The sequence below is a fragment of the Jeotgalibacillus sp. JSM ZJ347 genome (assembly GCF_044383825.1).
Classification (GTDB): domain Bacteria; phylum Bacillota; class Bacilli; order Bacillales; family Jeotgalibacillaceae; genus Jeotgalibacillus.
On sequence record NZ_JBISEN010000001.1, the window covers coordinates 1,036,412 to 1,094,082 of the forward strand.

At 42.8% G+C, this 57,671-nt stretch carries 51 protein-coding genes (2 of these 51 running past the window's edge); 17 read left to right on the forward strand and 34 right to left on the reverse strand.

Features of this window, described 5'->3' with window-relative positions:
- From ACH6CZ_RS05295 to ACH6CZ_RS05315, 5 genes are all read right to left on the reverse strand, one after another.
- Window positions 1-714: the 5' portion of an ABC transporter ATP-binding protein gene (locus ACH6CZ_RS05295; RefSeq protein ID WP_374096518.1), read on the reverse strand. It extends 294 nt beyond the left edge of the window; the window shows 714 of its 1,008 coding nt (coding positions 1-714); its start codon is at window positions 712-714; its stop codon lies off the left edge, out of view.
- 2 nt (window positions 715-716) lie between these two features.
- Entirely contained in the window at window positions 717-1,745 is a 1,029-nt protein-coding gene (locus ACH6CZ_RS05300; protein ID WP_374096363.1) for an ABC transporter ATP-binding protein, read from the reverse strand.
- Between the two features lie 340 nt (window positions 1,746-2,085).
- Window positions 2,086-3,321, reverse strand: a complete 1,236-nt coding sequence (fabF, locus tag ACH6CZ_RS05305) for a beta-ketoacyl-ACP synthase II (RefSeq protein WP_374096364.1) — start codon at window positions 3,319-3,321, stop codon at window positions 2,086-2,088.
- A gap of 39 nt (window positions 3,322-3,360) precedes the next feature.
- Complete coding sequence (locus ACH6CZ_RS05310) at window positions 3,361-4,296, reverse strand: beta-ketoacyl-ACP synthase III (RefSeq protein ID WP_374096365.1); 936 nt, start codon at window positions 4,294-4,296, stop codon at window positions 3,361-3,363.
- 516 nt (window positions 4,297-4,812) lie between these two features.
- Complete coding sequence (locus tag ACH6CZ_RS05315; protein WP_374096366.1) at window positions 4,813-4,995, reverse strand: ComZ family protein; 183 nt, start codon at window positions 4,993-4,995, stop codon at window positions 4,813-4,815.
- A 130-nt stretch (window positions 4,996-5,125) separates the two neighbouring features.
- Here ACH6CZ_RS05315 and ACH6CZ_RS05320 point away from each other — a divergent pair, with 130 nt between their 5' ends.
- Window positions 5,126-5,320 (forward strand): YjzD family protein, encoded by a 195-nt coding sequence (locus ACH6CZ_RS05320; RefSeq protein ID WP_374096367.1) that lies wholly within the window; start codon window positions 5,126-5,128, stop codon window positions 5,318-5,320.
- A 36-nt stretch (window positions 5,321-5,356) separates the two neighbouring features.
- Here the strand turns inward: ACH6CZ_RS05320 and clpB are convergent, their stop codons facing one another.
- Window positions 5,357-7,933 (reverse strand): ATP-dependent chaperone ClpB, encoded by a 2,577-nt coding sequence (gene clpB / locus ACH6CZ_RS05325; protein ID WP_374096368.1) that lies wholly within the window; start codon window positions 7,931-7,933, stop codon window positions 5,357-5,359.
- Between the two features lie 141 nt (window positions 7,934-8,074).
- Between clpB and ACH6CZ_RS05330 the strand changes: the two genes are divergently transcribed.
- Entirely contained in the window at window positions 8,075-8,905 is an 831-nt protein-coding gene (locus ACH6CZ_RS05330; protein ID WP_374096369.1) for an undecaprenyl-diphosphate phosphatase, read from the forward strand.
- 88 nt (window positions 8,906-8,993) lie between these two features.
- Here ACH6CZ_RS05330 and ACH6CZ_RS05335 read toward each other — a convergent pair whose 3' ends face one another.
- Both ACH6CZ_RS05335 and ACH6CZ_RS05340 read right to left on the reverse strand, forming a co-directional pair.
- Entirely contained in the window at window positions 8,994-9,302 is a 309-nt protein-coding gene (locus ACH6CZ_RS05335; protein ID WP_039808436.1) for a metal-sulfur cluster assembly factor, read from the reverse strand.
- Window positions 9,303-9,362: 60 nt separating this feature from the next.
- On the reverse strand, window positions 9,363-10,124 hold the full coding sequence (locus ACH6CZ_RS05340; RefSeq protein ID WP_374096370.1) for a prolyl oligopeptidase family serine peptidase: 762 nt from the start codon (window positions 10,122-10,124) through the stop codon (window positions 9,363-9,365).
- Window positions 10,125-10,253: 129 nt separating this feature from the next.
- Between ACH6CZ_RS05340 and ACH6CZ_RS05345 the strand changes: the two genes are divergently transcribed.
- On the forward strand, window positions 10,254-11,066 hold the full coding sequence (locus tag ACH6CZ_RS05345) for a Cof-type HAD-IIB family hydrolase (RefSeq protein ID WP_374096371.1): 813 nt from the start codon (window positions 10,254-10,256) through the stop codon (window positions 11,064-11,066).
- Between the two features lie 218 nt (window positions 11,067-11,284).
- Here ACH6CZ_RS05345 and ACH6CZ_RS05350 read toward each other — a convergent pair whose 3' ends face one another.
- Window positions 11,285-12,127 carry a YitT family protein gene (locus ACH6CZ_RS05350; RefSeq protein ID WP_374096520.1) on the reverse strand — a complete coding sequence of 281 codons (843 nt, stop codon included), beginning with the start codon at window positions 12,125-12,127 and terminating at the stop codon, window positions 11,285-11,287.
- Window positions 12,128-12,331: 204 nt separating this feature from the next.
- On the opposite strand from ACH6CZ_RS05350, the gene ACH6CZ_RS05355 reads away from it, so the two are divergent.
- Window positions 12,332-13,195 (forward strand): DegV family protein, encoded by an 864-nt coding sequence (locus ACH6CZ_RS05355; protein WP_374096372.1) that lies wholly within the window; start codon window positions 12,332-12,334, stop codon window positions 13,193-13,195.
- Between the two features lie 13 nt (window positions 13,196-13,208).
- Entirely contained in the window at window positions 13,209-14,561 is a 1,353-nt protein-coding gene (locus tag ACH6CZ_RS05360) for a CoA-disulfide reductase (RefSeq protein ID WP_374096373.1), read from the forward strand.
- A 14-nt stretch (window positions 14,562-14,575) separates the two neighbouring features.
- On the opposite strand, the gene ACH6CZ_RS05365 is transcribed toward ACH6CZ_RS05360, so the two are convergent.
- The 5 genes from ACH6CZ_RS05365 to ACH6CZ_RS05385 all read right to left on the reverse strand — a co-directional run bounded on the left by ACH6CZ_RS05365 (window position 14,576) and on the right by ACH6CZ_RS05385 (window position 20,807).
- Entirely contained in the window at window positions 14,576-15,607 is a 1,032-nt protein-coding gene (locus ACH6CZ_RS05365) for a LacI family DNA-binding transcriptional regulator (RefSeq protein WP_374096374.1), read from the reverse strand.
- Between the two features lie 51 nt (window positions 15,608-15,658).
- Window positions 15,659-17,203, reverse strand: a complete 1,545-nt coding sequence (locus tag ACH6CZ_RS05370; RefSeq protein ID WP_374096375.1) for an alpha-amylase family glycosyl hydrolase — start codon at window positions 17,201-17,203, stop codon at window positions 15,659-15,661.
- 80 nt (window positions 17,204-17,283) lie between these two features.
- Entirely contained in the window at window positions 17,284-18,126 is an 843-nt protein-coding gene (locus tag ACH6CZ_RS05375) for a sugar ABC transporter permease (protein WP_374096376.1), read from the reverse strand.
- Window positions 18,126-19,436, reverse strand: a complete 1,311-nt coding sequence (locus tag ACH6CZ_RS05380; protein WP_374096377.1) for a carbohydrate ABC transporter permease — start codon at window positions 19,434-19,436, stop codon at window positions 18,126-18,128. Before ACH6CZ_RS05380 ends, ACH6CZ_RS05375 begins: the two co-directional genes overlap by 1 nt.
- A 93-nt stretch (window positions 19,437-19,529) precedes the next feature.
- Window positions 19,530-20,807 (reverse strand): sugar ABC transporter substrate-binding protein, encoded by a 1,278-nt coding sequence (locus tag ACH6CZ_RS05385; RefSeq protein WP_374096378.1) that lies wholly within the window; start codon window positions 20,805-20,807, stop codon window positions 19,530-19,532.
- 265 nt (window positions 20,808-21,072) lie between these two features.
- Between ACH6CZ_RS05385 and ACH6CZ_RS05390 the strand changes: the two genes are divergently transcribed.
- The 4 genes from ACH6CZ_RS05390 to ACH6CZ_RS05405 all read left to right on the forward strand — a co-directional run bounded on the left by ACH6CZ_RS05390 (window position 21,073) and on the right by ACH6CZ_RS05405 (window position 26,171).
- On the forward strand, window positions 21,073-22,821 hold the full coding sequence (locus ACH6CZ_RS05390; protein WP_374096379.1) for a glycoside hydrolase family 13 protein: 1,749 nt from the start codon (window positions 21,073-21,075) through the stop codon (window positions 22,819-22,821).
- A gap of 62 nt (window positions 22,822-22,883) precedes the next feature.
- Window positions 22,884-24,224: an MATE family efflux transporter gene (locus ACH6CZ_RS05395; RefSeq protein ID WP_374096380.1), complete on the forward strand. Its 1,341-nt coding sequence runs from the start codon at window positions 22,884-22,886 to the stop codon at window positions 24,222-24,224.
- Between the two features lie 200 nt (window positions 24,225-24,424).
- A complete protein-coding gene (locus ACH6CZ_RS05400) occupies window positions 24,425-24,766 on the forward strand; it encodes a P-II family nitrogen regulator (RefSeq protein WP_039808417.1) in 342 nt (113 codons plus the stop codon).
- Between the two features lie 22 nt (window positions 24,767-24,788).
- A complete protein-coding gene (locus ACH6CZ_RS05405; protein WP_374096382.1) occupies window positions 24,789-26,171 on the forward strand; it encodes an ammonium transporter in 1,383 nt (460 codons plus the stop codon).
- A 129-nt stretch (window positions 26,172-26,300) separates the two neighbouring features.
- Here ACH6CZ_RS05405 and ACH6CZ_RS05410 read toward each other — a convergent pair whose 3' ends face one another.
- From ACH6CZ_RS05410 to ACH6CZ_RS05460, 11 genes are all read right to left on the reverse strand, one after another.
- Window positions 26,301-27,131, reverse strand: coding sequence for a phytoene/squalene synthase family protein (locus ACH6CZ_RS05410; RefSeq protein WP_374096383.1), 831 nt, complete (start codon window positions 27,129-27,131; stop codon window positions 26,301-26,303).
- Entirely contained in the window at window positions 27,109-28,587 is a 1,479-nt protein-coding gene (locus tag ACH6CZ_RS05415; RefSeq protein ID WP_374096384.1) for a phytoene desaturase family protein, read from the reverse strand. The genes ACH6CZ_RS05410 and ACH6CZ_RS05415 overlap by 23 nt, the downstream gene beginning before the upstream one ends.
- Complete coding sequence (locus ACH6CZ_RS05420; protein WP_374096385.1) at window positions 28,584-30,098, reverse strand: phytoene desaturase family protein; 1,515 nt, start codon at window positions 30,096-30,098, stop codon at window positions 28,584-28,586. Before ACH6CZ_RS05420 ends, ACH6CZ_RS05415 begins: the two co-directional genes overlap by 4 nt.
- Window positions 30,099-30,256: 158 nt before the next feature.
- On the reverse strand, window positions 30,257-30,628 hold the full coding sequence (locus tag ACH6CZ_RS05425; protein ID WP_374096386.1) for a YisL family protein: 372 nt from the start codon (window positions 30,626-30,628) through the stop codon (window positions 30,257-30,259).
- A gap of 443 nt (window positions 30,629-31,071) precedes the next feature.
- Window positions 31,072-31,980, reverse strand: coding sequence for a fumarylacetoacetate hydrolase family protein (locus ACH6CZ_RS05430; protein ID WP_374096387.1), 909 nt, complete (start codon window positions 31,978-31,980; stop codon window positions 31,072-31,074).
- 67 nt (window positions 31,981-32,047) lie between these two features.
- Window positions 32,048-33,208, reverse strand: a complete 1,161-nt coding sequence (locus ACH6CZ_RS05435; RefSeq protein WP_374096388.1) for a DUF418 domain-containing protein — start codon at window positions 33,206-33,208, stop codon at window positions 32,048-32,050.
- Between the two features lie 32 nt (window positions 33,209-33,240).
- Window positions 33,241-36,909 (reverse strand): helicase-exonuclease AddAB subunit AddA, encoded by a 3,669-nt coding sequence (addA, locus tag ACH6CZ_RS05440; protein WP_374096389.1) that lies wholly within the window; start codon window positions 36,907-36,909, stop codon window positions 33,241-33,243.
- Entirely contained in the window at window positions 36,906-40,349 is a 3,444-nt protein-coding gene (gene addB / locus ACH6CZ_RS05445) for a helicase-exonuclease AddAB subunit AddB (protein ID WP_374096390.1), read from the reverse strand. The genes addA and addB overlap by 4 nt, the downstream gene beginning before the upstream one ends.
- Before the next feature lie 284 nt (window positions 40,350-40,633).
- Window positions 40,634-41,188, reverse strand: coding sequence for a signal peptidase I (gene lepB / locus ACH6CZ_RS05450; protein WP_374096391.1), 555 nt, complete (start codon window positions 41,186-41,188; stop codon window positions 40,634-40,636).
- Complete coding sequence (locus ACH6CZ_RS05455; protein WP_374096392.1) at window positions 41,143-41,847, reverse strand: TVP38/TMEM64 family protein; 705 nt, start codon at window positions 41,845-41,847, stop codon at window positions 41,143-41,145. The genes lepB (ACH6CZ_RS05450) and ACH6CZ_RS05455 overlap by 46 nt, the downstream gene beginning before the upstream one ends.
- A 363-nt stretch (window positions 41,848-42,210) precedes the next feature.
- On the reverse strand, window positions 42,211-44,190 hold the full coding sequence (locus ACH6CZ_RS05460; protein ID WP_374096393.1) for a S9 family peptidase: 1,980 nt from the start codon (window positions 44,188-44,190) through the stop codon (window positions 42,211-42,213).
- Window positions 44,191-44,351: 161 nt separating this feature from the next.
- Here ACH6CZ_RS05460 and ACH6CZ_RS05465 point away from each other — a divergent pair, with 161 nt between their 5' ends.
- Window positions 44,352-44,747, forward strand: coding sequence for a YhjD family protein (locus ACH6CZ_RS05465; protein ID WP_374096394.1), 396 nt, complete (start codon window positions 44,352-44,354; stop codon window positions 44,745-44,747).
- Here ACH6CZ_RS05465 and ACH6CZ_RS05470 read toward each other — a convergent pair.
- Entirely contained in the window at window positions 44,687-45,325 is a 639-nt protein-coding gene (locus ACH6CZ_RS05470; RefSeq protein ID WP_374096395.1) for a competence protein ComK, read from the reverse strand. The two genes, ACH6CZ_RS05465 and ACH6CZ_RS05470, sit on opposite strands and share 61 nt — an antisense overlap.
- Before the next feature lie 212 nt (window positions 45,326-45,537).
- On the opposite strand from ACH6CZ_RS05470, the gene ACH6CZ_RS05475 reads away from it, so the two are divergent.
- Both ACH6CZ_RS05475 and ACH6CZ_RS05480 read left to right on the forward strand, forming a co-directional pair.
- Window positions 45,538-45,777 carry an IDEAL domain-containing protein gene (locus ACH6CZ_RS05475; protein ID WP_374096396.1) on the forward strand — a complete coding sequence of 80 codons (240 nt, stop codon included), beginning with the start codon at window positions 45,538-45,540 and terminating at the stop codon, window positions 45,775-45,777.
- Window positions 45,778-45,922: 145 nt separating this feature from the next.
- Window positions 45,923-46,300: a hypothetical protein gene (locus ACH6CZ_RS05480; protein ID WP_374096397.1), complete on the forward strand. Its 378-nt coding sequence runs from the start codon at window positions 45,923-45,925 to the stop codon at window positions 46,298-46,300.
- On the opposite strand, the gene ACH6CZ_RS05485 is transcribed toward ACH6CZ_RS05480, so the two are convergent.
- From ACH6CZ_RS05485 to ACH6CZ_RS05500, 4 genes are all read right to left on the reverse strand, one after another.
- Window positions 46,297-46,689 (reverse strand): thiol-disulfide oxidoreductase DCC family protein, encoded by a 393-nt coding sequence (locus ACH6CZ_RS05485; protein WP_374096398.1) that lies wholly within the window; start codon window positions 46,687-46,689, stop codon window positions 46,297-46,299. The two genes, ACH6CZ_RS05480 and ACH6CZ_RS05485, sit on opposite strands and share 4 nt — an antisense overlap.
- The gene (locus ACH6CZ_RS05490; RefSeq protein ID WP_374096399.1) at window positions 46,689-47,507 is read right to left on the reverse strand and encodes a YihY/virulence factor BrkB family protein; all 819 of its coding nucleotides are present in this window, start codon (window positions 47,505-47,507) and stop codon (window positions 46,689-46,691) included. Before ACH6CZ_RS05490 ends, ACH6CZ_RS05485 begins: the two co-directional genes overlap by 1 nt.
- 67 nt (window positions 47,508-47,574) lie before the next feature.
- Window positions 47,575-47,877 carry an AzlD domain-containing protein gene (locus ACH6CZ_RS05495; protein ID WP_374096400.1) on the reverse strand — a complete coding sequence of 101 codons (303 nt, stop codon included), beginning with the start codon at window positions 47,875-47,877 and terminating at the stop codon, window positions 47,575-47,577.
- Window positions 47,874-48,593 (reverse strand): AzlC family ABC transporter permease, encoded by a 720-nt coding sequence (locus ACH6CZ_RS05500; protein WP_374096401.1) that lies wholly within the window; start codon window positions 48,591-48,593, stop codon window positions 47,874-47,876. The genes ACH6CZ_RS05495 and ACH6CZ_RS05500 overlap by 4 nt, the downstream gene beginning before the upstream one ends.
- Before the next feature lie 104 nt (window positions 48,594-48,697).
- Here ACH6CZ_RS05500 and ACH6CZ_RS05505 point away from each other — a divergent pair, with 104 nt between their 5' ends.
- Complete coding sequence (locus tag ACH6CZ_RS05505) at window positions 48,698-49,264, forward strand: helix-turn-helix domain-containing protein (RefSeq protein ID WP_374096402.1); 567 nt, start codon at window positions 48,698-48,700, stop codon at window positions 49,262-49,264.
- 59 nt (window positions 49,265-49,323) lie between these two features.
- Here ACH6CZ_RS05505 and ACH6CZ_RS05510 read toward each other — a convergent pair whose 3' ends face one another.
- On the reverse strand, window positions 49,324-50,100 hold the full coding sequence (locus ACH6CZ_RS05510; RefSeq protein WP_374096403.1) for an enoyl-CoA hydratase-related protein: 777 nt from the start codon (window positions 50,098-50,100) through the stop codon (window positions 49,324-49,326).
- Between the two features lie 145 nt (window positions 50,101-50,245).
- On the opposite strand from ACH6CZ_RS05510, the gene ACH6CZ_RS05515 reads away from it, so the two are divergent.
- Window positions 50,246-51,874 carry an ABC1 kinase family protein gene (locus ACH6CZ_RS05515; RefSeq protein WP_374096404.1) on the forward strand — a complete coding sequence of 543 codons (1,629 nt, stop codon included), beginning with the start codon at window positions 50,246-50,248 and terminating at the stop codon, window positions 51,872-51,874.
- Window positions 51,875-51,879: 5 nt separating this feature from the next.
- A complete protein-coding gene (locus tag ACH6CZ_RS05520; protein ID WP_374096405.1) occupies window positions 51,880-52,131 on the forward strand; it encodes a hypothetical protein in 252 nt (83 codons plus the stop codon).
- A 158-nt stretch (window positions 52,132-52,289) separates the two neighbouring features.
- On the opposite strand, the gene ACH6CZ_RS05525 is transcribed toward ACH6CZ_RS05520, so the two are convergent.
- Window positions 52,290-53,843 (reverse strand): fatty acid--CoA ligase family protein, encoded by a 1,554-nt coding sequence (locus tag ACH6CZ_RS05525; protein ID WP_374096406.1) that lies wholly within the window; start codon window positions 53,841-53,843, stop codon window positions 52,290-52,292.
- Between the two features lie 401 nt (window positions 53,844-54,244).
- On the opposite strand from ACH6CZ_RS05525, the gene ACH6CZ_RS05530 reads away from it, so the two are divergent.
- Together ACH6CZ_RS05530 and lepB (ACH6CZ_RS05535) are read left to right on the forward strand one after the other, a co-directional pair.
- Complete coding sequence (locus ACH6CZ_RS05530; RefSeq protein WP_374096407.1) at window positions 54,245-55,294, forward strand: IS1595 family transposase; 1,050 nt, start codon at window positions 54,245-54,247, stop codon at window positions 55,292-55,294.
- A gap of 98 nt (window positions 55,295-55,392) precedes the next feature.
- Window positions 55,393-56,043 (forward strand): signal peptidase I, encoded by a 651-nt coding sequence (lepB, locus tag ACH6CZ_RS05535; RefSeq protein ID WP_374096408.1) that lies wholly within the window; start codon window positions 55,393-55,395, stop codon window positions 56,041-56,043.
- Between the two features lie 341 nt (window positions 56,044-56,384).
- On the opposite strand, the gene lplA is transcribed toward lepB (ACH6CZ_RS05535), so the two are convergent.
- On the reverse strand, window positions 56,385-57,377 hold the full coding sequence (gene lplA / locus ACH6CZ_RS05540) for a lipoate--protein ligase (protein ID WP_374096409.1): 993 nt from the start codon (window positions 57,375-57,377) through the stop codon (window positions 56,385-56,387).
- A protein-coding gene (locus tag ACH6CZ_RS05545) for an MBL fold metallo-hydrolase (RefSeq protein ID WP_374096410.1) crosses the window boundary here: on the reverse strand, window positions 57,361-57,671 show its 3' end. 454 nt of this gene lie beyond the right edge of the window; only the last 311 of its 765 coding nucleotides appear in the window; the start codon falls outside the window, past its right edge; its stop codon occupies window positions 57,361-57,363. The genes lplA and ACH6CZ_RS05545 overlap by 17 nt, the downstream gene beginning before the upstream one ends.

Genomic DNA, 57,671 nt, shown 5'->3' on the forward strand with positions numbered 1-57,671 from the left:
GTCACTCATATGTTTAACAACACTAAGGTCATGGGCAATAAATAAGTAAGTAAGGTCGAATTCATCCTGAAGTTCTTTCAGCAGATTCAATACCTGAGATTGAACAGATACGTCAAGTGCTGATACAGGCTCATCGGCTACAATCAGCTTTGGCTTCAGCGCCAGTGCTCTTGCAATCCCAATACGCTGTCTCTGACCACCTGAGAATTCGTGTGCATATTTGTCATATGCTTCAGGTGGAAGACCAACACGTCTAAGCAGTTCAATTACTTCTGACTTCAATTCTTTCTTGCTGACTTTGCGATAGTTCCGAATCGGCTCAGAAACAATGTCTCCAACACTTTGTGTGGGATTCAGCGATGCATAAGGATCCTGGAACACCATCTGAAAATCCTGTCTTGCTTTTCTCAGAACATTTCCTTTGATTTTTGTAATGTCTTTTCCATCAAAAATAATTTTGCCGGATGTTGGTGTCAACAGTCTCAAAATTGTACGGCCAGTTGTAGATTTACCGCAGCCGGATTCTCCAACGAGACCCATTGTTTCACCTTTTTTGATTTGGATATTAATATCATCAACAGCTTTAACATTTCCGATTGTTCTTTTCAGAAACCCGCCTTTGATTGGATAGTAAGTTTTCAGGTTTTGAATATCGAGCAATACTTCTTTTTCAGTTTTAGGCGGCTGAGCGGCTGTCTCACGCGTTTCTGTCATATTCATCTTTCACCCACCCCTTCAGGCTGTTTGCTGTTCTCATATAAAATGCAGGCTACTTCATGATCCGGCTCATCTTCAGCCAGCAGAGGTGTAATCTTTGTACACTCCGGCATTGCTTTTGGACATCTGTTAGCAAATCTGCATCCTGACTGAGGCATCTTTTGAATAGATGGTACTAGGCCATCGATCGTCGCCAGCGTTTCTACATCTTCATCCATTTTCGGAATTGCATTCATCAGTAACTGTGTATATGGATGTTTAGGATTTTCAAACAATTCAATTACATCTGTCCGTTCTACAATTTTTCCAGCGTACATAACAATGACCTCGTCACAGATTTCCGAGACGACGCCCAGGTCATGCGTAATCATAATAATGGCCATGTCGTTTACTTCCTGAATATCCTTAAGCAGCTCAAGAATCTGAGCCTGTACTGTTACATCTAGTGCTGTTGTCGGCTCATCTGCAATTAGCAGTTTCGGCTGACAGGCAATCGCCATTGCAATCATGACACGCTGTCTCATACCACCCGAGAGCTGGTGAGGATATTCTTCAACAATACTTTCAGGTCTTGGGATTCCTACGCTTTTAAGTAGGGCAACACTTTTCTTTCTCGCTTCTTTTTTATCAATCTTTTCATGATTGAGAAGCACTTCTTCTATTTGATATCCGATTGTAAATACCGGATTAAGTGCAGTCATTGGTTCCTGGAAAATCATCGAGATATCTTTACCGCGAATTTTGTTCATTTCACGCTCTGATAGATTTTCAATGTTTCTGCCTTCGAATTTAATTTCTCCCCCTCTAATCTTACCGATTCCCTGAGGAAGAAGCTGCATAACGGACAGTGACATTACACTTTTACCACAGCCGGATTCTCCGACTATTCCGACAATTCTTCTTCTGTCGACTTTCAAAGAAACTTTTTCCACAGCGTTGTAATAGTCTTTGCCTATTTTAAACCCTGTTTGGAGTTCTTTGATTTCCAAAAGTGGTGTCTCATTCTGTCCTGCCGTTTTTCTAACCATTTGAACACCTCTAATATTTCTTATTTTCAATCAATTTATATTATTTGTATAAAATACTATTACAGATAGATTACAATTTCAACTTGTTTTTTCTAAATCTATGCAATTACCCCCCTATAGCATCCTATGATCGTTGATTTTAAAGGGTTTTGTCGAAATAAAAAAATTTTAAAAATATTTTCAGACTCGAATAATGGGCGTAATATTTACAATACTTTATTATTAATAATAGTTTAATAGGTATAATGAATTATATTACAATAGGATGCATGAATATTCATTCATATACATAATAAAAAGCAGGGCTGCGTTTCGCAAACCCTGCCTTGGTATATTAATTTTATTGATAAGATTTGAATACGATTGTTGCGTTATGACCACCAAATCCCAGGGAATTACTGACTGCAGCCTGTATTTCCTGCTTACGAGCCTCGTTAGGTACATAGTCCAGATCACACTCAGGATCTGCTTCTTCAAGATTAATCGTCGGAGGAAGAATACTGTTTTTAAGTGCAAGAACAGTGAATATTGCTTCCACTCCACCAGCTGCGCCAAGAAGATGACCCGTCATGGATTTAGTTGAACTGACTGCGAGTTTATAAGCATGTTCCCCGAATACTTCCTTAATTGCCATTGTTTCATATTTGTCGTTGTACGGTGTACTTGTACCGTGTGCATTGATATATCCGATTTCTTCAGGTTTCACTCCTGCATCTTCAAGTGACTGCCTCATAGCGCGTACGCCGCCCTCACCGCCTGGGGCTGGTGCTGTAATGTGATAAGCGTCACCTGTAGAACCATAGCCGGTAATTTCAGCATAAATCTTCGCTCCTCTTGCAAGTGCATGTTCAAGTTCTTCAAGTACCAGAACCCCTGCACCCTCTCCCATGACAAAGCCATCACGGTTTTTATCAAAGGGGCGGCTGGCTTTTGTTACATCATCATTAAGTGTTAAGGCCGTGTTAGCGACAAACCCTGCCATCGCCATTTGAGAGATTGGTGCTTCTGAACCGCCTGTGATCATTGCATCAGCATCTCCCCGTTGAATGACTTTGAAAGCATCACCAATCGAGTTTGTACCGCTCGCACAAGCTGTGACTGTACATGAATTCATACCTTTTGCACCAAGATCGATGGATACCTGACCGGCTGCCATATCAGGTATCATCATTGGCACGAAGAACGGGCTAACACGTTTGTATCCACGCTTTTGAAACGTTTCAAACTGTTTCTCGAACGTTTCCATTCCGCCAATCCCACTTCCGATCCACACGCCGACCCTTTCAGCATTTGAAGCAATATCGAGTGAAGAATCTTTTACTGCTTCACGAGATGCAACGATTGCATATTGAGTAAAACGGTCCATCTTACGTGCTTCTTTTCTTTCTATATAATCTTCAATATTAAAATCCTTTAATTCAGCTACTGCTTTTGCAGGAAAATCTTCCTGGTTCAGTCGTGTTAATTCTCCAACCCCTGATTTCCCATCCACGATATTCTTCCATGTCGTTTCTACATCATTTCCTAATGGCGAAACCATTCCGAGACCGGTAACTACTACGCGTCTTTTAGTCATTATTGTCATCTCCTGTTTAATTTAGATCTGTTTGTCCGATTATTTACCCCAGCGCATTGCAATTGCGCCCCATGTCAGGCCGCCACCGAATCCGACCATTACAAGGAGGTCGCCGTCTTTGATTCTGCCGGTTTCGAGATCTTCTATTAAAGAGATCGGAATAGAAGCTGCTGAGGTATTGCCATATTTATTTACAGTCATAGACATCTTTTCAATTGGTAATTCAAGTCTTTGTCTTGATGCTTCCATAATTCTGATGTTTGCCTGATGCGGGATCAGATAATCAACATCTTCTTTTGTCAGTCCTGCCTTCTCAAGCACATTGATACTGGACTCACCCATTTGACGTACCGCAAATTTAAACACTTCACGGCCGTTCATATAGATTCCTTCTTCAGCCTGATATAGGTGCTTACCACCTGAACCATCCGAACCCAGTTCAAATGACAAGATTCCTTTTGATTCTTCAACCGGACCTAATACCATTGCCCCTGCGCCGTCTCCGAATAGCACAGCTGTATTACGGTCATCCCAGTTCGTAATCTTACTTAATTTTTCTACACCAACTACAAGGACCTGCTGATAACCGGCATTTTCAATAAACTGTTTTGCCGTTACCATTCCATACATAAATCCTGCACATGCTGCTGATAAATCCATGGCTGAAGCTTTGGTTGCACCGAGTCTTTCCTGCAAAATCGTTGCAACTGAAGGAAATGGTCTGTCAGGTGTTACTGTAGCGACAAGAATCATATCCAGATCTTCTGCCTTTGTACCGGCGTTTTCAATTGCCTTTAATGCTGCCTCGTAAGCCATATCTGATGTATCTACATCATCTCCGGCGATCCGGCGCTCTTCGATTCCTGTCCGGGTGCGAATCCATTCGTCTGATGTGTCCATCTGTTTTTCCAAGTCAAGATTTGTTACGACCTTTTCCGGTAAGTAACGCCCTACCCCTAAAGCACCTGCACGCATATATCTTCCTTCTTTCTGATTTTTTATCAATCGATATGATCATATATTATGAGTTGGTACTAATAATATATGATAATTAATTTGTTTTCAACTGAAGGATATATTATGGGTTATATATATTGGCTGATGATTTCCGCTTCAGGGGGACTTCGCGGCCGGGCGGTGAGCCATGAGGTTTCGCCGTGATCGTCTCACCTGTCCCTTCCTGCCACAGGAGTCGCCCCCTTACGCTTCAATCACCATCTGTGCAATTACATTAATTTCAATATATAAAAGAAGATGCAAACAAAAAAACTGTGATGCATTCAACAAATTAATATTAATCACTAAGTGCAGCGGAGCGGAAGGCGGCGACTCCGGGACGATAAGAGGGAAGCTGAGCCCCCGCAGCCGGAGGAGAGGAGGCTCAGCAACCTCCGTCCGGAAAGCGTCCGCCTGAAGCGCACCGGAACGATTAAAAAGGCTGAGACATTATTATTATTGTCCCAGCCTCACTTTGTTGAGTTTTTTATAAAATTACTTTTCCGCGTCTGCTTTCCCCAGATCGTAAGCGTCGTTCATTGCTTTTGCGAAGATTGCCATGAATGGCTGGAGTGATTCTACTGAGACTTCGATGCCTGCCTCGTCCATTTTCGCTTTTGCTTCCGGTAGGTATTTCATTGCAATCTGCATAAATTCCATTGTTTTGTCGTCTGCCATTTGTATCTCTCCTCTATATTCCATCATTACTTACCTATCATAACTGAATTTCATGATGAATTCATTGATTCGACATTTCTTTTCTAAAAAACTGTGCTAAAATGAAAGCGATGTATTTTTTTGAAATGAGGTGAATCCCTTGGCATATTTCATGACATTATTCTGGACTTTCCTTTTAACACACATGATGGCTTATGTTGTCAGCTCAATGAACGGCGTTCCTTATGAATTTATGATGGCTAACATTATCGCTGTGGCCGTAACGGTACTATTATTTGTAATCGGTGCAGTTATTCCTAAGCCTGAACCTGCTGAACATCATTAAAAAAACATGATCCCCATATACAGGGATCATGTTTTTTTATTTAGTGCGTATTTTATATTGCTCCTGTTCCCGCTCAATAACAATGTGGCTGTGTGACTGCACATTGCCTTTTAGCAGCTCTTTAGCAAGAACCGTTTCGACTTCTTTTTGGATATACCGCTTCAGTGGTCTCGCTCCAAAAGAAGGGTTGTATGCTTTTTTAGCGATATAGCTGACCGTTTCATCAGACAACTCAAGTGTTATGTGCTGCTCAGCTAACCGCTCCTGAAGTTCTTCAATCATCTTATAGACGATTCCCTTCATATGATCTTCTGTGAGCGGATTGAACAGGACAATATCATCCATTCTATTCAACAGTTCAGGTCTGAAGTGACGGTGAAGATCTCCCATTACAAGATCTCTTGACTGCTCCGGGTCTCCTGACTGTTCGAGCAAATGACTGGATCCAATATTTGACGTCATAATAATGATAGTATTTTTAAAATCCACTGTTCTGCCTTTCGAATCAGTAATTCTCCCCTCATCAAGCAATTGGAGGAGAATATTGAACACTTCAGGATGAGCTTTTTCAATTTCATCAAGTAGAATAACTGAATAAGGTTTCCTTCTGACGGCTTCAGTCAGCTGCCCGCCTTCTTCGTATCCAATATAGCCAGGAGGCGCACCGATCAGTCTTGAAACTGCATGTTTCTCCATGTATTCTGACATATCAATTCTAATCATCTGGTCTTCACTGTCGAAAAGTGTAAATGCAAGCGATTTTGCCAGCTCCGTTTTACCGACTCCAGTCGGACCGAGAAAGATGAATGATCCGATCGGACGGTCAGGATCTTTTATGCCTGCGCGGGCTCTCAGCACCGCTTCACTGACTGCAATAACCGCCTCCTTCTGTCCAATCACTCTTTCCTGAAGTGTATCCTCAAGTCTTAACAGCTTTTGACGTTCTTCTTCTATTAATCTGTTAACAGGAATTCCTGTCCATCTTGCTACAATAGATGCGATTTCTTCTTCCGATACTTCTTCTCTTAACAGACGGTTCTCATCACGAGATTGCTCATTTTCAACTTCAAGCGCCGTGATTTCTTTTTCAAGCTTCGGAATATGTCCATGCTTCAGTTCAGCCGCTTTTGACAAGTCATAATTATTTTCGGCATCCTCCAGCTCTCTTCGCAGCTTATCGAGCTCTTCTTTCTTTTCCTGAATCACAACGAGAGACTGTTTTTCACTTTCCCATTTTGCCTTCATCACTTCTGCCTGTTCTTTCAGTTCTGCCAGCTCAAGACGTAACCTTTTTAGCCTTTCTATACTTGCTGGATCCTTTTCTTTCGCAAGCGCTTCTTCTTCGATCTCAAGCTGCATCACTCTGCGGAAAGCTTCATCCAGTTCCTGAGGCATGGAGTCAATTTCAGTACGGATCATTGCACATGCCTCATCAATTAAGTCGATCGCTTTATCCGGCAGGAAGCGGTCAGTAATATAGCGCTCAGATAATTTTGCTGCTGCAATAATCGCGCTGTCATGGATTCTTACACCATGATGGAGTTCAAAGCGTTCTTTCAGCCCGCGTAAAATTGACACTGTATCATCTTCATCCGGCTCCTGCACCATCACCTGCTGGAATCTGCGTTCAAGGGCAGGATCTTTTTCAATATACTGTCTGTGTTCATTTAACGTAGTGGCACCGATACAGTGGATTTCCCCTCTTGCAAGCATCGGCTTCAGCATATTTCCTGCATCCATGGCACCTTCAGTTTTCCCTGCCCCGACGATCGTGTGCAGTTCATCAATGAACAAAATAATCTGACCATCACTATTTTTCACTTCTGCAAGAACGGCTTTTAATCTTTCCTCAAATTCCCCGCGGAACTTTGCACCGGCAACAAGTGCACTCATATCAAGCTCAAAGACAATTTTATCCTTCAGCCCTTCAGGTACATCTTTTCTGACAATCCGCTGGGCCAGTCCTTCTACAATGGCTGTTTTCCCAACACCTGGCTCTCCGATCAGTACAGGATTGTTCTTTGTTTTTCTGGATAAGATTCTGATGACGTGCCTGATTTCAGCGTCACGGCCAATCACAGGATCCATCTTCCCCTTTTTGACTTCCTCCACCAGATCACGGCCGTATTTTGATAATGCTTCATACGCCACTTCAGGATTTTGAGATGTCACTCTTCTTCCCCCTCTTATTTCTTCAATCACTTTTTTTAAAGCTTCAGACCCCTCACTATGATTAATTAAATACTTTACTGTCTGTAAATGGGTCATGCTCATTAATCCAAGCATCAAGTGTTCTATAGATAGAAATTCATCTGTATATTCTTTCATGATTCCTTCTGATTTTTTTAACCAGACACCAACATCCCCTGCAAAAACAGGATCGTACCCTTCTGAGTGTATCACCGGAAATGAATCAAGCTTTTCTGATACAAATTGCTTCATATCAGCGATGTTCATACTGATGCCGGTCAACAGACGTTCTGTAAAGTCATTTTGTAACATAGCTATGAGAACATGTTCTACATCAATAGATGAATGCTTACGATTAACAGCAAGTTCTTTCCCTTCTGCAAATGCATCCTGAACACTGTAAGTCATTTGATCCAGTTTCATCTGACCACTCCTTTGACCTTCTTTGACCTTTTGTCATATTTTATCATTCTCTTCATCAAATTGTAAAGAACCAGCACTTTACATCCCATCTTTTCGGTGGTTAAATTAAGAGCGTGTGATGCTAAAACAATGGAGGATTTTATGGATATTGAACAATTATGGTTATTACTAAAATTTACGTTTCTCGGACTGTTTCAGGGTTTTACTGAACCGATTCCGATCTCATCCAGCGGACACCTTCAGCTGGCACAATATTTCCTTGGAATAGAGATTGAAGGAAATAACTTTACTTTTGAATTAATGGTGAATTCAGCTTCACTAATTGCTGTATTACTCGTCTTCAGAGAAGATATTATGCGACTGATCACCAGAGGGCTCGGTTACATAAAAACAAGAAAGCCTGAAGATAAAACTGAATTTAATTTCATCTTATATTTGATTATCGGTACAATCCCTGCAGGTGTTATTGGCGTACTGTTCGATGATGATATTTCCCGCCTGTCCGGCCCACAGACTGTTGCGATTACGCTTATGATTACCGGTGTTGCATTATTTCTGATCAGAAACCTGCGCGGTAAACGAGGCGAGAGCGGAATGTCTGTGAAGGATGCACTGATCATTGGTGGCGCTCAGGCAATTGCTTTAATTCCGGGTATCAGTCGCAGTGGCGCTACCATTGTGGCTGCAATGGCAAGAGGGATCCACCAGGAAACAGCGCTTCGTTATTCATTCCTGTTGTTTGTGCCTGTCAGCCTTGGCGGCATGGTACTTAGTTTTTCAGACTTCCTTCAGGATGAAAACCTGGCTGATCTCTGGATGCCATATCTGCTTGCGTTTATCGCATCACTGATCGCTTCATATTTCTCACTGAAGTGGTTTATGAATATTATGGCGAAGGGTAACCTGATTTATTTTGCCATTTACTGTTTTACTGTAGGACCAATTGTTTTACTTGTACTTTGGATTTCTTAATTTGTTCGTTTCCTTATGTACGTTGTAATCAGAAGAATGTTTCAATGTAAAAAAACAGGTTTGGCACTTGGCCAAACCTGTTTTTTGATCACGTAATCCCTAATGCAATTTTAGCGTAGCGTGACATATTGTCTTTGCTCCATGGCGGGCTCCATACAATATTAACATCTACTTCTTTTACTTCAGGTACATCTGCAAGTGCTGCTTTTACCTGGTCTACAATAACCGGCGCAAGCGGGCATCCCATTGATGTCAGCGTCATTTTAACTTCTGTATTTCCTGCATCGTCCATAAATACATCATAGACAAGGCCGAGGTTTACAATATCAATTCCAAGCTCAGGGTCAATAACCTGTTCAAGGGCACCCATGATGCTGTCTTTAGTATCCTGGTCCATCCAATCACTCCTTTAACTCTTTGTGTTTATCATAACAAAAAAAACGCTTTACTGAAACTGTCATGATTGCATATGCAGATCAAACCACTTCACTGTTTCGAGCAAACCTTTTCTTGTCACTTTATGTCCTTCTGTTTCTTCAGTAATAAATTTCAGCCGTTCTTTTTTGTCATAGGATTGGTGAATGGATTTAAAAAATGCGTAAGTTGGTTCATATGGGACCACTGTATCTGCTTTTCCGTGCCAGAACATCAGCGGCCTGTTATTCAGCTTTTCAGGATGCAGACTCAAATCATATTCTTCTAGCACCTTCAGCTGTTCATCTACTTCTTCCTCACTCATTGGCAACTTAAAGCCATTTCTTTCAAAATGCTGAATCTGAGCTTTAGCAAACCCTACATATGCAGGAGAGCCCATCAGACTGACGCCTGTATGTATCCACTCAAATCGCTTCAGTGCGCCAAGGGTTGTAATTCCCCCCATTGAAGTTCCCGCCGCTCCTATATGATCTTCTGCAGCATACCCCTGACTGACAACCTCCTGCTTCATCGCGCCAAACTCTTCAATAGACCGGATCACAATCTGCCAAAAGCGGGTACTCATCACCGTTTCATCAGATCCATCTGATCTTTCGCCGTGATAAGCAGCATCAGGCAATATGACGTTAAAGCCTTTCTCAGCTAAAAGGTAAGCGTAATGAAGATTGTGTTCTTTCGCACTCATAAATCCGTGAAAGAAGAAAATCACGGGAGACTGCTTCGATTGACCTTCTACCTGTAAACATGGAATACCTGCGATTTTACGATTATGTATTTCAATCAACTCTAATGCTCCTCTCAATCCTTTTCGCTCATATATTATCATATAACCAAAATGTGGCATACTATTTCACCTTATTCAAAACGAGTGATACAATTGAATCAGGACTCAGAAGCGAAGGAGCGTATTCCAATGGACAAACATTTAATTGCATTAGACCTTGACGGTACACTGCTTACTGATGAAAAGGTGATTTCAGAGAGAACAAAAAAAACGCTCTTGAAAGCAAAAGAAGCCGGTCATGAAGTGATGATTGCAACCGGCAGACCTTTCAGAGCGAGTGAAGCATATTATAAGGAACTTAATCTTCAGACACCGATCGTTAATTTTAATGGTGCCTATGTCCACCATCCTCTTAATCAGAGCTGGGGGCTTCACCATGAACCAATGAACCTGAACGTTGTAAAAGATATCGTTGAAGCTGTTCATGATTATGATTTTCACAATATGGTTGCAGAAATTCTTGATGATGTGTACCTTCATTATCATGATGAAAGACTGCTGGATATTTTCAGTTTCGGTAACCCAACCATTACTGCAGGAGACTTAAGAACCTACCTCCCAGCTAATCCGACAAGTTTGCTGATCCATGCTGATGAATCTCACGTTGAAAGTATCAGAAATCATTTGAGTGAAGTTCATGCAGAAGTAATTGACCACAGGCGCTGGGGAGCCCCGTGGCATGTTATCGAAATCGTCAAATCCGGTTTAAATAAAGCAGTCGGCCTTAAAAAAGTGGCTGATTACTACGGGATCCCAAAAGATCGTATCATCGCCTTTGGAGACGAAGACAACGACCTTGAAATGCTCGACTACGCCGGCCTCGGCGTCGCAATGGGCAACGGCATTGACAGCGTCCGCTCAACCGCCAAACACATCACAGGTACCAACAACGAAGACGGCATTTCACAATTCTTAGAAGACCGGTTGAATATTAAAATCTGATTTTCCTTACTGATTAGTGATTTATATACCTGAATGCTAACAGCGTGCAGCGAAGCGTAGGGCGGCGACTCCAGTGGGAGTAGACGGACAGGTGAGACCCCGCAGGCGCGCAGCGTCGAGGAGGCTCACCGCCGTCCCCACAAAAAGCGTCCGCCCGAAGCGCCGCGAAACAGTTATCATATGCCAAACGGCTGCCTCCAAAAGAAGCAGCCGTTTTTCTAATCATCTTTTCTGAAGAACCCGAAGATTCCCGTCGTCTGAATAATATTTGTAAACGCATGCGGATCCGTCTTATGAATAATCCGCTCAAGCTCAAACAACTCATATCGCGTAATGACCATAATCAGCATTTCCTTCGGATCATCCGCAAAAGCACCCCTTGCAGGAACAATCGTTATCCCCCGGACCATTTTGTCATGAATCGCTTTTTTCAGTACAGATGATTTATCCGTCACAATCATTGCAGTCAGCTTCTCGTGTCTCGTATGCAGTGCATCAATCATACGGGTTGACGCATAAAGCGTCACAAGCGTATATAAACCTTTTTCCCAACCGAAAAGTGAACTCGCAATCAGGATAATCCCTGCATTCATGATAAAGAAATAGATGCCAACCGGCTTATCATTCAGTCTGGATAAAATCATTGCAATGATATCCATACCACCTGTTGAAGCACCCCACTTCAGCGTCATACCTACACCAACACCTGCAATCACACCCCCAAATACTGCATTAAGCAGAATATCAGGTGATACTTCGACTACTGGAATGATCTCAAGTGCAATGGTCGTAAAACCGACTGAAATCAGACTGTAAATCGTGAACATTTTCCCTACTCTGAGCCAGCCGAGAGCAATGGCCGGGATATTTAAGATTAAGAGCAGAATTCCGGTTGAAAGATTAATCGGTGTAAACTCGTAAAAAATATTTGATAAAAGCTGCGCTGCTCCTGTAAATCCGCTCGCAAAAACATTTGCCGGGATCAGAAATAAGTTCAGCGCTACAGCATTTAATATTGCACCAATAATAACAACTGCAATTTTTTTAGATTCCAGCCACATGGTTTCTTTTGATACATGCGACAAACTGAAGGCGTCTTTTGTTTCTGCCACGATTCACCCTTCCCTTCTATATACTTACTTATACTTTACCTATTTTAACTACCACTACACTAATCTGATTGTAAATTCTTCATTTAATCGCTAAACTTATAAGTATGACTAAAGTTTTATAAAACCATAACTAATGATAAAGGAGCTATTTAAATGAACATTCAACTGATTGCTGACAGCGCCAGTGATTTGCCAGGCGAATTTTTCACAGAACATAATATAACACTCCTCCCACTCCATGTACATATAGGAGATGAAGAATACGAAGATATTGTATCAATTAAGTCTAAAGATGTATTTGATTCGATCAGAAACGGGGGGCATCCTAAGACGTCACAGGCAAGCCCGCAGAAAATGAAAGAAGTGTTTATTGACCTTGCCAAGTCTGGTAACAAAGGTTTATACATCGCTTTTTCTTCTGAACTGTCAGGCACCTACCAGACTGCATTGATGATCAGAGACCAGGTGAAAGAAGAATACCCTGACCTGGATCTGACAATACTTGATACAAAGTGTGCCTCACTCGGATATGGTCTTGTTGTAGTAAAAGCTGCTCATATGCTTAAAGAAGGTGCATCATTTGAACAGATTATTGACGAAGTAAAGTTCCAGTATGAGTACATGGAGCACTTATTTACTGTAGAAGATCTTGATTACCTTGCAAAAGGCGGCCGTGTGTCAAAAGCTTCTGCATTTATCGGCGGATTGTTAAATATCAAACCGCTGCTGCATGTTGAAGATGGAAAGCTTGTACCGCTTGAAAAACTCCGCGGCAAAAAAAAGCTGTTAAAGAGAATTATTGAGGTGATGAGAGAACGTGGCGATCAGCTTGATCAGCAGATGATCGGTATCAGTCACGGGGACGATGAGGCGCTTGCTGAAGAGATGAAAACGATGATTGAAAATGAATTTGGCACTTCTTCATTCTTTATGGGTATGATTGGTTCAGCAGTAGGCGCACATGCAGGTCCAGGCACACTCGCAATCTTCTTCCTGAACAAAAAATCTTCAAACTGATTGGATTGATTTGATGACAAATAAAGTACTCGTAGTTGGAGGCGTTGCAGGCGGTGCCACTTTCGCTTCACAACTAAGAATGCTGGATGACCAGGCTGAAATCATCGTGTTTGAAAAGGATGGAACGATGTCTTTTGCAAATTGCGGGATGCCTTATTACCTCGGCGGATTTGTTAAAAAGCGTGAGCACCTGATCGCAGCTACGCCTGAATCTTTTCAGGAAGATAAAAATATCGAGGTTCGAATCCGTCATGAAGTAGTCAGGATTAACCGTGCAGATAAAACAGTCACAATTAAAGACCATATTAAAGACGTAACGTATGATGAGCGCTATGACAAGCTCGTCTACTCTCCCGGTGCAGTGCCAATCGTTCCGGATATTAAACATCTGGATCGAGGAAACTGTTACAGTCTGAGATCTTTTAAGGATATGCTGAAGCTTGATGAGCATATCTCAAAAAAGAATTATCAGTCTGTCTGCCTTGTAGGCGGTGGATTCATCGGGCTTGAAATGGCTGAAAATATGAAAGCAAGAGGAATGAAGGTCCATCTCGTTCAGCGTTCAGCGCACGTACTCAACCTGCTTGAGCCTAATTTCTCTCAGATTCTTGAAAAAGAATTGATCGAAAATGACGTTGACCTTCATCTTTCAGCAACTGTCGAACAGATTAACGTAGACCGCTCCCTCCTGCTGTCAGATGGCGCTGAAATCAAAGCAGATTTTTTATTACTGGCAGTGGGGATTAAGCCGAATAAGCATCTTGCAGAAGCAGCGGGGCTGTCGATCGGAAAAACAGGGGGGGTACGTGTAAATGAATACATGCAGACAGATGATCCTGATATTTATGCGATCGGGGACGTGATTGAATCATTCGATTTTATCACCGGAAAACCTAAGCAGGTACCTCTCGCCTGGGTGGCGCACAGAGAAGCATATGTGGCTGCAAGACATATCACAGGTGATCCGGTTCCTTTTAAAGGGATTCTCGGTACGGCGATCTGTAAAGTATTCGAACAGTCAGCCGCTGTTACAGGCCATAGCGGCTCTTCTCTCAGGAAAATGAAGATTCCGTATGAAACAGCAGAACTGACATCAAGGCAGCATGCAGGCTATTATCCTGGAGCTTCCTCATTATCTCTTATGGTTCACTTCTGCCCTGACAGCGGAACAATATACGGAGCTCAGGCAGTCGGTCAAGGCGCTGATAAGCGTATTGACGTGATCAGTACTGCCATCAACGGACGGTTAAGTGTCCTTGATCTTCAAACACTTGAAATTGCCTATGCTCCACCATACAGCGCACCCAAGGATCCAGTCAATATGATTGGATACAAGGCGGTTAAGAAAATGAATATAAAAAAATAAGAGCATTGCTGCTCTTATTTTTTTACGTATTCTGTTGAAAACCTTTTAACAATCTTATGCGGAACAGTAATTCTGTGAGATGGTTCAACTTTCTTTTCCACACACATAATAAGCTGCTTAGCCGCTTCATAACCGAGCTGGAATATATTAATATCCACTGAGGTCAGAGGCGGTCTCGACATTTCAGAAAAAAGCACGTTATTAAAGCTGATAATTGAAATATCCTCAGGCACTGACATATCAAGCTCACTCAGCGTATTCAAAACCCCCAGGGACATCAGGTCATCTGTAACGAGAAGTGCTGTAGGCCGGTCATCCGGCGGCAGCTCCATCAGTGCGCAGATCGCATCTTTTCCACCCTCAAGCAGAAAGCTTTCATGCACCGTATAGGATTCACGATAAGGTATACCTGCCTTTTGAAGGGCATCCTTATATCCTTGAAGTCTTTCCATTGTTACGACAAGCTGTTTATCCCCGCCGACAAATGCAATCCGTTCGTGTCCCATACCAAGCAAAAATTCTGTCGCGTCAAAGCCGGCAGTTACATTATCATTATCAACATAGGTGATACGATCAGCCATCTTATATGGCTTCCCAATCATTACGAATGGGAAATTCCGTTCCTGCAGGTATTCAACAATTCTATCTTCCACTTTTGAATAAAGCAGAACGACTCCATCAACGCGGCCACCCTGCACCATCTGGACAACACCATTGTAGATATCATCCTCACTTTTACCCGTGACAAGCTGCAGTGCGTACTGATGTTCATGCGCACCTTCATTCAGCCCTCTTAATACTGTCGGGAAGAATGGGTTTTGAAAGAATACGTCTGATGAACCCGGAGTGACTAGTCCGATCACCTGCGTTGCCTGATTAGCAAGACTTCTGGCTATAAAATTTGGATGATAGCCAAGAAGATCCATCGCTTCCCTTACCTTCACCTTGGTCCGTTCACTGATTCTCGGGTTATTAGCAATTACCCTGGAAACAGTGGACGGCGCTACATTCGCAGCTTTTGCTACATCTTTTATCGTGACAGACATCATCGTCACCTCCTGTGATTACGCTTTCAATTTTGCTGAAAAATCAAAGACTTAAGCCTTTGATTTCCTATTCCCTTTTTTCTTCATAAATATGAATAACCCGATAAAAAATACCCAGACTGCTGCAATCATTGCTAAGAAGCCGTAATTAATTCCTGTTTCATCAGCAACAACATAAATCTCTGCTACTTCACGATCGAGTACAATTCTGAACTGATCATTTTCTGCTCTGACCAGGTCCCCGCCAAGCAAACCGCGAAGTTCACTGTCATCTCTGAAGTCAGCTACCGGTAAGTCAACTGTCCGGGTTTCACTCGTGTTATTAATGGCAATGACACTTGTTTCATCTTCATATTCCCGCTCATACACAAGCATTCCCTGCTCATTATAAAGAACATTCAGCGTACCTCTTGTTAATGAAGGAAGCTGCTGTCTCAGCTCACCTACATCAGCAATATAGTCCTTCAGCTCTTCATCAACATTGAAGTCCATCAGTCTGCGGTTATCAGGATCTTCTCCACCATCTAATGCGATTTCAGAGCCATAATACATAATCGGGATGCCAGGCACTGTGAACATAAATACAGTTGCAAGTTCCCACCTTGTCCCAGGAAACATATTGTTCTCTGCAGCAAGTCTTGTAAACCTCGTCATGTCATGATTATCAATAAAGTTCCCCATCAAATACGGGTTATCAAAGAACTGCTGATTATAATCCCAGTAGTTGAACAGTCTTGATGTTGACTGATCCACTGTCTTAAAAGCGTTTCTCATCTGTTCAGCAAGCGGGAAATCCACAAAGCCGTCAATACCCGTATCTGCGTACTCGGCAATCTTTCTGACATCTGTATCATACACTTCTCCAATCAGATAGAAGTCATCTTTTACAGACTTCACCTCTTGAGAAAATTCAGTCCAGAATTCAGATGGCACGTGTTTCACTGTATCAAGACGATAACCGTCAATATTTGTTTCTTCAATCCACCATTTAGCGGCGTCAAATAAGTATTCCCGGACTTCCGGATTTTCAGTATTCAGATCAGGAAGTCCATAAATCCAGCCATTTTCAAGCTGTTCAGGATCATTGTTATCCCTGATCGGCTGTTCTTCATGGTACCAGTCTTCTCTTTCAGGATCTGATACCCACGGATGAGTCGGTGCTGTATGATTCACAACAAAATCCAGAATCACTTTTATGTCTCTGTCATGTGCTTCATCAACCAGCGTTTTAAATTCTTCAATTGTACCGAAATGCTCTTCAGTCTCATAGAAATCGTCAATCCAGTAGCCATGATAACCTTTTTCTTCATTAGAAAAGATCGGCGTCAGCCAGATTGCTGTAAAACCCATGTCTTTAATATGATCCAGTTCATTGATCACACCCTGGAAGTCTCCGCCGTGATAAGCACGTGGGTCCTGCGTATTAACGGTAAAATCATTTGAGGTATCTCCATTTAGAAAACGGTCCACCATCAGAAAATAAATTGATTCGTCCTGCCACATTCTCTCTTCCTTTTCAACAGCGCCTGTCGAATTCAAAAAAGCGCTATTAAAAAGGAGGATAGTGATGAGTAAAAGAGCGCTGACTCTTCTCACCTCTGCCCCTCCTCCTTTAACGGAAAATTTTCCGAAGTTACGTAAGCTATGTGTCTGTAAGAATCAATCAGTATCAGTGATTAACCTTTTGTTCCGCCGGCAGTCAGCCCTGAGATCAGGTAACGCTGGGATAAGAGGTAAACAAGTGCGATCGGCACAGCAATCAGAATAGATCCTGCCGCAAATCGTGTGAAGTTGTTATCGAACTGATTACTGATAAAGTTGAATAGTCCAAGTGCAAGCGTAAAGTTTTCAGGATTTCTGAGAATAATACGCGGCAGAAGGAAGTCAACAAAAGGTGCCATGAAATTAAATAAGGCTACTACACCGAGAATCGGCTTAGCGAGCGGCAGCATAATTTTGAAGAATACACCTAAATGCCCGGCACCATCAATTCTTGCAGCTTCATCAAGCTCCTTAGGTATTGTATCAAAATATCCTTTTACGAGCCAAGCATTGAACGGTATTTGACCGCCAATATAGATTAAAGTAAGTCCAACTAGTGAATCAAGCAGTCCAACCATGTTCAGCATCACGTAAATCGCGACCATTCCCATGATAACCGGGAACATCTGAAGCAGCAGGAATGCATATAAACCATACTTACGTCCTGTGAACTTATAGCGTGAAAATGCATAGGCAACAAATGATGTCAGTACAACTGAGAAGAATGCATTTGCAATTGCGACAATGACACTGTTTTTATACCACAGCAGATAATCACTTGATGGATCTGTAAACAGCCATTTGTAATGGACAAGCGACCAGTTATCAGGAATCAGCTGAGCTGAATAAAGACTTGTTCCCGGATTAAGCGACATCCCTACAGTCCAGAGAAGAGGGTAGCCGATGACAACAGCCATAAATGCAAGGAATAGATAAATTAGCGCAACTTCTGCATTAGACTTCATTTTTTTACTCATTAAATATTCCCCTCCTCTTTGAACGATCTTGTTCTTCTGAACTGGAAGAAGGCAAATCCGGTAACAATTAATCCAAGGATTAATGTAATGGCAGCTGCCATACTGTACTGGTTCAATTCAAACGTCAGGTCAAATACCCATGAAATCAGAATATCCGTACCGCCCGCATTTTGTCCGCGGACAGCCGGTCCACCTTCATTAAACAGGTAGATGATATTAAAGTTATTAAAGTTTCCGGCGTACTGCATGATCAAAAGTGGTGCTGTTGCATAAAGTACATGCGGAAGTGTAATGCTTCTGAATTTCTGCATACGGCTGGCACCATCAACGTCTGCTGCTTCATACCAGTCTTTAGAGATACTCTGCAGAATACCCGTGAATAAAGCAAAAACGAATGGGAATCCAAGCCATGTCTGTATCATAATTAATGCAATGCGTGTCCAGAATGGATCCTGAAGCCAGGGAATGGCCAGGTCAAACATTGCGAGAATATCCGTATTTATCGCTCCGAAACGATCATTAAACATTGCTGCAAAAACAAGGATCGTAACGAAAGCAGGTACTGCCCATGGAAGAATTAAGATTGTCCGGATTAAACGCTTAAATTTAATGCGCGGATCATTGACAAGTAGTGCAAGAAAAAGTCCCAGTGCAATCTGAAGTGTTGTAGCAACAACCGTCCAGACAACTGTCCATGTAAAAACACTAATAAATGTATCCTGCCAGATATTACTGTCCCTTGCCCCTGTTCCAAAGAAAAGGCGGCCGAAGTTTTCAAATCCGATCCAGCTCAGCAGATTTCTCGGCGGCTGGTTATACTGCGTGTAATCTGTAAATGCTAAAGCGATTGTAAATAATAGTGGTAATACGACGATAAATACAAGCATGACTAAGCCTGGTGTAACAAAGAAGTAAGGGAATCCTGTATCCCATACATTACGCAGTGCCTGCTTAAATGTCGGCACTTTTTCGCCGTCTCTAAGACGGATCGCATCTCTTTTTGCATCTTTCACGTTAGCTATGTAAAGCGTAATCGCAAATGCAATCAATACAAGTGCAACAAGTCCGTAAATTAATAAAAATACTGAATGATCTGTACCTGCAAGCGTACCCAGTGTCATAATGCCCCAGATACCGTAATTGATAAACTGTCCAAGCGTCAGGATGAAGGAAACTTCAAGAATAATAAACAAAGTACCCTTTACATATCTGCGGTTGTACAACTGACCTAAACCTGCAAGAAGGATTGAAAGAATGACAGCTAGTTTGGGGTTGTGATTCGTTTTAGCTGTTGGGTTATCAGTTGACATGTCATCGCCTCCCTAGTGAGCGTTCCATAAATCTTCTCTATAAAGTGAGTGGATAGAAGGAGGGAATCCTTCTATCCACCATCGTCATGAATATTATTGCTGTGCAGCCGCAATATTGTCTTTGATCTGCTGAACTGCTTCGTCAAGTACTTCCTGTACATCGTCACCTTGTGCGATGAATAGAAGTGCATTGTTAATTGGCTCCCAAACCTGCTGCATTTCTGGAGCAGATGGCATTGGCGTACCATACTGAATCTGCTCCGCGAATGGAGCGATCAGTTCGTTAGATGTTACAGCTTCACTTTCAAGTGCTGCCTGGTTAGCCGGAAGCTCGCCGGCACCTTCAAAGTAAGCAATAGAGTTTTCTTCGTTTGACAGGAACAGTGCAAGATCAGTAGCTGCATCTTTATTCTCTGAGTAATCAGAAACCATCCATGATTTAACACCTACAAAAGATGTTGCATTTGTGCCATCAACTGTCGGAAGGATTGCTGTTCCAAGGCTGTCACCAAGTGCTTCTTCATAAGCTGGAATCTGCCATGGACCTGTGATTGCCACACCAACTTTTCCATCAGCGAAAAGACCATTCATAATGTCCGGGTTAATTTCAACCGGGATATAGCCATTTTCGTACCATGACTGGATCAGTTCTCCACCAGCTACAGCACCTTCATTGTTAAGACCGATATCTTCTACGTCATAAGAACCACCTTCATTGTTGAACACGTATGCGCCATTTGCACCGAAGAATGGATATGAGAAATAGAAGTTTGCAGCTTCCATCAGGAAACCGTACTGATCTGAAGCAGCATCTGTCTGCTCTTCAGCAATTGCCATTAACTCATCCATTGTTGCAGGTGCTTCTTCAACAAGGTCCTTATTATAAAACGTACCATATGTTTCAACTACAAGTGGAGCTCCGTAAATTTCACCATCATAAGTTACAGCATCAATCGCTGTTTCTGAGTAAGTACCTTCTGCTTCGCCAAGGTCAATTGGAGATGCAAGTCCCTGAAGGACGATATTACCAATACGGTCATGCGGCTGGAAGAACAGGTCAGGTCCGTTACCTGCAGGACCATCAAGGTTTAAAGCTTCGATTTGATCTAACATGTTCATTGGTGTTACATCAATTTCGATTCCAGTTTCTTCTGTGTACTTTGCAAAAAGTGTATCAAGCACTGCTTTTTGATCTTCATTATCATTCACCCATACACTAAGTGATTCTGGCTGATCTCCAGTTGCTTCTTCTGAATCTCCGCCCCCGCTTTCATCAGTAGAACCGCCAGACTCTTCACGATCCGGTGCACAAGCTGCAAGGACACCAATTAATAGTAGTACCATTGCAAAAAACGATAGATACTTTTTCAACATTGACCCCTCCTAAAGGTGTTTATCATTTGTCTGTACAACCGTTTGCACAAATGAATAAAAAAATATAATTAAACGCTTTCATTTATTTTATGAAAACGATTGCACAACCTATTTTTATTATAATCACAATTTCTAAGATTACAATACTTTTTTCAAAGTTTTTGCAAAATGTGATAAAAATTTTCTGTGCACGTTTAATTGACAAGGTAATACCTTTGGCATAATGTTGTAATCAATTCAACTTACAGGAGGCGCTTAACGTATGAACAAAGCTGCTGTTCACCATCGCGCAGACCGCTCGATGGCCTATTCAATCAGCATGGATGAAATGCAGATCAGGTTAAAAACCGCAAAGAATGACATTCAACAGGTAAAGCTTGTGCATGGTGATCCATATGACTGGACGAATGACAAATGGAACTTTGATGAAATGGATATGGTATTTGCAGGATCCGATGAACTTCATGATTACTGGGAAATTAACATAACGCCTCCCTTCCACCGCTTACGTTATGGATTTGTTCTATCTAATAAGAAGAAAAGTGTCTTTTATGGAGAAAAAAACTTTCACGAAGCGCCACCTGAAGACATTGGAGAGTATTTCTGCATGCCTTATATGAACAAAGCAGATCTATTCGCGTCACCTGAATGGGTACATAACACTGTATGGTATCAGATCTTTCCTGAGCGCTTTGCAAACGGTGATCCTTCTTTGAACCCCCCTGCGACCATTCCATGGGGCAGCGAGGACCCGAAAAGGGATTCTTTTTTTGGCGGTGACCTCCAGGGTGTGATTGATCACTTGGATTACCTTGAGAACCTTGGTATAAACGGCATTTATTTCACACCGTTATTTGAAGCATCATCCAATCATAAGTATGATACGATCGATTATTTTGAAATCGACCAGTATTTCGGGGATAAAGATAAGCTGAAGGAATTGATCGCTGAATGCAAAAAACGCGGCATTAAAATCATGCTTGACGCTGTATTTAATCACAGCGGCTTCTTCTTCCCTCCATTTCAGGATGTCCTTGAAAAAGGAGAAAATTCAAGATATAAGGACTGGTTTCACATATGGGATTTCCCGGTTCAGACAACGCCTGAACCAAATTATGATACCTTCGCATTTACATACATGATGCCAAAGTTAAATACAGAACACCCTGAAGTGAAAAATTACCTTCTTGAAGCAGCGCGCTATTGGGCGAGAGAGTTTGAAATCGATGGATGGCGACTTGATGTTGCCAATGAAGTAGATCAGGCGTTCTGGCGGGAATTCAGAGCAGAGGTTAAGAAAATCAATCCTGACCTGTACATTTTAGGCGAGGTATGGCACGATTCAATGCCATGGCTGCAGGGTGATCAGTTTGACGCTGTTATGAATTACCCTTTTACATCTAACGCTCTTCAATTAATTGCAAAGCGTTCTATTTCAGTGAAAACATTTACAGAGAATATGACGAAGGTGCAATATATGTACCCTTCACCTGTGAACAAGGCTGCTTTTAACCTTGTTGGCAGTCACGATACACCAAGAGTTCTCACTGAATGCGGGGGCGACGAGCAGCGTGTCAAACAGATCTTGACTCTTTTATTAAGTTATTACGGCACTCCGTGTATCTATTATGGGGACGAAATTGGATTATCCGGAGGAATGGATCCCGGCTGCAGAAAATGCATGGACTGGGATGAAAGCAGTCAGAACAGCGAGCTACTCAGTTTCACTAAAAAATTGATTGCCATCCGTAAAAATGAGCCGCTGCTTTCAAATGATGGAGATCTTTCATTTTACAATGTCAGTGAACATACACTGGTGATTAAAAGAGAGAATGACGAGTCTGCTATCTTCATTCTTATTAACCTTTCAGATAAAAAAGATACATGTAAAGTACCTTATTCATTAAATAAACGAAAAACCATTGACTTAATGACCGGAGAAGCGCATAAATGGAAAAAGGGAAAATTCACATTAAAACCACAGGAAATTAAAATGGTTAAAATTTATTAATCAAAGACTGGGGCTCTTCTGCCCCAGTCTTTGATTGTGTAAACCGGAAAGAAGGGTCAATCTTGAAAAGCTCCACAAAAAAATTAACATTGTTCGCGCTGACATGGCCAATTTTCATTGAGATTTCACTTCATATGTTAATGGGTAATGCTGATACACTGATGCTCAGTCAATATTCAGATGACAGTGTTGCAGCAGTTGGAATCTCCAATCAGATTCTTGCACTGATCATCGTGATGTTCGGATTTGTCGCTACAGGTACTTCTATTCTCGTTGCACAGTACTTAGGTGCTGAAAAACAAAAAAGCGCAGCTGAGATTGCCGTTGTATCTATAGCGGCCAACCTCGCATTCAGTCTGATATTAAGTGTGCTGATTATTATTTTTGATGATCGAATTCTGCTGCTGATGGATCTGCCTCCCGAATTATTGCCTGAAGCAACGATTTATTTGCAGATCGTTGGCGGACTTTCATTTATTCAGGCTGTTATCATGACGCTTGGTGCAGTACTCCGAAGCTACAGTTTCACAAAAGATGCAATGTTTGTGACACTGGGTATGAACATAGTGAACGTCATAGGGAATTACATTGTCATCTTCGGCGCATTCGGTTTTCCCGTACTTGGCGTTGAGGGTGTTGCATACTCTACTGCAATCAGCAGACTTTTAGGATTAATTGTTTTGTTTATTCTATTAATAAAGCGTATTGATGGCGGGCTGCCATTCGCTTCTTTATTCAAGCTTCCCTTCTCGCATCTAAAAAACCTGCTGAAAATCGGCGTGCCTTCTGCGGGTGAACAGCTATCTTATAATGCGTCTCAGCTTGTTATTACAGCATTCATCGCATCACTCGGAACAGAAGCGATTACAACCAGAGTCTATACGCTGAATATTATGATGTTCATTTTTCTATTTGCCATATCAATCGGCCAGGGGAGTCAGATACTGATTGGTCATATGGTAGGTGCCGGAAAAATTGAGGAAGCCTATAAACGCGGGATTAAAAGCTTAAAGATCGCAATATATATTTCTTTTGGAATGGCTGTATTATTCTCGATCTTCTCAGAAACGCTGCTCGGAATCTTTACAGAAAATGAAGATATTCTATTCTTAGGCTCGATCCTGATCTATCTCACAATGATCTTAGAGCCTGGAAGAAGTTTTAATCTTGTCATGATTAACTCCCTCAGAGCCGCAGGTGATGTGAAATTCCCAGTCTACATTGGAATTCTATCCATGTGGGGTGTCGCAGTATTTTTCGCTTATCTACTGGGCATTGTATTTGGTCTGGGACTGATCGGCATCTGGATTGCTTTTATATTAGATGAATGGTTAAGAGGAATCCTAATGTTAAGAAGATGGCGATCACGCATTTGGATTCAAAAAAAGTTTGCTCAGCTATAAAACGCTTTCATTGAAGCTCTCACTCATGTGAGGGCTTTTTTCATGTTAGAAAACCTCACACAAAAAGCAGTTTTTTTAAAAAAACACTTGCAATTGTTTAATTTTCTGAATATTATTATAAACATAATAACTTTCATGTGAGGAAACCTAACGCAAAACCGATGGAAGAATACCTCACATCGAAAACAAGGAGGATAAAAATGAAAAAGATTGAAGCCATTGTCCGCCCGGAGGTTTTTCAGGAATTACGTGAAAAGCTGGTTCATCTTGGGATTAATGGACTTACTGTATTCGAAGCTGCGGGTTGTGGTAACCAAAAAGGAAAAAAAGGTGCTTTCAGAGGAACATCTTATGAACTCCCTCTTGTTTCCCGTATTAAAGTAGAAATGGTTACAGAAGAACACCGGACAGATGAAATTGTCGATGCCATCATTGAAGCATGCGCGACAGGCGAAGTCGGGGATGGTAAGATCTTTATCTCTCCTATTGAAGAAATCATCAGAATCAGAAGTGGTGAACGCGGAAGACAGGCTGTCCTTTAAAAAATCCGGAGGTGTTAGAATCATGAAGAAGAAAATCTTATCAATAACGGCACTTGGAAGCCTTGTAACAACAAGCGCTTATGCTGCACCAGTGACAGCTGAAAGTGTCCAATTTTCATTAGATACAATGTGGGTAATGATTGCAGCAATCTTAGTATTCTTTATGCATGCAGGGTTTGCAATGGTTGAATCAGGCTTTACACGCGCTAAAAATACACTGAATATCTTACTTAAAAATATCTTGACGATTTCAATCGGCTCAGTCCTTTACTTTCTGGTCGGTTATGGCATTATGTTCGGAAGCTCTAATGGGTTCTTCGGAACAACAGGGTTTGCATTGTCAGGTGTAGAAGACGTCGGTTTCTTCTTATTCCAGGCTGTATTTGCAGCGACATGTGCAACAATTATCTCAGGTGCTGTAGCAGAAAGAATGAAATTAAGCAGTTATTTAATTCTTACGATCCTGATGACAGGTGCGATCTATCCGGTCGTTGGTCACTGGGTATGGGGCGGCGGCTGGATTTCTGAGCTTGGATTCGTAGACTTCGCCGGCTCCACTGTCGTTCATTTAACTGGTGCTGTTGGCGCATTCGCTGCAGTTGCTTTCCTTGGAGCACGTATTGGTAAATATGAAGGTAAAAAAGTCAATGCAATTCCAGGACACAATATTCCAATTGGTGCACTCGGTGTATTCATCCTTTGGTTCGGCTGGTTCGGTTTTAATGGAGGAAGCTCATTAGCAGCTGATCCGACACTGGTACCAATTGTCATTTCAACAACTCTTTTATCAGCATCTGCTGGTGTCATTGCTTCTGCACTTTATACAAAGATCAGATTCAAACAGATTGATCCTTCTATTACACTGAACGGTGCACTTGGTGGACTTGTCGGTATTACTGCAGGTACTGCGAACGTATCATTAGTTGGCGCTGTTGTGATTGGTCTTGTGGCAGGTGTTATTCTTGTTGAAGGTATCCGTTTCATTGATGTGGTACTGAAGAAAGATGATCCGGTTGGTGCAATTGCTGTTCACGGTATTTGTGGTATCTGGGGTACGCTTGCCGTTGGACTTTTCGATACAGCGAACGGTCTGTTTTACGGCGGTGGCGCTGCACTGCTTGGCGTTCAGGCAATCGGTGTTGGTGCAGTAATCCTTTGGACTGGTCTTGCGGTAAGCGCTGTTGTGTTCGCATTGAAATCTCTTGGCGGGATCCGCGTATCACGTGAAGAAGAAATCACAGGACTTGATTACGCTGAGCACGGATCAAATGCTTACGAGTTGAAGGAATCTCTTGTCTCATCAACTTCTACTGGAAACGCGGCACTTTCAGGAAGCTTAGTAGAACGCCTTGATGAACTAGGTAAAGCAGGCAAGAAGAAAAAGGTTTTAAAAGAGAGCGTATAAAAGGTCGATAAAACTGGAGCATCCGCCTTATCCGGCGGGTGCTTTTAGTTTTATTTTAAATGGTCTTTCAAAAAGGACAGCCCACCCGTTCAATAGAAAGAGCATCCGCTTCATTGGCGGATGCTCTTATTATTGATAAGATGATAGCAATTTATCTTTCTCACTGACTGGTACATAATTCTTCTCTGAAAATACATTATAGTTATTCTTTCTGACCTGATCAAGAATCGCACGGTATAAAACCGCTGCTCCCTTTACAGGTACTCTGCTTGCAGGTGGATACAGATGAATAGTTGCCATCGCTTCATCATAGTAACCTTCCGCCATCACAGCCATCTCTTCCCATGTATTAATAAATGCTTCCCCACCCTGCTTTTCAAAGAGCAGCGCTTCATCATAGCCGTGCCTGGTCATGACTTCAGCAGGCAGATACACGCGCTTGCGATCCAAATCTTCTCCCACATCACGCAGGATATTTGTAATCTGCATGGCATAACCGAGTTTTACAGCACTATCTCTCAGTCTCTTCTCATTTTCAGGAGCCAGCACCGGAAGCAGCATCAGACCAACCGTACTTGCTACATGATAAGAATAATCCAGCACATCATCAGTTGTATGATACGTTCTGTGAGAAAGATCCATCTTCTGCCCTTTCACCATATCTTTAAAGGCCTGTACATTCATATCGTAGCGCTTGAAAACGTCAGCCAGCGCGATCCAGCACGCATCCTCCAGCTTCTCTCCTTCTAAAAAACGCTCAAAGTCTGCCTCAAAGGCTGCAAGCTCTGCTTCAGGTGTTTCGCTTTCATCCACAATATCGTCGACTGTCCTGCAAAAGTTATAAATCGCCCACACTGCTTTTCTTTCTTTAGCGGGGAGCATTGAAAAGGCACGATAAAACGTTTTTGAATGGAGTTTAATTACTTTTTCACATTCCTTATAGGCTTTTGCCAGTTCCATCTGCTGATCTCTCCCTTCTATTATACTTCCTGTCCATCCCATCAGCTAAGAGCTTAGCACCCTGCATGACAATCGGTACACCGCCACCTGGGTGAGTAGAAGCACCGGTTGCGAATACATTTGCGAGGTCCGGATAAGGCTGAAACTGCGGTCTGAATGGACCTGACTGAAATAATGCAGGTGCTATACCAAAGCTTCCGCCAGCGTATAACCCTTCCTTTTTTGCTTCTTCAGGCGTTCTGATATCCAGCCATTCAATCCGTTCTCTCAGCGAGTTAAATCCGGATTGTTCCATCGCATCTAGAATCTTTTCAGCTAACTCATTTTTAACTTCCTGCCAGTCTTCTGCAATTTCTGCTGGCACCGGCACGAGTACGTATAATACACTTTTACCGTCAGGCGCCAGACTGTTATCCGCAACCGAAGGATTAAATACATAATAGGAAGGGTCTTCAGGAATTTTCTTCTCTTTAAAAATCTCATTCATCGTTTGTTCAAAGTTCTTACTCAAATAAAACTGATGCATCTTTTTTTCCTGATAAGTACCATCCACTCCCATGTACATAAGAAGACATCCTGATGAAGGCTGATATTGCCGCCCCTGCTTATTCACCAGTTTTCCAGCAACCGGAAAGTCCCCGTTCAATACCACAGCATCTGATGGTTCGTACTTACTATTATACAGGACACCGTCCGCTCTACCAGATTGGATTGAAATTTTTTCAACATTCACACCTTTTATAATCCGGACACCTGCATCAATCATATTCTTCTCCAGCACTTCTGCAAGTCCTGCATATCCGCCTTTAAAATAATAAATTCCGTGCTCATGCTCACTATATGAGACTAAAGAGTAGATCGCAGGAGTCTGAAATGGGTTGCCACCGATATACAATGTCTGCAGCGCATAAGCTGTCTTTAGACGGTCATCATTAAAATAAGTATGCAGCTGTTTTGAGACTGATCTGAAAGCATTTAATTTACGCAGTGAGTTGATTGTTGAAGGCTGAAGCGCATCCCACCGCTTCAAAAATGACTGCTCGAGAAATTTAGGTTTCCCTTCATCAAACCTCATTTTCATATCCTTCATAAATCGCAGGTAGCCAGCTTCTTCTCCAGGGAACACGCGATTGATCTCAGCCAGCTGGTCGTCTTTATCACGATATTTCGTATAACTCGTTCCATCTACAAAATGCAGATCATACAGCGGGTCACATGAAATCAATTCATAATCTTTTCTCGGTACACCAGCTTCATCTAGTAATCCCTGAAGCATCTCTGGTAATAGAACGATTGTCGGACCCTTATCAATTTTGTACTCACCATGTGTATGGTAAGCAAGACGGCCACCAAGCTGATTTTCTTTTTCGAAAAGTGTGACATCAAACCCTTTTCTTTTTAAAAGGAGTGCAGACATCATGCCACCTACTCCACCGCCTATAATTGAAACTTTCATCCAGCCTCACCACTTTCATTTCTGACGTGGTTTCTTTTTTCATTCATAAGAAGATTTGATGTAATACGAGCTGATTCCAAAATGGTCGGCAGTCCGCTTCCGGGGTGAGTCCCTCCGCCAACAAGCCACGTATGCTCAAGTTCTTCAAATTTATTGTGAGGACGCAGTGCCATCATCTGACTGAGCTGATGTCCCATACTGAACGTCGCCCCTTTGAAAACATTGAAATCAATTTCCCAGTGTTTCGGGCTGATAATACGTTCAACCTCAATATGGTCCCTGAGATTTTTAAATTGTGTTTTTGCTTCAATTGAATCAAGCACAAGGTCTCTGAATGTCTGCTCCTGCTGATCCCAATCGAGCCCGCTCAGGTTATTCGGAACAGGTGCCAGAATGTATAAGGCAGATTTACCTTCAGGTGCAAGCGTAGGATCTGTTACTGAAGCATTTTGAATATAAATGGATGGATCATCAGACAGCAGCTGTGTCTGCATGATTTCTTCTACATTCTTCTTATAATCCTCAGCAAATGAAATTGTATGGTGCGGAAGGTCGTATTCTTTGTCCACGCCAAGGTAAATCATAAAAGTGGAGCAGGAGTATTTCTTTTTATTCAGCTGTGGCTCACTGAACTTTTTAAGATGGTTTCCTTTAACCAGGTTCGTCATGACATGAGAAACGTCACCGTTGATAACTACTTCATCTGCCTCAACCTGCGCGCCTGACTCAAGTTCAAATCCGGTTACTGCTTTTTGGCTGTTAATATGAAGCTGCTTGACTCCATTTCCAATGTGAATTTTTGCACCAAGCTCTTCTGCAGCCTTTGCCATTGCTTTTGAGAGCTGATTCACCCCGCCTTTCGGGTGAAAAATGCCATATTCATGCTCCATGAATGACAGAATCGAAAATGCACCCGGGCACTCCCATGGCGACATCCCAAGGTATTTCGCCTGAAATGTAAAACCCAGCTTCAGCTCTTCGTGTCTGAAGTAGCTGCTTAATACATCATAAAGACTTTTTCCAAGCGAAAGCTGAGGCAGGGCTTTCAGTACTCTGAGTGATAAGTAGTCAGTATAGCGGTCCATTTTATTCTGAAGGATCGGACGGAGCGCATCCATTTTTCTGCGGGTGTCGTCCATAAACCGGTCATAGCCTTCTTCATCACCCGGAAAATATGTTTTGATCTGTTCCTTCATTTTGTCAGGGTCTCTATACATTTTTACATTCTTATCTTTAAATACCAGCTCATACATCATCGGCAGTTCAATCAGATCAACATAATCGTGAAGGTTTTTCCCTGTCTCCTGAAAAATCTCTTCAGCAATTTCAGGCATACTCAAAAATGTCGGACCGACATCAAATGTATAACCGTTCGTTGTAAAAGAACTATTTCTTCCTCCGACAAACGGATGTTTTTCATATACGTTTACTTCATAACCTTTTGAAGCCAGCAGCATTGCCGCTGCCAGTCCACCTGGTCCAGCCCCTATAATTGCAATTGAACGGGTCATAAAACAGCCTCCATCCTCAATCGTTTGCATTGTACATAGATTGTTCAAATATTATACAGATAGTTGATGTTTATAGTATACACAGGTGTCGGTTTGAAAACAATTTTGAATATGGTGGTTCATTTATACAGAAAAAAGCCGCTGAGTAAGCGACTTTTTTAACGTAGGAAATCGAAACCGATTGGCAGACTGAACCCGAAGTACAGTGTAGCAAGCAGCACAATGACAAATAGTATCCACATAACTTTTACAGATTTTTGTTTTTTTGTACGTACCAAAATCATTTCCATAAAGCCAATCATTAGAATTCCAAGTAAAAATTTCACGCCGTATAGCGCTGCATCAATTGATGAGAACTGGAAAAATAACCAGCCTCCTGTGAAGATGATTAGCACATACATCAGGCGCAGAATCATATGTACAATTTTAGCACCTTTTGCGTTAGCTCCCTTCATTAGCGCAAGCGCAATAAAGAAAAGCACGATTCCAAGTACCCATGTTGTAATGTGTAAGTGTGTGTTATCTAACATTCCCTAACCTCCCTGAAACTAAATACCGAACTATCTATATGCTACCATATTCCCTAAAGCTGGTCGCTGAAAACATTGTCGGAGTGATGAATTTTATCATAGATTATCTTTCATAACGCCGGTCCTTTCCTTGGAGGACTGCGCTTTCCTGCCCCCGGTCGGTGAGCCTACTCGAGCTAAAGCTCTGCGGGGTCTCACCTGTGCTTTACCGGGGCGGGAGTCTCCGCCCTCCACAGAAAGGACCAGCTGAGATTTGTCCAGATAAGATGATTAAATTGTGGTGCCATCTATATTAAATCTCCCCTATCCAAAAGAGATTTCGTCAAACCGATAGGCTTCAACCTTTTTATTAAAATCTAAGTGCAGCGAAACGATTAAAGAGGCCGAAGCATATTTACTATGCCTCAGCCTCTTAAACTCATTCACTTATTTCATTATAATCATTATTCACCAATCTCATTCGTCAATGTGCCAATTCCTTGTACAGAAACTTTGATCTGGTCGCCTTTTTTAAGGAATTTCGGCGGGTTGAAGCCTTTGCCTACGCCGGCTGGTGTACCGGTTGCTATTACGTCACCCGGTTCAAGTGTCATACCTTTAGACAGTGTAGAAATGATTTCTTCAATTGAGAAGATCATATCTGATGTGTTTCCGTCCTGTCTGATTTCATCGTTCACTTTCGTTACAATACTCAGTTTATGAGGATGTGGAATTTCATCTTTTGATACAAGGAATGGACCCATTGGGCATGTTTCATCAAGACTTTTTCCAAGGAAGAACTGTTTATGTTTGCTTTGCAGATCCCTTGCAGTAATGTCATTGATGATTGTGTAGCCAAATACATAGTCAATTGCCTGCTTTTCAGGAATATTCTTTCCTCTTTTCCCAATCACAATGGCCAGTTCACCTTCATAGTCAAGCTGATCAGTCAGCTCTTCATATGATGGAACTAATGCATTATCCCCTGTAATTGAAGTAGATGCCTTTGTGAAGACAACCAGTTCTTCAGGGAGATCTTTCTCAGTTCCCATTTCAAGGACATGGTCACGATAGTTTTTGCCGATGCACATTACATTTTTAGGAGTGCGCGGTACCGGCGCTTCCCAGACTAGATCTTCAAATTTCACTTTATAACGTGAAACGTGATCACTTTCTTCAGCTGCACGAATACATTTTCTCACTGTCTCCTGTAATTCCATTCCGCTTTGAATACCTTCAAGCAGTGTTGCAGGTACGTCTTCATTTGGAATCAGCTCTTTATGAATTCTTACGATATTCCATGCTGCTTCCTCTCGCTTTACTTTTACGCCGTAAAGTAGTTTGTCTTCAAAACGGAAAGATAGAAATTTCATTGAATGTACACTCCTTAAAATCTGAATTGTCCTTCTATTATACATTTTTTCTTCTATTCTTACAGTTTTATTTTCTGGAATACGACAGTTTTCTCCATAATGTTTCAACGGGTCCCCGATTGAATTTTGATAACCAGATCTCTGCTAAGATGACCTGCATAGCGAAAATTAAGAGTGCAATCCATGTACCTGTCATTAGCGTAACTTCTCCATACAGACCGAATCCATAGTTATAGAAGATTAACGTTCCAATAATGGATTGTGTCAGATAGGTCGTTAATGCCATACGCCCTGTTTTTGCTAATGGCTGAAGCAGCTTGAGCGATACAGGGACTGTCATCACCAGCAGGAGTAATGTCATATACCCCATTCCAACAAGTGGTCCCCCGATGTAATCCTGCAAAAAGACATATGCAAGGTTCTTTTCACCCCAGAAAGGTGAAGTTTTCAAAGCGATACCGAGCCCCAGGAACAATACAGTTAATATGCCCAGCAATGTTTTCTTTTCAGAGGCGCGCTTAAATATATTTAACTTAGCAGCACCTGCCCCGATCATCATAAGTGGCAATATCACGATGATGATTGATACGAATGCTGCCGGGTCGTTTGCAAACTGCCAGTCATCAAGACGCTGACCGAATATTTGTGTGAAAGTTCCGCTTCCATAGTTTGCAACTGAGGATTCAATACCCTGTACAGAACTGAAATACGTAACTGAAGTAGGATCGACCATTGATGCAAAAAACATAATGCCCGTTAACAGCCCCTGCGGTAACAGGTAAATAATAAAGCCCAGCGTCAGCAGCATTGTACCGCTCAACTTCAGCATCCAGATCAGAATAAAGCCGGTTACAGCATACGTAATCAAAATATCGCCTGACCAGACTAAAAACGCATGGGTGATCCCGATCCCAAGCAGGATGACAAGCCTTTTGATTGCAAATGAAGTAAATGCTGAATTCTTTTCAGAAGCTCTCATAAATTGAATGGCAAGACCCGCTCCAAACATCATGGCAAAAATCGGGTAAAAGCTTGCCTGTACAAATACATCAATCCACCAGTGAGTCGGTCTGTTAATCGAATCACCCCACCATGAGTATGGATCGTAATAATAAAAGGGTGAGTGAAATGAAATCATATTCACAATAAAAATACCGAGCAGAGAAAATCCTCTGATCACATCAAGGTTTTGCATTCTCTGCTGTGAGTCAATCGGCTGTAAACTCAAAACATATCCCTCCGGCTGACCTTTTATTCAGGTCAGTTCTCTTCTAGTTTGATTGTTAAGTCTGCATTAAAAAAGTATAGATATACTTCATCAATTTTTCTGTCTAAGCTTTTTTCAAGCGCCCGTCTGTAAAGTGAAAGCTGTAATCTGTAACGTTCTGTAAGTTTTGTTTTTACATCAGGATCTGAGCGGTCCACGTAATCTGTTTTATAATCAAGCAGGACCAGGCCGTCCTCATCTTCAAACAGACAATCTGCAATCCCCTGAATTAATACCGGATCATCCACATTCAGCTGAATCCCTGCTTCAGCAGGTGTTGCAGCATATGTAAATGGCACTTCACGACGGACATCTTTTGCATGAATCATACGTTTTCCAAGGTTTGACTGAAAAAATGAAGTGACATCATTCACTCTGACTGTCTCTGCCTGCTCTTCCGTTAAGATCTCACGCACCACAAGGCCCGCGATTAATGAGTGTATTTCCTCACGTCCAGGCACGGTTTGAAGGGGCACCTGCTGCATCACTGTATGCATGATTGTCCCTCTTTCTGCAGCCGTCATTTTCTCCTGTTTAAGAAAAGCAGGACGGTCGTACAATTTCTTTGAAGGTTTGACGATTGAATCTGCACCGGTTTCGTCAAATGTTTCATGCTGTCGCTTAATTGAAGATACAGATTGCTTTGATTTAACCATCGCTGCCTCTTCATACGGGTAGTGCCACTTCAGACGGTGCAGGATATCTTCACGGTGCTCACTCTGTCCGGGAACCGTCTCATGATTCTTAACGTGTGTGAGCCATTCCGCAGCAGATTCCTCTTTTATCTGTTCCTCAGCGAATAGCTGCTTATGATGCTGCTGCATATCCCATACTGAAGAATCTTCAATCAGTCCGGAAGAAACGGAATGGATGGCATGCGGATGACGCGTGAGTGCCGGTCCGATCCAGTCTGCATATGTTTTTGCGCCTTTTCTTGTGAAATCAGGCAGCAGCCATGACTGATATGACCCGGATAATGACCACTTTTCTTTCAGCTTTTCAGCATCGGGGACGGTCGCAATCAGAATCAACTCTTCTTTCGCCCTTGTCATAGCCACATAAAGCACACGCATCTCCTCAGCCAGGTTTTCAAGCCGCTTCTTCTCTTTAAATGCCATCTGAGGAAGTGTTGTACTGCTGATTCTGTTTTCGATATCCACAAAAGATAGGGCCAGACCAAAATCTTTATCAAGCAGGTAGCTCCCTCTTAAGTCCATCTCATTAAACTGCCTTGCCATTCCTGACATAAAGACGATCGGAAACTCAAGCCCTTTACTTTTATGAATTGTCATCAGACGCACGACATCTTCCTGTTCACTGAGTGCTCTCGCAGCTCCAAGATCATCGCCTCTGTCTCTCATCCGTTCTACAAATCTTAAAAACCTGAAAAGTCCACGGAAAGAAGTTGATTCATATTGTCTGGAGCGGTCATAAAGTGCTCTCAGGTTTGCCTGCCGCTGTTTACCACCGGGAAGTCCGCCGACAAAGTCATAAAATTGCGTATCTCTGAACAGCTGCCACACAAGTTCTGACACTGCACCGGTTCTTGCAAGCGCCCGCCAGTTTCTAAGAGAAATTAAAAACATCGAACACTTTTCTTTCAATTCAGCGTTATCATCACCTGACGACATATACGCGTTAAGCGCGTCCCAAAAAGAGCCTTTTGGATCCGCTTTTCGAATTGTTGCCAACTCTTCTTCGGTACATCTGACAACCGGTGATCTGAGAACTGATGCGAGCGGAATATCCTGAATCGGATTATCAATTACTTTTAATAGAGATACCATAATCGCCACTTCTGTCGCATCAAAATAACCGGTTGAAAGATCTGCATACAGCGGAATTCCAGCCTGTCTGAATTCATCCATGATGTCAGGCGTCCAGGTCATTGACCTCGTTAAAATAACAATATCCCTGTATTCAAGCGGACGGTAGAGCTTCTTTTTCACATCATAGATCTGTCTTCCGCTATCAATCATGCTGCGGATTTCTTTGATCATATAGCGTGCTTCAAGCGTTGAACGCTCAAGCTCTCTTTCATCCATCACTTCTTCAGGCATTTCTTCTGGCGCATCTTCATCTGCCTGATCGATCACTGTGAATCTGACAGGCACTGTAATATCTGTCGGATACGGCGCACCCGGAATCAGTTCTGCATCCTTATCGTAATCAATCTCACCAACCATTTCCCCCATGATCTGCCGGAATATAAAGTTGACCCCATCAAGCACTTCAGGACGGCTTCTGAAGTTTTTAGCCAGATCAATCTTCTGACCGCTTCCCTCCTGCTGGAATGTCCGGTACTTCCCGAGAAACAGATTTGGTTCAGCAAGTCTGAAACGGTAAATGGACTGTTTTACATCACCTACCATAAAGAGGTTTCCGTCTTTTTCACCGCCGGATTTTACTAGTTGCAAAATAGTTTCCTGCACCATATTGGTATCCTGATACTCATCAACAAGGACCTCTTTGAACTGATTTCGGTAGTGATAGGCTGCCTGAGATGGTTCTCCTGTAGCAGGATCGCGCAGGATTTCAAGACAGAAGTGCTCCAGGTCATTAAAATCTACCAGTCCGCGTTCTTCTTTTGCAGCCTTGAATGCTTTCTCAAACTTTCTGACAAGCTCTACAAGGGTTGATAGTCTGCCTGTCATCTGATTCATATCCTCAAGCAGCTGCTCAGGGCTTCTGACGAAAAATCCGTCTTTTAAATCGTTCATCATTTTCTTCGCCTGGTCACGCCACTTTTTCGCCTGTTCTACAAGCTCCTCGTCGAAGTCATCACCTTTGCATGGCTTCAGCCTGCCCATTGAAAAGGAGGAAACTGCCGCTTCTGCTTCTTTCCATCCTGCAGCATGACGAATTTCATTCAGCTGTCTGAGATCATCATCAAAGTTCGCTGCTCTCGGATATGGTCCACCTGGCTTACGTGCAGCATCGAGCGCAAGGTTAATCAGTTCAATCGCGCCTTCAGCTTCAAGCTGGACGTGAAACAGGACATAGTTTGCAAGCGGATGGTCATCAATCTGGACGTTTTCTGTTTTATGCAGCGACACAATCCCATCAAGCCACGTATCCGGGTCAGCATGTGAGCGTGAAAACGTATGAAGCTTTCTGATCATCTGATGCAGTGCATCATCACTCCGGTCATTTGTTACGGCTTCCACCAGTTCAATAAATGAATGGTTATCCGGAACTCCGTACTCCTGCTCAAGTACTTCTTCCACCACTTCATCTTTTAAAAGCTCGGCTTCTGTATCATCTGCAATTCTGAAGCCCGGGTCTATATCAATCAGGTAATAGTATTTCCTGATAACCTCCAGGCAGAATGAGTGAAGGGTTGAGATAGATGCTTTGTTAATGAGTGTCAGCTGCTTTCTGAGATGTCTGGATTCAGGGTCTTCAGTTAGTGCTTTTTCAAGCGCTTCGCCTACACGGTGCTTCATTTCAGCAGCAGATGCATTTGTAAATGTTACGACTAAAAGTTCATCAATATCAGTCGGCTGATCAGTATCAAGTACTTTTTGAATCAGTCTTTCAACCAGCACAGCTGTCTTCCCTGAACCCGCTGCTGCGGCAACAAGAATGTCACTGCCTTTTTCAAAAATGGCACGCCACTGTTCATCCGTCCATGTGACATGGTCAGGTTTTACCGGAATCATCTGACGTCTCCTCCTTCCTTCGTTAAATCTTCAGCCTTTTTCGTTCTGAGTGAACGGTATTTATTCTTCTCAAGCGCCGGATCGAACTGACATACAGAACGGTATGAACAGAACTGGCACGGCGTTCTTTTTTTATATTCATAAGGGTCAATTGATACATCTCCCGCTTTGATTCTATCTCCAGCTGAGCGGAACATGGAGCGTGTGTGGGCTCTCATATGATCAAACTGATCCCTGCTCGCTGTTTTTGAATTCGATCGGAGCGTCCCGTCTTTTTTAAGACCCGCAGAAATAATTGAAGAGTTTCCTTCTTCAAGTGTCATATCCATCAGCCTGACGACTTCTTGATCTCCAAGGACAAGGCCTTTCATTTTATACTTTTTCAATAGCTCATCCTGCATTTCCTGAGCGCTCATTGGTTTTTTTGTCTTCACAACCGGGTTGTGAAGGTGGAAATATAGTACGCCTGCAGGCTCAGCTTCTGCCTGAACAAGCTTTGATGAATTTGTCATTGCTACATCAAGATATGTCATCATTTGTAGCGAAAGTCCATAATACATCTCAGTAAAATCAAGATCTCTCACGCTGGACTTGTAATCAATGACTCTTAAATAAACTTTACCCTCACTTCTTGCCTGATCCACTCGGTCAATTCTTCCCTGAAGTGACATTGTATCCCCGTCACTCAAGAGAATTTGGTGCGGCGGCAGCTCCTGTCCCGGGCCGAACCCAAGTTCCACTCTGAGTGGTTCAAAGTCTCCTGCTCTTGCATGTTCACTTAAGATATAGGACGCCTGGCGAATCACCGCCTGAAGCTTTTTCGCGATATAACGGTATTTATTGGAGCTGTTCAAAATGTCATACTGCAGCTGCGGACCGATATGACTGACTGCCTGATGGGCAAGTTCAGCACACTGCTGCTGTGACAGGCTCTTCCAGCTGATCCCTTTATGCAGTAATTCTTCAGAAATCCATTTAAGCGCTGCATGGAACAGCTCTCCAATATTCGGCGCATCAAGCCTGAATATACTCCGTTCATGGAGTCTCAGACCGTGACTTGAAAAGTGCTGAAACGCACAGCTGTTCATCCGCTCAATACGCGACACACTTGCCATCATTGAGCTGCCGTACAGACTTTCCGCCGTGCCTCTTGAAAGCGGATTAGCTACATTTTCATAGAATAAGCCCGATAAAATACGTTTGCTCTCCTGTTTCCAGAAAGGGTCTGTCACATAAAAGTTATAAACATCACGCCAAATATCTTCTACTGGATAATCTTTTCTCAGCTGCTGAAGCTGTGACGTCATAAATGATGCCGTCGGAAGCGGATGACAGATATAATCGAGCTGCTGAGATCCAGGTACTTCAACCGGATCGTTCACAGCGAGCATCAGCCGGTGCTCCGGCAGGATTCCTGTTACTTTATTGATATAAGGAGAGACAATCAGCGACTTCCCTTCTTCATCCGCAAGTGGATAGGAGATATAAAGCTTTTCAGATGGGGATGTAAACGCACGGTAGGCCACAAAATCTTCATCCTGCAGCTTCTCCCGGGTCCCCGGTGCAAGATGCATGCCGGCCCGCTCCATAAAAATCCGGTCATCTTCTGCTAAAATTCCGTCATCCTGCATTCTAGCAGGCATTACGCCATCATTAACACCAAGTACAAATGATGCACATACTGCCGGCAGCCTTGAGAGTTCAAGGTCTGCAATAATCACCTGGTCAATGGAAGGTGGTACAAGAGAAAACTCGAGTGTTTCCATACCTGAATCAAGAATGTCACTGAACTCCTGAAGCGGCATTTTGTCGTCTCCGGTGATTTCCACGAACTGATCAAGCAGCTCTACAACAGCGTCCCATGCCTGATCATGCTCTCTTGCAGATTCAACGTCTCCTTTTTCTTCAGCCGCTGCTGACATCTGTTCAAGCTTCAATGGAACTTCCAGCTCTTCTAATAGCATAAAGACAGCCTCGCAATAGTCCCGGACAGTCCCTGCTTTTTTCAGGCGCTTTTCAAACTGGTCAATTGGTGCTGTGATCATTTCGCGCGCTGCGTTCAGGTCATCCTGAATCAGCTTTTCTTCTTCATTTTGCGGAACTCTGACAAAATCGAGTCCTCTGAACTGCTTGTAGTAGAACTCCTTTTGCCAGCGGTCGCCGTGAATTCCCTGTGCAAGCACATAGTTTTCAAGTCTGTCCATCTGCCCCCGGAGCAGATCATGATCAGCTTCTGCCGGGAAGAAAAGTTCTGTTTTTACCGCTCTGAAAACTGCTTCATAGCGCCAGTGCTTTGTCACTGTCTCGAGTGCAGAACGAATAAATTCAATCAGCGGATGGTTCAGCATCGTTCTCTTTTTATCTATAAAATATGGAATTTCATAGTCTTTAAAAACAGGTTCAATGATTTCATGGTACGCATCACCGTTACGGGTCAGCACCGCGATATCTTTATAACGGTAGCCTTCATTCCGCGCAAGCTTTCTGATCTCCCGGGCGACAGCTTCAGTTTCAGCTCTTCTGTTGGCGGCTTCAATGATCGTCATATCAGCCGGACCATCATAAGCTGATCCGAATTTCTCAAATGACTGCTCTAAATGCGACAGCCCTTTCCCTTTATACTTAGCATTGTCTTCTAACTGCTTGACCTCTGCTTTTTCTCCTGTCTCTTCTGCTATATCTTTTAAACGGTTGACAGTATCCGTTGTCTGTCTGAACAACAGTGGATCAGGAGAGTTCAAGTCCGCCGTTACTGCTGCTGTGATTAACTTAGACTGTTCGAGCAGTTTTTCAATGACCAGATATTCCTGGGGTGTAAAGCTGTGGAAGCCGTCAAGGTAGATATCTGCACGGCTGAGTAGCGATGAGTCTTTTATCTTTTCAGCAAGCAGTCTTAAATAATCTTCTGAATCTATGTAACGGCCTTTTAATTGTTCATCAAATCCTGAATAAATCCGTTCAATATCCTTCAGTTTATCAAGTAGTGCTTTGGGTGCCGTTTCACTGATTTCAGCTGTTTTTTCAAGCAGGTCCGCAGGCTGGATGCAGTATCTTCTGAACTCTGTCAGCATTTTTTCAACGTGACCGACAAATCCGTGCTTTCCGGCTGCACGTCCAAACATAATCATTTGTTCCTTCTGTTCGTTGATCAGCTTTCTGACGAGCATGCTTGCTCCTGTGTGGTTAATATGTATACGGGTGGCGCCACCTGTTTCCTGCAGAATTCTCCAAGCGAGGCGGGTGAAGCTCAGCACCTGCACTCTGACCATTCCACCGGTTTCAAGCGCAAGGCGGTATTCTGACTGGAAGGTCATTTGTTCAGGTACGATCAGTAGGATGGGATCACCTGACGGGTCGCTTTTGACTTTAGCGGTGATTTCACTTATGATGTGATCTGTTTTACCGGTTCCGGAACGTCCTGTTTTGATCATCAGCGGCATGATTGTGCCTCCTTTATCGTTTGCATATAGCTATTATCTTACAATTTGGGGTTAATGAAAAGTGACGGGAAAATGAAAAGAGCCATCCAATTGGACAGCTCTTTCATTTATTCTCATTCAGTAACCGCTGAACCTCTCCGATCAGGACTGCGCTTTCCTGCCCCCGGGCGGTGAGCCTCCTCAGGCTTCGCCTTCCGGGGTCTCACCTGTCCCTTCCTGGGGCGGGAGTCTCCGTCCTGCTCTCCGAGGGTCAGCTCCGCATGTATCCGTCACACTGAAAATGATTATTCATAAAATCTTACATCCAGTTCATTTAGCGGCCAGTATCTGAGGTTTACTTTGCCGACGACTGAGTCCTGGTCGATGAAGCCGATTATGCGGCTATCCAGACTTTCCTGACGGTTATCTCCGAGGACAAATAATTGTCCTTCAGGCACTTCTATTTGTCCTCCGGGAATTTCTTCGAGTGTAAAGTCACCAGTCAGGCGCCCTTCTTCTGTGCGGAATTCTTCAAGGTATGGTTCTTCGTAGTATTCTCCGTTTATATAAAGCTGATCGTCTTCATAAGAGACTTCATCTCCTGGAAGCCCGATGACTCTTTTTACGTAATCTTCTGATTCATTTGCATGAAAGACGATGACATCAAACCTGTCGATATCGCCAATCTGATATCCGATTTTATTAATAACAAGCTTGTTGCCATCCTGCAGCGTCGGTTGCATGGATGCACCTTCTACCACATAATTTGAAAAAAGAAAAATGCGGACTACCAGTACAATCACGACTCCTACTGCTAATGCTTTGAGCCATTCGAAGCTTTCTTTTTTCCACGATTCCATCTATTCTCCAACCTTTCATTCCCGGCAGACTTTCTATGACGCTCGTGCATCAATATGTCACGTTCCATTTTTTTATTGATCTTTTTCTCTACTCTTTTTCCAACCAGCCATAAGACAACAATGACGCCAAGCACGATCGCTGTTTTAACCGGTTCCCGTATCAGTGAGACGATGTCTGCACCGATGAATGAAATCGTAGAAATCATCACGAGTTTCCCTGTTACAACAGCCAGCATATACTGTATGAAACTGATACGGGACAGGCCCGCTACCACGTTGACAAGTGCTGACGGTGTAAATGGAAAACACAGGAGCAGAAACAATGGACCGAATCCATGCTGTTCCACCCAGGTAGTGAGTTTTCTGATCTGCTTCTGGTTACTTAAGAAGTAAAACAGCCTGAGGTGGCCAAAGCGTCTGAGCAGCCAAAAGACCATTAACGCGCCCACTGAAGCACCCGCCCATGAGAGCAGTATGCCGAAAAGCACCCCATATGCATTTGCATTCGCCACTACAAAAGCGACGAGCGGCAGGAAAGGCAGAAATGCTTCGATCACTGGCAGCAGGAAGCCGATTAGCGGTCCGAATGCCCGATACTCTGCAATTAATTCACGAAGATTTTCGAGTGTAAACCATGCTTCTAGAGTTTCCAACGTCATTCAAACGCTCCTCTGGTCTATAGACTGACGGCTATTTTTTATCAGTATAGCATAATTCGGAAAATACCGCCTATTACGGCTATATTTTTCCCTTGTTTTGTTTTGTACAAACTATGACAAATGAAAAATAAAAACCCGGACGAAGATGTCTCGGGTTTTGGAACCGTTTCGCTACGCTTCGGGCGGACGCTTTCCACGGGGACGGCGGTGAGCCTCCTCGTCGCTTTGCGCCTGCGGGGTCTCACCTGTCCGTCATATCCCGTTGGAGTCGCCGCCCTCCGCTCCGCTACACTGTGACCTCACTTATAAAGTGAAATGGCAGCTATACAAGTAAAATATATTATATCCATTAAACTTGATTATTTAAATATACTCATTCATCCAGCCTGTCAGGTGGTTCAGTCTTTCGAGTCTGAGTTCTGGTTTACCTGTTCTGGACAGGTTGTGGTCTGATTCCGGAAATCTGACCAGGCGCGTTTTTTTCTCTTTTCTTTTCAGTGCAATGTATAACTGCTCTGCCTGTTCGATCGGGCAGCGGTAGTCGTTTTCACTGTGCATGATCAGCAGTGGCGTTTTGATCTGATCAGCATAGGCAAGCGGTGAGTGCTTCCATAGTGTATCAATATCGCCAAGGTCTGCCTGGATCTGCCACTCGCTGAAGTAGTAGCCGATATCACTGACGCCGTAGAAGCTGATCCAGTTACTGATGCAGCGCTGTGTAACTGCTGCTTTAAAGCGGTCTGTATGACCTGTGATCCAGTTTGTCATGAACCCGCCGTAGCTTCCGCCTGTGACACCGAGCCGGTCACGGTCGATGAAGTCAAACTGTTCAAGTGCGCCGTCCACTGCTGCCATCAGGTCGCGGTAGTCTCCTCCGCCGTAGTCACCTCTGACTGCATTAACGAAAGTCTGGCCGTAGCCATGGCTTCCGCGCGGGTTTGTATAGAGTACTGCATAACCACTAGATGCAAGCAGCTGCATTTCATGGAAAAACGTATTGGCATACATCGCATGAGGACCACCATGAATATTTAAAATCATCGGTGCTTTTTCTCCATCTTTATAACCTGCAGGCTTCATGAACCAGCCGTGCACGGTATAACCGTCTGTGCTTTCATAAGAGACTGCTTCAGGCGCGACTATTTCAACCTCGTCAAGCAGCTGCTGATTTACATTTGTCACCTGTTTTGCTTCTCCTGTCGGAACATGAATCACATGAAGGTCACCTGGATTCTCCGTTGTACTGATCGCAGCAGCTACTCGTTGTGAATCGCCGTGCACATCAAAGCCGTAGACGTGGTGATTCCCTTCATAGGCCGGATACACGGCACCATCAATTGATGCGTAATACAGATTGACATTGCCCTGATCAGTAATGACAAAGTACAGGCTGTTATTGTCAGCCCAGACAGCGCCTGGCATATTCGCTCCCTGCTGAATATCACCAATCGCGTAATCTCCGACAGGTGCATCAATTCCTTCTGTCAGACACTCAGCTGCTCCTGATGCCTGGTTCCATATCCAGAGTTCGCTGTGCGTAGCATTTTCGTATGTTCTGCCTGATGCTGTAAATGCAAGATGTCCGCCGTCCGGTGACCACGCAGCAAATCCAACGTACCCTTCAGCCGTCTGAATATGCACTTTTGTGTCATCTTCAGGGTTATAGAGATACAGCTCATTGTTAAATGAAAAGTCTTTATCCTTTGTATCTGCATCTGTTACATAAGCAAGCTGCTTTCCATCCGGTGACCAGGCTAAGGGTGAATAACTGTCTTCTCCTTTTGTCAGCTGGTTCAGCTCTTCTGTTTGCAGGTCAATGATGGCGATCTGCTGCTTTTTATCATCAAGCAGACCTGCACCGTCCGCTTTGTATTTCATTGAATCTGTTACAAACGGCTTCAGCTTTTTATCGTCATCTTCTTTTTTCTTCTTTTCATTCAGTGCGTCTTCCGGTTCAAGAGATACCGTGAATGCGAGTTTGCCGCTGCATGGTGACCAGACAGGATTACCTGCTCCGTTTTCTGTCTCTGTTACCTGCTTCGCTTCCCCGCCGCTTACCGGTAAAACGTAGAGCTGGTTTTTTCCGGAGCGGTTTGAGACGAATACTACTTTCCTGCCGTCCGGTGACCATCTAGGTGAGGATACTCTATTGTCTCCATATGTCCACTGGTTCAACTCTTCGTTTTCCTGATCATATAAAAATAAGTTTGATGAATATGTATGTTCTTCATTAATATGTGTTTTGACAAATAAGATATGTTTGCCATCCGGTGACCATCTAGGGTCTGTGAGTGATTCAATTTTATACAGGTCTTCTGCTGTGATGTTGCGCTTGTGTGTCATGAAATCTCCTCCGGTGAATCAGATATTTCGGTTTTCGAGATAACCGCTTGTTCTATTATCAGATTTTTTTGTGAATAATGCAAACAAATAACAGTTGTATATTGAAAAAATCTGTGTAAAATAATATAGAACACATGTTCGTTTTACAGGAGGAGATTTCAGTGACAAAGATTCCAACTGAGGACCGGGACCGGCTGGAGAATGCTTTTTATCTTCCGATGGTGCTGAAGGTTCTTGAACGTGATCAGATTGTGATTGAAAAGAGTGGTGTTAAGCTCCCCAGACCTTATATTGAGTTAATTGAAGAAACAATGATTGCTGTTCAGCGTGAGCTTGTGACTTTGAAAAAGTATATGAGAGATCACGGCATGAAGGTGGTTAAGTTAAAGTCCGATGAAGCTTTTACGATGTATCTGTTTGTGTATAAGGGGTATGAAGAGCAGCACAACTATTTTAATCCGAGGATCAGAAATCACGTTGAGAACCTGCTGAGGTATTATTTAATTGGACGGTTAAAGTCCATGTCGCCGCCATCATCGGGGTTGATACGGTCCTGATCTGCGTGTTCAATTCTTTCAAGATACTCTGCGAATCCGAAGCGCTTCTTGCTCAGCTCCGTTTTGTAGGTATCTTCTGTTTTTTCACGTATAGAGTTAATATTTTGATTAAGCTTGAGGGATAGTACAGAAGCTTTTAAGTACTGCAGGTGAGTGGCTCGCTTTGAGATTGGGAGTGTGATGATACTGTTTCCTGATAGAGTGAGTTTTGTCTCATTGTTAAGATCATCATTTTTCTCAATACTGACTACGTGATTCATCGCAATCCAGTAGTTACTTTTATTTGAATCAGAATGAGTGGAGAAAAAATAAATATCTGATATCGGATCGACTACAATGGGAGGTTTGTGGCTGAAGCTTGTGAGGAATCTTGATGAGATTTTACGTCCTTCGTAGGATGAAAAATAATACAGGCAGGAATGCTCCATGATCTCCATTGGTTTCATATCGACTGTAAAAGGCGACCTGTCTTTTTCGTAAATAATGGTCCCCGTCAAACTTCCTCCTTCAATTTTCGGTTCTAGAATCATTGTACTCGCACTGACTGTGTAGGTTTCTGCAGCTGTCATAAATTCCATTTTATCACTCCTTTATATGATTATGGAATCATCATACACTATACAATCTCCAAAAGTATACATAAATTTTTCCAAATATGTTCGGCCTATTCCGGATATTTTAGCTATATAACAATATAAAAGTTTATATTGTCTAAAAATTTGAAACTTTCTGTTGATATTCTCGCTGATATTCTCTATAATGAAAAAAAGTAGCAGAGGTGATGATGAAGATGGAAAACAACAAATCGTTCGCAGAGTTCATGAATGAGTCAACCGTCCCTCAGAAACAATCCAGTGAAATGACGATGATGGAAATTTACGTGGACATGGTATTAAATGAAATTCTTGTCCGTCATCGCAAGGAGCAGCTTGTATCAGCTATTAATGAAGCGTTAGACAACAAAGATCAAGACGCTTTTATGAAGTGTTCAGCAGAATTAAATACATTAGAGGACACACACGGTGTGTAGTACTTGAGCCCCCTGCAGACAGGCAACAAATTATGCAGGGGGTTCAACTTTTGTCATGAAATCGCCACCCCTCCAGAGTGGCATTTCGAGCAGTAATCATGAATAATAGACCTATCGAATATAATTCATGATAAGGAGCCCGCCCATGCTGACTGAAGAACTAAACAGCACGTTTCTATTCATCATTGAATGGGGATTCGTTGCAGCCGCGCTTGCAGCAATTATTTTTATACTATATTCAATCCGACGCGCTCCGCGTATGAAAACTGCCTTTTTATGGCTGGCTGCTCACCTTGGTCTGACGATAATCGCTTATATTGTATTCTGGATAGGCCTTGGCGGAGGTTTTAACGATCCGACAGTTGAAAATGTATCTGATGAAATTCATTTTCTGCTCGGTGTTGCCGGACTCATCTGGCTGACAGGTATGCTGTGTTTGATCTTAAGCATCCAGCTGATGAAAGATCAGTTCCGTACCAAAAGCTACACACCGATTCAAAGTGACAAAAAAGACGCAGACTAATCAATCAGTCTGCGTCTTTCTTCAGGCGTCGGCAGTTTGCACGACTGCTTTTTCCCGAACCAGTGAAACCTGTTTCTTGCAAAAGCATCATAAGCCAAATCACGGATTGGCCGCGGCACGATCAATAGCAGTGAAAGCAGCTTAACAGGTCCATCCAGTGAACGGCATATTCTCAGTGCGGCGTCAGATCTCATATAAAGCGTGTCATTTTCAACAAGTAATACTGAATCAATCATAGGAGGAACCTCAAATGTCGTCCGCATTTTATGGCCAACCTCACCCTGCAGTGATGCAAAATGAAAATAGCCGGCGCGGTCATGCTTCATAATGAACTGAACGCTCCAGTCACACACATTGCAATCACCATCAAATAATACAACAGCTGCCATTATCCACTTCCCCTTTCCTTACCTTCCTTACCATATACATTTAACAGTGCGCCAAAAAGAAGAACTGCAGCTGTCAGGTAAAACCAGATCATCATGATCACAACAGATGCCAGCTGGCCATATAGCTGGCGGTAATTCCCGTAGCCGACAAACAGTGAAAATCCTTCAGAGATCAGCTGCCAGAAAATCACGGCGAATACAGCTCCCGGAAGTACGTCCTTCCATGATAGCCCGTGCTTAGGGAGATGTCTGTAAAGCACCCAGAAGAAGATAAATAAAATGACTGTACCAATACCCCACCTGATCGGGGTCCATAACACTAACCAGCTCGCTTCGAATAAAAAGGTTTCTTCTGCAATGCGCTGCACTACATTTTCAATTAAAGGAATCAAAATGGTCAGCGGTAAAATCAACGCAAAACCGATTGTCAGGAAAAAGTCACTGACAATCCCCTTTAGATAACTTTCACGCCTTTTAATTTTATATATATCAGTTAACGATCTTACCAGCGATTGTATCGCCATTGAAGCAAGCCACATTGTTGACAGGAAACTGATTGAAATGATTGTTCCCTGCTCTGTATCGAGAATTGCAGTTAAGTTTGATTCAATAAGTCCATATGTTTCCTGCGGTGCATACGGTCTGATTACTTCAATTAAGTCAGTTGATGTGAACGGTAAAAAGCTTGTACTTGAAACCACCATGATTAAAAAAGGAAACAGTGACAGCATAAAATAATAGGCTGTCTGTGCAGCATGGTCATAGTAACCTTCCTTGAAAAAGCGGCTTCCCGCATACTTTATTCTGTTTTTTAGCATTCCTTTCTCCTCCAAGAAATCTGCTGGCTGCCCTTATGTTTTCCCTAATTGAAGAAAAATTAATCCGTCAGCTTCCTATCAGCATATATAAAGAAAGAAACACAATAGAACCAAGAACGACAAACATCACATCAGCACCGAGAAATGCCAAGGCAAACGCAGCGGCTGCGCCTGCAACACCAAACCAGATATCATCCTGAATAAATAAAACACCGGGAAAGATGAGTGCGCCTAGTACAGCATAAGGAATATTTTTTAATACACCCTGAAAAAATGGATTCAGCTCTTTCCCTTCAAGCACAGTCAGCGGTAATACCCGCGGAATATACGTCACAATGGCCATCCCGATAATAATCAAAATCATATTCATTCCAGCCGAGCCCCTTTCCTGAGGCCTGTCACGATTTCAACTGCAATCGCAGAAATCAGTGTTGAGGCAGCGATCGCCCAGCCTGTATCAAGCAGACCGCTCAATGTAAATATGCTGTTCAACGCAGCTGCAAGTCCGGCAAGGTAAACAACCTTCATTTCCTTTTTCAATGAAGGAACCAATAGACCGACAAACATTGCATAAAGGGCAATGGACATTGCCTGCTGCAAAAACTCAGGCAGACTTGCACCAATGACATGACCAATCCCAGTATTTATTACCCAGCTGCCATACGCTATCAGCATAACGCCAAACGCAAAGCCGGTTGATGTTTTCCCTTCCCTTGTTGCAATCACCGTAAATGTTTCATCAGTCAGTCCAAACGCATAAATGGATTTCTTCGCCCGCGTTTCAGGCTCCATCTTTTCATTTAAAGAAGCTGACATTAAAAAGTGCCGGATGTTCACAATAAATGTATTGAAGATAATCACAGCAGCACCTGCACCTGCTGCGATCAGTGATAATGAAATATATTGTGCTGCTCCCGCAAAAACAAGCAGGCTCATTAATACTGATTCAAATAAAGTAAGTCCGGTTGTTTTTGCAAGGAGCCCGAAAGTAAGCGCGACAGGCAAATAGCCGACCGCAATACTGGTCCCCGCTTTCATGCCTGCTCTAAAGCCTGATTTTTGTTCACTGACTGCAACCATCTGCATTGATCATACCCCTTTCTCTTTCAGCACGAATCGTTTACAATAAATGCAACGAGATAATTTTATTATATTGTACATTCGTATAATATAATAAACAACCCGGTGAGGTGAATTTTTTGGACGAAATAAAAAAACAGCTCGGTGGTAATCTCCGGCTGCTCAGAAAGAATAGAGACCTTTCACTCGACAGACTTGCACTTTTGACAGGTGTCAGTAAAGCTATGCTGGGTCAGATTGAACGTGGAGATGCCAACCCGTCTGTCGGAACGATATGGAAAATTGCAAATGGCTTAAAAATTTCTTTTTCTTCACTGCTCGCCACCCCGGCAAGTGATGTCACGGTCATCCGTGCTGACGCAGTCGAAATGCTCGAAGAAGATAATGGACGATACCGTGTCTATCCGATCTTTACTTTTGACCCTGTCAGGCAGTGGGAAGGTTATAGAGTCGAACTCGACACCGGTTGTTCCTATCATAGTGAAAGTCATGGCAGCGGAGTTGAAGAGTATTTGACAGTCATCGAAGGAGAACTGACCATCACAATATCAGAAAATGATTATATACTTAAAAGCGGTGATTCAATCCGTTTCAAAGCTGATCAGACTCATCAGTATCTTAATAAAGCTGATCAGCGGACAGTCTGTCAGATGGTTATTCACTACAATAAAGGGTAACTGCCTCATAAAGAAAGCTCATTTCCTTTTGGAACAATGAGCTTTCTTTTTATTGGTCATTACTTACCTTTAAAAACAGGCTTTCTTTTTTCAGAAAACGCAATCAACGCCTCCACTCTGTCTTCTGTCGGAATCGTAATCTCATACGCTTTTCTCTCGATTTTTAAGCCAGTCTGAAGATCTGCATTCATTCCCGCCTTAATCGCATATTTCGCCTGCTGAAGCGCAATTGGTCCATTTGTAAGCATCGCCTCAGCAACTATCATCACTTCATCATGCAATGCATCTTGATCAACAGCCTTTGTCAGCAGTCCGTAATCGTAGGCATCAGCTCCAGTGAAGCGCTTGGCTGTCAGAATCAGTTCCATTGCCTTCGCTTCCCCGATGATCCGTGGAAGCCGCTGCGTTCCACCTGCACCCGGTATAATCGCGAGACTTGTTTCTGTCAGCCCCATTTTTGCTTCCCTGTCAGCAATTCTGAAATCACAGGCTAAGGCGAGTTCCATGCCGCCTCCAAAAGCATGGCCATTCAGTTCAGCAATGACAGGCTGCGGCAGAGCCTCAATTGCACTGAAAACTTCTCCTATTTTATAAATATTGCGCTTCACCTGCTGTTCGGTAAGTGTCTTTCGTTCCTTCAGATCCGCTCCAACGCTGAATGCTTTATCCCCCGCTCCCCGTATGACTACCACTCTTACATCCGGGTTAATCCGCAGCGCTTCAGCTGTCTGTCCAAGCTCTGACAGCATCTGATAATTAAAAGCATTCATCGCCTCTGGGCGATTTAATGTAATGGTTGCCATTCCATTTTTCTGTTCAAGTAGTATTGTTTCCACAATTCAATCCCCTTTCATGTATGTAAGCACTTTCATTTACATATTGTAGCATCCGTTGTCCTTTCATGCACATTCATAGCCGTTTAGTTTTAAGCCTGCGTGGTAAACTGTAATTAGCTGATTGATGGCAAGAGAGAAGGTGTTTGTGACGAAAAAAGTAGCCGCTTACCGCATTTATAAAATTGTAGCGATGGCTGTGAAGTTTTTTCTGCAGGTTTATTTTTTCAACCGCAGATACCGCGGCAGATGGGACCCTTCTGTAGAAAAAAAGTGGTCAGACCTCGCCGGCAAACAGGCACGTGAATACAAGCAGACCGCACTAAAACTTGAGGGTCTGATGATCAAAGTCGGACAGTTTCTTTCTACAAGAGCAGATATCATGCCACGCTCATTTATCATTGAGCTTGAAGGGCTGACTGACCGCGTCCCTCCCGTTCCCTGGGACAAAGCAAAACAAGTGATTGAAGATGAATGGAATACAGACTATGGGAATATGGTTCATAAAATATCAGAAAAGCCCATTGCTTCAGCATCCATTGGAGATGTGTATCACGCATGGCTACATAATGGCGATTCGGTTGCCATTAAAGTTCAAAGACCTGGTATTGACTATATTATTAGAACCGATTTCAAAGCATTAAAAATCGTGATATGGCTTGCAAAGAAATTCACAAATTTCGGCAAGCAGGCTGACCTTGATGCATTGTATGGTGAAATGGTCAATGTCATTGGGGATGAGCTGAATTTTAAAAAGGAGCTCCAAAACGGAGTGGCTTTCGGGGAACGGTTCAAAGAGACTGAAGGCGTCATTGTTCCAAGGTATTACGAAGAATATACCACACGCCGCGTCCTTGTCATGGAGTGGATTGAAGGGGCCAAAATCACTGACCTCTCATTCCTTGATAAACATGAACTTAATAGAGAAGATCTTGCCGAAAGACTGCTGCTTTTATTTGTAGATCAGCTGTTAAATGAAGGTATGTTCCATGCAGACCCACACGGAGGCAATATTCTCATCAAAGCTGATGGCACCATTGTGCTGATTGACTTCGGCATGGTCGGCGTAATTAGTAAGAATGACGCTGAAGCCGTTCAGCGGGCAGTAGAAGGTGTCGTCTTTGAACGCTATGAAGAAGTGGTCGGGGCGCTTGAGGATATGAAATTTCTTCTTCCAGCAGCAGACCGTAACATTTTACAGGAACTTGTCGAGAGAGTCGTAGCTGTCTATAAAAGCGGGGAATGGCAGGACGGAGAAAGCCTGATGATGGAAAAGTTATTAGAGGATGTACAGGACATCGTCAGAACCCAGCCAATCCAGCTGCCGACTGAATTTGCATTCTTTGGCAGAGCGCTTTCTACATTTACAGGCGTCATTTATACCATTTATCCCGAAGCTGACTTTATTGAAATGGCACGGCCGACGATTGTCCGCTGGGCTGCTAACCGCGGCGGTGAAGGAAATACGTGGCAGACAGTCCTGAGGACAATTCAGCCCTACCTTTCTGCCCCTTCTAAAATACTTGATGCACTTGAAGAACCGAAGCGCTACAGAAGATCAATGGAATCATTTCGCAAAAAAGAAAGCCGGATGAAAGATCTGGCTGGCAGAAGAAGAGAAACTGTTTATTTCACACTGATTCCATTTGCCGCGCTTCACGGTGCAGTCTACCTTGAAGAATGGCTGATCGCGGGTGGTACCGGGGTCATACTCTTATTCGGACTGCTGCGGATCAGGTCTTTATCTAAAAAAATACAGACAGACTATGAGGAGTGAAAGATATGATGGAAGAACCAAAAGTTGAACGTGAACGTAAAGGAACAAAGGGACCTTTTGAAGCTAAGCTTGAAGGGCTTGAAGATGGATACAGAGTAACGATTCGCGGTGATAAAGAAAAAATTCAGCAGCAGCGCCAGGTTAAGCTGTCATTTATTGAGTTGTTGAGAAAAGCAGATGTTGCCGGTTATCCGATCCTGTTTCCTTTTAACTTGATTTTGAGATTCTTTTCAGGGTATAAGAAGCCGAATATGTAGAATAATTTAAAACCACTCCAGCCAGTGATCTGGCGGAGCGGTTTTCTGATTTGAAGCATTGAGCCGTTGATTGGATTTTGGGTCACATTGAGAGTATTTCGCGTAAGATTGTGAATTTTTCGGATCAGATTCGCAACGGTCACCGGAAACCAAACCTATTAAGACTGCTTCACCTGATCACGTAACGCTCTTCTCAAAATTTTACCTGTCGTATTTTTCGGCAGTTCATCAATAAACTCAATTGCTGTCGGCACTTTATATTTCGCAAGCTTTTCAGTACAGAACGCCTGTAGATCTTCTTTTGTGACAGCGTCATTTTTCAGTACAACATACGCGTGAACCGCTTCACCGAAGTTCGGATCAGGAACACCTACTACTGCTGCTTCCACAACTGCTTCATTAGTATAAAGAACCTCTTCCACTTCACGTGGATAGACATTGTAGCCCCCAACAATCACCATATCTTTCTTACGGTCAACGATATAGAAGTAGCCTTCCTCATCCTGCTTAGCAAGGTCCCCTGTAAATAACCAGCCGTCACGGATCGTCACTTCTGTTTCTTCAGGCATCTTATAATACCCTTTCATCACATTAGGACCTTTTACAATCAGTTCTCCTACTTCACCTACAGGCACTTCTTCTCCAAGCTCATTTACGACTTTATTTTCGACATTCGTAATTGACGTCCCGATTGACCCGGCTTTTCGTTCGCGATCAAGCGGATTGAAGCATGTAACCGGTGAAGCCTCTGATAATCCATAACCCTCTGAAACTCTTACATTAAATTTATTCTCAAAGTTTTCAAGGAGTGCAACCGGCATTGATGCACCACCTGAAATACACAGGCGCACACTTTCAAAGCTTGAGCTGTCTGCTTCAGGATATTGAAGCAGGAAATTATACATTGTTGGCACGCCGGCAAACACGGTCGCCTTATACTTTTCAACGACATCAAATACATCTTTCGGGCTGAACCTTGGTACAATCAGCATTGTTCCGCCGTTAATTAACGGTGCATTTAAAACAACGGTGAGTGCAAATACATGGAACATTGGAAGTGTTGTAACAACGCGATCATCCTTATTGATATCCAGGTATTCAGCTACATCCTTCGCATTTGAATAGACGTTTTTGTGCGAAAGCATGGCACCTTTTGGTTTCCCTGTTGTTCCTGAAGTATAAAGAATAATCGCTGTATCATCTTCATATAGTTCAGGACCATCAAATACAGGCCGCTGAGGACCGATTGCCTGCGTAAAAGCAATCACCTTTTCTTTTACTTCATGAGGCAGTGCTTCAAGCTTTTCAGCTGTCCCCTGCTCAGTTTCGCAGACAACATAGTGTGCCACTGATGGCAGTGCTGCATGTGCTTTCTCAATTAATGGAAGCAGAAGATCCAGTGCCACTATCGCTTTTACATCCCCATCGCGAATAATGTAGGCAATTTCATCCGGCGTATAAATCGGGTTAATGGGAATCACCGTTGCCCCTGTTCTGAGTGCTGCATACATCGCAATCACAAAATGCGGCGAATTCCCAAGCAGCAACCCGACGTGGTCCCCTTTTTTAATACCGATACTGTCAAAGTAGTTCGCCATTTTATTCACAGCACCATTCAGTTCAGCATATGTAGCTGACTGATCTAAAAAATGATACGCAGTCTTACCGGCATACTGCTCGGCAGCTTCCTGTAATCGATCTGATAAATTCAACCAATCCATCCCCTTTTACGTTTGGTTAGTTCTCCATCTTTGTGAATGAACAGTCATTCATTACAACTCACAAAGAAGCGAATATTCAAACTAATTATAACGGAGTGAAGTTGTGTAATCAAGATAACGCTTTCATTATAAACAAATAAAAGATTGGACAAAGTCTTTAGAACCGGTTCACTGCGCTTCAGGCGGACGCTTTCCGCAGGATCGGCGGTGAGCCTCCTCGGCTTCGCCTGCGGGGTCTCACCTGTCCGATTTCTCCTGCTGGAGTCGCCGCCTTACGCTCTGCTCACCTCAGTGTAGCTTTTTTTAAAATTAGGCTATGTTAAAGGTTAATGTTGATATTTGATTTTTACGAACATTTGTTCTATAATGAAAGTATCAACTAAAGGCTGGTGATGGCAGTGAGAGCAACAGATATTATTAAAGAGATACAAAAATTAAATCCCGCAGAAAAACAAAGACTTCGAGCATTTCTTATAGATGCTCTCACTGCCTCATCTTCAACAGGAAACGCTTTACAAGAGATTTCTGAACGCAAAAATAAACAAGGATATACCTGCCCTCACTGCCAATCCAAGCACGTTGTCAGATTTGGTAAGTACACTACCCTTGTAGGTGGAGACGAGGTAAAGAAACAACGTTATCGCTGTAAATCCTGTACTACCACTTTCACCGATTTAACCAACACCGCACTTTATAGAACCCGCCGTCTGAATAAATGGGTAAAGTTCATTGAATGTATGATTGATGGGTATTCCCTCCGTAAGTCAGCCGAGATGGTCAAAGGGGTAACCCACGTCACATTGTTTTACTGGAGACATAAATTATTATCAGCGCTAAAGCAAATTGAAATAGCGGATTTTCAAGGTATCGTTGAAATGGACGAGACCTATTTCCTGTACTCTGAAAAAGGGCAGAAGAAAATTGTAGGCAGAAAACCCCGTAAACGTGGTGGAACAGCCAAAAAACGTGGTATCAGCAAGGAACAGGTCTGTGTTTTAGTAGCAAGAGACCGTGACAAAAATACAATTTCGACAACTCTTGGTGTAGGCAGAATAAAAAAAGAGCAATTGGATAAAGCCATTGGTCAAAAACTTTCATCCCAAAATGTATTATGTACAGACTCCTGGCGAGCGTTCAGAACCTACGCTACTGACAAAGGAATGACCATTTATCAGTTCAAATCAGATGGGAAGGTCCGCACAAAGGGTCTTTATCATATCCAAAACGTCAACAGTTACCACAGTAGACTGAAAGGATGGATACAGCGTTTTAACGGGGTAGCAACCAAGTATCTTGATAATTACCTCACGTGGTTCCAGGTGCTTGAGAGCATTCAGCATCAACTGAACGAAGTGACAGTCAATGATATGATAATTAAAGGGAATTTATTTCCAATTATTGAAACTTATGATAAACTTAGGTTGTCTAAGTTTAAAAAATAATTACTTTATTATAATTTGATTTAATCCATCATCAACACATTATATTTTAAAGGATAAAATGTATAATGTTGGTATAATAAATAAAGGAGGAGATATCATTGAAAAAAATACTTTTACTTGGATTTGCTTTATTACTGAGTGCTTGTTCCTCAGAAGTTGCTTCAAATGAAATGGAAACGATTACAGATAACGATACAAAATCGGAAGTCGAGTTGGTAGAACCACTTGAGGACACATTTTTAGTGGAGTGGAAATATGACAATATGGACAGAGGAAACCACGATTATCATACAACGTACCATTCTCCCTTAGTCGTGAATACTAATAGCAATGATGTAAAAAGAGGGGAAGTTCTTTACTACAAAACGCCAGATATAGTGGAAGAAAGCAACCCTGAATTCGATATGCCTGAGTATTATATTTCAAGAGTAGTAGGGCTGGAGGGTGAAACCGTAGAAATTAAAAATGGGCAAGTGTTCATAAATGACAAAAAATTAGATACTTTCTATTCCAAAGCGTTAAATAGAGGAATGGACCGAGAAGAATATTTCGAAAAAGTTGACTCAGACAATAGAGGTGACGAGGATTCTTGGAAAGAATATTTTTCAACTAATATGGAACCAGTAGAAGTTGAAAAGAATACTGTTTTTGTGTTGGGAGATAACTGGTGGAGAAGCACCGACAGTAAAGATTTTGGAGTCTTGCCATTGGAAAATGTCGAAGGGAAAGTTTTAGGGTATGAGAAGTAATAACAAAGAAAAGCCACTATAAGCGGAGTTTCTAATCATAGAATCAAAAAGCAGACACTCCATATAAGAGGAGTGTCTGCTTTTTATCTATTATCAACAATAAAATTTAACATAGCCTAAAATTAAAATAATCTGGTGATCTAGTTGAGTTACAAACTTAGCTACCTTTTGAAGTGGAGACTGAGACTCCCGCCCCGGAAAAGCACTGGTGAGATCCCGCAAGGCGGAGGAAGCTCACCGTCCGGGGGCAGGTAAGTGCAGTCCTACGCGGAAAGAGTCAAAGGTTTTAAGATAAAAACGACTTAAAAAAACCCGAACAGATCACACTGTCCGGGCAAATCTTAATACAGCAGATCAATAAATTCTTCGCGATCCACATTTCCGAAGTAATGCTTCAGATCAACATCCTCAAGCGCTTTATCAATCTCTACGCGCTCATAGCGTGTGCCGATCAGCTTCTCTTCCACTTCGTTTACATCGCCAACACCGAAAAAGTCGCCGTAGATCTTGCAGTTTTCAATGCTGCCTTTTTCTACATCAAGACGCACGTCGATGCTGCCGACCGGGAATCGGTGTGAGTGCTGCAGGTTGAATTTCGGTGATTTTCCAAAATTCCATTCCCATTGCTGATAACGCTTTTCAGATAGCTCGTGGATTTTCTTCCAGTCTTCTTCTGTTAGAACATATTCTTTAATCTCTTCTTCACTGCCGAAAATGTGACGCAGGATGAGTTGCTTGAATTCTTCAATTGTTACTTTCTCTTCTAGGAATTCTGAGATATTTGCAACGCGGCTTCTGATAGACTTGATGCCTTTTGATTCAATCTTATCTTTTCTGACTTTCAGTGAGGATACGACATTATCAATTTCTGAATCAAACATGAGCGTACCGTGGCTGAACATTCTTCCTTTTGTAGAGAACTGTGCATTACCGGAGATTTTTCTTTCTCCCACAAGCAGATCATTTCTTCCTTTCAGTTCTGCTGGTACACCAATCTGTTTCAGTGCATCTACAACAGGCTCAGTGAACTTCTGGAAGTTATGAAAGCTCTCGCCGTCATCTTTTGTGATAAAGCTGAAGTTCAGGTTTCCAAGGTCATGATACACAGCCCCTCCACCTGAAAGTCTGCGAACGACCTGGATATTATTTTTTTCAACGTAGTCTGTATTAATTTCTTCAATTGTATTCTGGTTTTTACCAATGATAATGGATGGTTTATTAATGTAGAACAGCAGGTAAGATTCTTCTTCTACATTTAAGTTTTTCAGTGCGTACTCTTCAATTGCAAGGTTAATTTTCGGGTCTGTAATGCCTTTATTATCGATAAATAACATGTGATGTTCCTCCCTGGTATGTAATCGTTAATCCTGATGAAGCAAGCAGTGTTTCACCGCTGTATACTTCTTTTGCTTCGGCAAAAAGCTGATTCAGATCACCAAAATGCGGCAGGTGGCTAAGGATCAGTGTTTTTACACCGGCCTGATGTGCAATGTCTGCCGCTTCAGTACTGGTCATATGCCCTGCGCCGGATGCATCCATTCCTTTATAAAAGTTGGACTCGGCAATCAGCAGGTCCGCGTCCTTTGCAAAGGGGATGAATGAGTCCTGATAAGCAGAGTCTGCTGTAA

What these genes read in the sequence shown, in the direction of transcription:
- ACH6CZ_RS05300 (WP_374096363.1), bottom strand. Translation starts at nt 1,745, where the DNA reads ATGGTTAGAAAAACGGCAGGACAGAATGAGACACCACTTTTGGAAATC.
- fabF (WP_374096364.1), bottom strand. Translation starts at nt 3,321, where the DNA reads ATGACTAAAAGACGCGTAGTAGTTACCGGTCTCGGAATGGTTTCGCCA.
- ACH6CZ_RS05310 (WP_374096365.1), bottom strand. Translation starts at nt 4,296, where the DNA reads ATGCGTGCAGGTGCTTTAGGGGTAGGGCGTTACTTACCGGAAAAGGTC.
- ACH6CZ_RS05315 (WP_374096366.1), bottom strand. Translation starts at nt 4,995, where the DNA reads ATGGCAGACGACAAAACAATGGAATTTATGCAGATTGCAATGAAATAC.
- clpB (WP_374096368.1), bottom strand. Translation starts at nt 7,933, where the DNA reads ATGAAACTGGATCAAATGACTTACAGTGTTCAGGATGCATTTGCAGAA.
- ACH6CZ_RS05330 (WP_374096369.1), top strand. Translation starts at nt 8,075, where the DNA reads ATGGATATTGAACAATTATGGTTATTACTAAAATTTACGTTTCTCGGA.
- ACH6CZ_RS05335 (WP_039808436.1), bottom strand. Translation starts at nt 9,302, where the DNA reads ATGGACCAGGATACTAAAGACAGCATCATGGGTGCCCTTGAACAGGTT.
- ACH6CZ_RS05345 (WP_374096371.1), top strand. Translation starts at nt 10,254, where the DNA reads ATGGACAAACATTTAATTGCATTAGACCTTGACGGTACACTGCTTACT.
- ACH6CZ_RS05350 (WP_374096520.1), bottom strand. Translation starts at nt 12,127, where the DNA reads ATGTGGCTGGAATCTAAAAAAATTGCAGTTGTTATTATTGGTGCAATA.
- ACH6CZ_RS05355 (WP_374096372.1), top strand. Translation starts at nt 12,332, where the DNA reads ATGAACATTCAACTGATTGCTGACAGCGCCAGTGATTTGCCAGGCGAA.
- ACH6CZ_RS05360 (WP_374096373.1), top strand. Translation starts at nt 13,209, where the DNA reads ATGACAAATAAAGTACTCGTAGTTGGAGGCGTTGCAGGCGGTGCCACT.
- ACH6CZ_RS05365 (WP_374096374.1), bottom strand. Translation starts at nt 15,607, where the DNA reads ATGTCTGTCACGATAAAAGATGTAGCAAAAGCTGCGAATGTAGCGCCG.
- ACH6CZ_RS05375 (WP_374096376.1), bottom strand. Translation starts at nt 18,126, where the DNA reads ATGAGTAAAAAAATGAAGTCTAATGCAGAAGTTGCGCTAATTTATCTA.
- ACH6CZ_RS05380 (WP_374096377.1), bottom strand. Translation starts at nt 19,436, where the DNA reads ATGTCAACTGATAACCCAACAGCTAAAACGAATCACAACCCCAAACTA.
- ACH6CZ_RS05390 (WP_374096379.1), top strand. Translation starts at nt 21,073, where the DNA reads ATGAACAAAGCTGCTGTTCACCATCGCGCAGACCGCTCGATGGCCTAT.
- ACH6CZ_RS05400 (WP_039808417.1), top strand. Translation starts at nt 24,425, where the DNA reads ATGAAAAAGATTGAAGCCATTGTCCGCCCGGAGGTTTTTCAGGAATTA.
- ACH6CZ_RS05405 (WP_374096382.1), top strand. Translation starts at nt 24,789, where the DNA reads ATGAAGAAGAAAATCTTATCAATAACGGCACTTGGAAGCCTTGTAACA.
- ACH6CZ_RS05410 (WP_374096383.1), bottom strand. Translation starts at nt 27,131, where the DNA reads ATGGAACTGGCAAAAGCCTATAAGGAATGTGAAAAAGTAATTAAACTC.
- ACH6CZ_RS05415 (WP_374096384.1), bottom strand. Translation starts at nt 28,587, where the DNA reads ATGAAAGTTTCAATTATAGGCGGTGGAGTAGGTGGCATGATGTCTGCA.
- ACH6CZ_RS05420 (WP_374096385.1), bottom strand. Translation starts at nt 30,098, where the DNA reads ATGACCCGTTCAATTGCAATTATAGGGGCTGGACCAGGTGGACTGGCA.
- ACH6CZ_RS05425 (WP_374096386.1), bottom strand. Translation starts at nt 30,628, where the DNA reads ATGTTAGATAACACACACTTACACATTACAACATGGGTACTTGGAATC.
- ACH6CZ_RS05430 (WP_374096387.1), bottom strand. Translation starts at nt 31,980, where the DNA reads ATGAAATTTCTATCTTTCCGTTTTGAAGACAAACTACTTTACGGCGTA.
- addA (WP_374096389.1), bottom strand. Translation starts at nt 36,909, where the DNA reads ATGATTCCGGTAAAACCTGACCATGTCACATGGACGGATGAACAGTGG.
- addB (WP_374096390.1), bottom strand. Translation starts at nt 40,349, where the DNA reads ATGCCGCTGATGATCAAAACAGGACGTTCCGGAACCGGTAAAACAGAT.
- lepB (WP_374096391.1), bottom strand. Translation starts at nt 41,188, where the DNA reads ATGGAATCGTGGAAAAAAGAAAGCTTCGAATGGCTCAAAGCATTAGCA.
- ACH6CZ_RS05455 (WP_374096392.1), bottom strand. Translation starts at nt 41,847, where the DNA reads ATGACGTTGGAAACTCTAGAAGCATGGTTTACACTCGAAAATCTTCGT.
- ACH6CZ_RS05460 (WP_374096393.1), bottom strand. Translation starts at nt 44,190, where the DNA reads ATGACACACAAGCGCAACATCACAGCAGAAGACCTGTATAAAATTGAA.
- ACH6CZ_RS05470 (WP_374096395.1), bottom strand. Translation starts at nt 45,325, where the DNA reads ATGGAATTTATGACAGCTGCAGAAACCTACACAGTCAGTGCGAGTACA.
- ACH6CZ_RS05475 (WP_374096396.1), top strand. Translation starts at nt 45,538, where the DNA reads ATGGAAAACAACAAATCGTTCGCAGAGTTCATGAATGAGTCAACCGTC.
- ACH6CZ_RS05480 (WP_374096397.1), top strand. Translation starts at nt 45,923, where the DNA reads ATGCTGACTGAAGAACTAAACAGCACGTTTCTATTCATCATTGAATGG.
- ACH6CZ_RS05485 (WP_374096398.1), bottom strand. Translation starts at nt 46,689, where the DNA reads ATGGCAGCTGTTGTATTATTTGATGGTGATTGCAATGTGTGTGACTGG.
- ACH6CZ_RS05490 (WP_374096399.1), bottom strand. Translation starts at nt 47,507, where the DNA reads ATGCTAAAAAACAGAATAAAGTATGCGGGAAGCCGCTTTTTCAAGGAA.
- ACH6CZ_RS05495 (WP_374096400.1), bottom strand. Translation starts at nt 47,877, where the DNA reads ATGAATATGATTTTGATTATTATCGGGATGGCCATTGTGACGTATATT.
- ACH6CZ_RS05500 (WP_374096401.1), bottom strand. Translation starts at nt 48,593, where the DNA reads ATGCAGATGGTTGCAGTCAGTGAACAAAAATCAGGCTTTAGAGCAGGC.
- ACH6CZ_RS05520 (WP_374096405.1), top strand. Translation starts at nt 51,880, where the DNA reads ATGATGGAAGAACCAAAAGTTGAACGTGAACGTAAAGGAACAAAGGGA.
- ACH6CZ_RS05530 (WP_374096407.1), top strand. Translation starts at nt 54,245, where the DNA reads ATGGCAGTGAGAGCAACAGATATTATTAAAGAGATACAAAAATTAAAT.
- lplA (WP_374096409.1), bottom strand. Translation starts at nt 57,377, where the DNA reads ATGTTATTTATCGATAATAAAGGCATTACAGACCCGAAAATTAACCTT.